At 65.2% G+C, this 50,932-nt stretch carries 38 protein-coding genes and 1 pseudogene (1 of these 39 only partly in view); 22 read left to right on the top strand and 17 right to left on the bottom strand.

Annotation, left to right across the window (positions count from 1 at the left end; all coding sequences use genetic code 11):
- The 5 genes from J0X25_RS39560 to J0X25_RS39580 form a co-directional block, all read left to right on the top strand.
- Window positions 1-185, top strand: the 3' portion of a protein-coding gene (locus J0X25_RS39560; RefSeq protein ID WP_226777347.1) for a DEAD/DEAH box helicase. It extends 2,656 nt beyond the left edge of the window; only the last 185 of its 2,841 coding nucleotides appear in the window; its start codon lies beyond the left edge, outside the window; the stop codon is at window positions 183-185.
- Between the two features lie 121 nt (window positions 186-306).
- Window positions 307-2,424, top strand: a complete 2,118-nt coding sequence (locus J0X25_RS39565) for a PAS domain-containing sensor histidine kinase (RefSeq protein WP_226777349.1) — start codon at window positions 307-309, stop codon at window positions 2,422-2,424.
- Window positions 2,425-2,485: 61 nt separating this feature from the next.
- A complete protein-coding gene (locus J0X25_RS39570; RefSeq protein ID WP_226777352.1) occupies window positions 2,486-3,286 on the top strand; it encodes a protein sorting system archaetidylserine decarboxylase in 801 nt (266 codons plus the stop codon).
- Window positions 3,287-3,402: 116 nt separating this feature from the next.
- The gene (locus J0X25_RS39575; protein WP_226777353.1) at window positions 3,403-3,642 is read left to right on the top strand and encodes an antitoxin VapB family protein; all 240 of its coding nucleotides are present in this window, start codon (window positions 3,403-3,405) and stop codon (window positions 3,640-3,642) included.
- A complete protein-coding gene (locus J0X25_RS39580; protein WP_226777354.1) occupies window positions 3,639-4,034 on the top strand; it encodes a PIN domain-containing protein in 396 nt (131 codons plus the stop codon). Before J0X25_RS39575 ends, J0X25_RS39580 begins: the two co-directional genes overlap by 4 nt.
- A gap of 48 nt (window positions 4,035-4,082) precedes the next feature.
- Here the strand turns inward: J0X25_RS39580 and J0X25_RS39585 are convergent.
- Window positions 4,083-4,487, bottom strand: a pseudogene (locus J0X25_RS39585) (transcriptional regulator TrmB); the annotation flags it as partial.
- Complete coding sequence (locus J0X25_RS39590; protein WP_226777355.1) at window positions 4,488-4,898, bottom strand: response regulator; 411 nt, start codon at window positions 4,896-4,898, stop codon at window positions 4,488-4,490.
- Window positions 4,899-5,685: 787 nt separating this feature from the next.
- Between J0X25_RS39590 and J0X25_RS39595 the strand changes: the two genes are divergently transcribed.
- Window positions 5,686-5,862 (top strand): hypothetical protein, encoded by a 177-nt coding sequence (locus J0X25_RS39595; RefSeq protein ID WP_226777356.1) that lies wholly within the window; start codon window positions 5,686-5,688, stop codon window positions 5,860-5,862.
- An 18-nt stretch (window positions 5,863-5,880) separates the two neighbouring features.
- Here the strand turns inward: J0X25_RS39595 and J0X25_RS39600 are convergent, their stop codons facing one another.
- Window positions 5,881-6,831, bottom strand: a complete 951-nt coding sequence (locus J0X25_RS39600; protein WP_226777357.1) for a transcription initiation factor IIB — start codon at window positions 6,829-6,831, stop codon at window positions 5,881-5,883.
- Between the two features lie 746 nt (window positions 6,832-7,577).
- Between J0X25_RS39600 and J0X25_RS39605 the strand changes: the two genes are divergently transcribed.
- The 4 genes from J0X25_RS39605 to J0X25_RS39620 all read left to right on the top strand — a co-directional run bounded on the left by J0X25_RS39605 (window position 7,578) and on the right by J0X25_RS39620 (window position 15,234).
- Window positions 7,578-8,174, top strand: coding sequence for a DUF7344 domain-containing protein (locus J0X25_RS39605; RefSeq protein WP_226777358.1), 597 nt, complete (start codon window positions 7,578-7,580; stop codon window positions 8,172-8,174).
- 691 nt (window positions 8,175-8,865) lie between these two features.
- Window positions 8,866-10,695 carry an asparagine synthetase B family protein gene (locus J0X25_RS39610; RefSeq protein WP_226777359.1) on the top strand — a complete coding sequence of 610 codons (1,830 nt, stop codon included), beginning with the start codon at window positions 8,866-8,868 and terminating at the stop codon, window positions 10,693-10,695.
- Between the two features lie 648 nt (window positions 10,696-11,343).
- Window positions 11,344-13,368 carry a right-handed parallel beta-helix repeat-containing protein gene (locus J0X25_RS39615; protein ID WP_226777360.1) on the top strand — a complete coding sequence of 675 codons (2,025 nt, stop codon included), beginning with the start codon at window positions 11,344-11,346 and terminating at the stop codon, window positions 13,366-13,368.
- Window positions 13,369-13,770: 402 nt separating this feature from the next.
- On the top strand, window positions 13,771-15,234 hold the full coding sequence (locus J0X25_RS39620; RefSeq protein WP_226777361.1) for a flippase: 1,464 nt from the start codon (window positions 13,771-13,773) through the stop codon (window positions 15,232-15,234).
- A 21-nt stretch (window positions 15,235-15,255) separates the two neighbouring features.
- Here the strand turns inward: J0X25_RS39620 and J0X25_RS39625 are convergent, their stop codons facing one another.
- The 3 genes from J0X25_RS39625 to J0X25_RS39635 all read right to left on the bottom strand — a co-directional run bounded on the left by J0X25_RS39625 (window position 15,256) and on the right by J0X25_RS39635 (window position 21,250).
- Window positions 15,256-17,286, bottom strand: a complete 2,031-nt coding sequence (locus J0X25_RS39625; protein WP_226777362.1) for a hypothetical protein — start codon at window positions 17,284-17,286, stop codon at window positions 15,256-15,258.
- A gap of 575 nt (window positions 17,287-17,861) precedes the next feature.
- Window positions 17,862-18,803: a hypothetical protein gene (locus J0X25_RS39630; protein ID WP_226777363.1), complete on the bottom strand. Its 942-nt coding sequence runs from the start codon at window positions 18,801-18,803 to the stop codon at window positions 17,862-17,864.
- A gap of 656 nt (window positions 18,804-19,459) precedes the next feature.
- Window positions 19,460-21,250 carry a hypothetical protein gene (locus tag J0X25_RS39635; protein WP_226777364.1) on the bottom strand — a complete coding sequence of 597 codons (1,791 nt, stop codon included), beginning with the start codon at window positions 21,248-21,250 and terminating at the stop codon, window positions 19,460-19,462.
- A gap of 457 nt (window positions 21,251-21,707) precedes the next feature.
- Between J0X25_RS39635 and J0X25_RS39640 the strand changes: the two genes are divergently transcribed.
- Complete coding sequence (locus tag J0X25_RS39640; RefSeq protein WP_226777365.1) at window positions 21,708-23,015, top strand: hypothetical protein; 1,308 nt, start codon at window positions 21,708-21,710, stop codon at window positions 23,013-23,015.
- A gap of 134 nt (window positions 23,016-23,149) precedes the next feature.
- On the opposite strand, the gene J0X25_RS39645 is transcribed toward J0X25_RS39640, so the two are convergent.
- From J0X25_RS39645 to J0X25_RS39655, 3 genes are all read right to left on the bottom strand, one after another.
- The gene (locus J0X25_RS39645; protein WP_226777366.1) at window positions 23,150-23,479 is read right to left on the bottom strand and encodes a hypothetical protein; all 330 of its coding nucleotides are present in this window, start codon (window positions 23,477-23,479) and stop codon (window positions 23,150-23,152) included.
- A gap of 324 nt (window positions 23,480-23,803) precedes the next feature.
- Window positions 23,804-25,000: a GNAT family N-acetyltransferase gene (locus J0X25_RS39650; protein ID WP_226777367.1), complete on the bottom strand. Its 1,197-nt coding sequence runs from the start codon at window positions 24,998-25,000 to the stop codon at window positions 23,804-23,806.
- Window positions 25,001-25,227: 227 nt separating this feature from the next.
- Window positions 25,228-26,820: an alkaline phosphatase family protein gene (locus J0X25_RS39655; RefSeq protein WP_226777368.1), complete on the bottom strand. Its 1,593-nt coding sequence runs from the start codon at window positions 26,818-26,820 to the stop codon at window positions 25,228-25,230.
- A gap of 328 nt (window positions 26,821-27,148) precedes the next feature.
- On the opposite strand from J0X25_RS39655, the gene J0X25_RS39660 reads away from it, so the two are divergent.
- The 4 genes from J0X25_RS39660 to J0X25_RS39675 all read left to right on the top strand — a co-directional run bounded on the left by J0X25_RS39660 (window position 27,149) and on the right by J0X25_RS39675 (window position 31,274).
- Window positions 27,149-28,147: a polysaccharide deacetylase family protein gene (locus J0X25_RS39660; RefSeq protein WP_226777369.1), complete on the top strand. Its 999-nt coding sequence runs from the start codon at window positions 27,149-27,151 to the stop codon at window positions 28,145-28,147.
- A 117-nt stretch (window positions 28,148-28,264) separates the two neighbouring features.
- Window positions 28,265-29,368 (top strand): Gfo/Idh/MocA family protein, encoded by a 1,104-nt coding sequence (locus J0X25_RS39665; protein WP_226777370.1) that lies wholly within the window; start codon window positions 28,265-28,267, stop codon window positions 29,366-29,368.
- Window positions 29,365-30,300 (top strand): DUF362 domain-containing protein, encoded by a 936-nt coding sequence (locus tag J0X25_RS39670; RefSeq protein ID WP_226777371.1) that lies wholly within the window; start codon window positions 29,365-29,367, stop codon window positions 30,298-30,300. The genes J0X25_RS39665 and J0X25_RS39670 overlap by 4 nt, the downstream gene beginning before the upstream one ends.
- Window positions 30,297-31,274, top strand: coding sequence for an NAD-dependent epimerase/dehydratase family protein (locus J0X25_RS39675; protein ID WP_226777372.1), 978 nt, complete (start codon window positions 30,297-30,299; stop codon window positions 31,272-31,274). The genes J0X25_RS39670 and J0X25_RS39675 overlap by 4 nt, the downstream gene beginning before the upstream one ends.
- A 15-nt stretch (window positions 31,275-31,289) precedes the next feature.
- Here the strand turns inward: J0X25_RS39675 and J0X25_RS39680 are convergent, their stop codons facing one another.
- From J0X25_RS39680 to J0X25_RS39690, 3 genes are all read right to left on the bottom strand, one after another.
- Window positions 31,290-31,724 carry a hypothetical protein gene (locus J0X25_RS39680; protein WP_226777373.1) on the bottom strand — a complete coding sequence of 145 codons (435 nt, stop codon included), beginning with the start codon at window positions 31,722-31,724 and terminating at the stop codon, window positions 31,290-31,292.
- A 9-nt stretch (window positions 31,725-31,733) separates the two neighbouring features.
- Complete coding sequence (locus J0X25_RS39685) at window positions 31,734-32,258, bottom strand: DUF7342 family protein (RefSeq protein ID WP_226777374.1); 525 nt, start codon at window positions 32,256-32,258, stop codon at window positions 31,734-31,736.
- Window positions 32,259-32,530: 272 nt separating this feature from the next.
- Window positions 32,531-33,493, bottom strand: a complete 963-nt coding sequence (locus tag J0X25_RS39690) for a glycosyltransferase (RefSeq protein WP_226777375.1) — start codon at window positions 33,491-33,493, stop codon at window positions 32,531-32,533.
- Window positions 33,494-33,909: 416 nt separating this feature from the next.
- On the opposite strand from J0X25_RS39690, the gene J0X25_RS39695 reads away from it, so the two are divergent.
- The 4 genes from J0X25_RS39695 (at window position 33,910) to J0X25_RS39710 (ending at window position 39,892) form a co-directional block, all read left to right on the top strand.
- Entirely contained in the window at window positions 33,910-35,019 is a 1,110-nt protein-coding gene (locus J0X25_RS39695; RefSeq protein WP_226777376.1) for a DUF354 domain-containing protein, read from the top strand.
- 101 nt (window positions 35,020-35,120) lie between these two features.
- Window positions 35,121-35,543: a universal stress protein gene (locus J0X25_RS39700; RefSeq protein WP_226777377.1), complete on the top strand. Its 423-nt coding sequence runs from the start codon at window positions 35,121-35,123 to the stop codon at window positions 35,541-35,543.
- A gap of 214 nt (window positions 35,544-35,757) precedes the next feature.
- Window positions 35,758-38,916: a bacterio-opsin activator domain-containing protein gene (locus J0X25_RS39705; protein ID WP_226777378.1), complete on the top strand. Its 3,159-nt coding sequence runs from the start codon at window positions 35,758-35,760 to the stop codon at window positions 38,914-38,916.
- Window positions 38,917-39,193: 277 nt separating this feature from the next.
- On the top strand, window positions 39,194-39,892 hold the full coding sequence (locus J0X25_RS39710; RefSeq protein ID WP_226777379.1) for a helix-turn-helix domain-containing protein: 699 nt from the start codon (window positions 39,194-39,196) through the stop codon (window positions 39,890-39,892).
- Between the two features lie 64 nt (window positions 39,893-39,956).
- On the opposite strand, the gene J0X25_RS39715 is transcribed toward J0X25_RS39710, so the two are convergent.
- A complete protein-coding gene (locus J0X25_RS39715; RefSeq protein WP_226777380.1) occupies window positions 39,957-40,145 on the bottom strand; it encodes a DUF5786 family protein in 189 nt (62 codons plus the stop codon).
- Between the two features lie 835 nt (window positions 40,146-40,980).
- Between J0X25_RS39715 and glmS the strand changes: the two genes are divergently transcribed.
- Entirely contained in the window at window positions 40,981-42,795 is a 1,815-nt protein-coding gene (gene glmS, locus J0X25_RS39720) for a glutamine--fructose-6-phosphate transaminase (isomerizing) (RefSeq protein ID WP_226777381.1), read from the top strand.
- A 467-nt stretch (window positions 42,796-43,262) separates the two neighbouring features.
- Here the strand turns inward: glmS and glmU are convergent, their stop codons facing one another.
- Window positions 43,263-44,444, bottom strand: a complete 1,182-nt coding sequence (glmU, locus tag J0X25_RS39725) for a bifunctional sugar-1-phosphate nucleotidylyltransferase/acetyltransferase (RefSeq protein ID WP_226777382.1) — start codon at window positions 44,442-44,444, stop codon at window positions 43,263-43,265.
- Window positions 44,445-44,835: 391 nt separating this feature from the next.
- On the opposite strand from glmU, the gene J0X25_RS39730 reads away from it, so the two are divergent.
- Window positions 44,836-45,045 carry a DUF7563 family protein gene (locus J0X25_RS39730; RefSeq protein ID WP_226777383.1) on the top strand — a complete coding sequence of 70 codons (210 nt, stop codon included), beginning with the start codon at window positions 44,836-44,838 and terminating at the stop codon, window positions 45,043-45,045.
- 387 nt (window positions 45,046-45,432) lie between these two features.
- The gene (locus J0X25_RS39735; protein WP_226777384.1) at window positions 45,433-45,702 is read left to right on the top strand and encodes a winged helix-turn-helix transcriptional regulator; all 270 of its coding nucleotides are present in this window, start codon (window positions 45,433-45,435) and stop codon (window positions 45,700-45,702) included.
- 46 nt (window positions 45,703-45,748) lie between these two features.
- Here J0X25_RS39735 and J0X25_RS39740 read toward each other — a convergent pair whose 3' ends face one another.
- The 3 genes from J0X25_RS39740 to J0X25_RS39750 all read right to left on the bottom strand — a co-directional run bounded on the left by J0X25_RS39740 (window position 45,749) and on the right by J0X25_RS39750 (window position 50,400).
- Entirely contained in the window at window positions 45,749-46,759 is a 1,011-nt protein-coding gene (locus tag J0X25_RS39740) for a lipid II:glycine glycyltransferase FemX (protein ID WP_226777385.1), read from the bottom strand.
- Window positions 46,760-46,761: 2 nt separating this feature from the next.
- On the bottom strand, window positions 46,762-48,387 hold the full coding sequence (locus tag J0X25_RS39745) for an alkaline phosphatase family protein (RefSeq protein WP_226777386.1): 1,626 nt from the start codon (window positions 48,385-48,387) through the stop codon (window positions 46,762-46,764).
- A gap of 195 nt (window positions 48,388-48,582) precedes the next feature.
- A complete protein-coding gene (locus tag J0X25_RS39750) occupies window positions 48,583-50,400 on the bottom strand; it encodes an ATP-binding protein (RefSeq protein ID WP_226777387.1) in 1,818 nt (605 codons plus the stop codon).
- Window positions 50,401-50,932: the final 532 nt, after the last annotated feature.

A 50,932-nucleotide genomic window follows, 5' to 3' on the forward strand; every position in this document is an offset into this window, starting at 1 on the left:
ACCGCAGCGCCAGTCTGGTTCAGAGCCACGGCAAGCAAGCCGTGATCGCGATGGCCGCCCGCGGGGTCGGACCGCACAACGCCGCCCAGATCATCAACAGGCTCCGGGAGGACGAGGACGAGTTCTACCGCGACATCCTCTCGAAGGAACGCGAGTACGCGCGCACGCAGTCGTTCTGGGACTGACCGGCAGCAGAGTTGCGATCGATCGTCGTCGCCGATTCGACGGCTCGAGCCGATCGAGCGACGGGACGCCGCTTTTCACCGTTCCACAGCCCTTATCTACGCGACTACCGAACCCCTGTCAATGGAACCCGGCCCGTCACACGATCCGTCCGAGACCGATGACGGGCGCTCCGCCGGCCAGCGTCCCGGCCGGCTGGAGAGACTGCTCGAGGCGGCGGACGTCGCCTGCTTTCGAGCGACGCCGACCGGGGAACTCATCGCGGTCAACGACGCGCTCACGAGGCTGACCGGCTACACGCAGGCCGAACTCCGCGAGCGCTCGTTCGACTCGCTCTTCGACGGCGAGACGACCCTCGAGTCGCTCGGGGCCTCGCTCGACGAGTCGGGTCCGGAGCCGACGTCGACGTCGGTCTCGATCCGGACGAAGACGGACCTCGTCCCCTGTACCGTCCACCTCGAGCGATGGTCGCAGGAACCCGATGGCGACCGGCAGCCGGCGATCACCGGTATCATCCGCCGCCGAAACGTGACGGGCCAGTCGGCAGTGAACGCCGAGTCGGATCTCACCTACGGTCGGACGTTCGAGGCGCTGGCCGACGCGCTGCCCGACGGCATCATCGTCCTCGATACGAACAGCGACGTGCAGTACGCCAACCCCGCCGTCGAGCGGATCCTCGGCTACGACCCCGACGAACTCGTCGGCTCGAGCAAGGTCAAAATCATCCCGGAGCGACTGCGACAGACCCACCTCTCCGCGCTGCAGCGCTACCTCGAGACCGGCGAGCGCAACATCAACTGGACCTACGTCGAACTCCCCGGCCAGCACAAGTCGGGCTACGAGGTCCCGCTTGGCGTCTCGCTCAACGACTTCACCTACGACGGCGACCGCTACTTCGTCGGCCTCTTCCGCGACATTTCGCCGCGAAGGGAGGCCGAGCGGACGCTCAAGGCCAAGGTCGCCCAGCTCGAATCGATCGCGTATCTCGGCCGTCACGCCCTCGACGAGGGCGACGCCGACGACCTCCTCGAGAAGGCGACCGAACTGATCGCCGCGGCGCTCGAGGTCGACTGCTGTGTCGTCTACGAACACGATGTAGCCGAGTCTGCTGGCGACCCGGCGGGAGCGGAGAGTGGCGAGACGACGGCGTCCTCGTCGGACGCCGTCGAGGTGCGCGCGACCGTCGGCTGTACCGACGCCGACGGCCTGCTCGAGAACGAGACGGCTCGATCGGCGGGGACCGACTCGCTGGCCGGCGCCACGCTCGACTCGGACGACCCGGTCGTCGTCGAAGACGTCGCGACGGACGACCGGTTTTCCGACGCGCCGCATCTGGCCGACCACGGCGTCCGCAGCGCCATGGGCGTCACGATCGGCTCGATCGCCGAGCCCTGGGGGACTCTCGCCGTCTACGACTCGGAGCAACGGGAGTTCGCCGACCACGACGTCGACTTCGTCGAGAGCGCCGCGACGATCATCGCGACCGCCCTCGAGCGCCAGCGGTACGAACGACAGCTCGGCGAGACGGTCGCCGAACTCGAGGCGTCGAACGAACGGCTCGAGCAGTTCGCCTACGCCGCCAGCCACGACCTGCAGGAACCGCTGCGGATGGTCTCGAGCTACCTCAAGTTGCTCGAGTCCCGGTACGGGGACGACCTCGGTTCGGACGGCGAGGAGTTCATCGCCTACGCCGTCGACGGCGCCGAGCGCATGCGCGACATGATCGAGGGGCTGCTCGAGTACTCCCGGATCGACACGCAGGGCGAGCCGTTCGAACCCGTCGACCTCGACGAGGTACTCGAGGACGTGCTGACGGATCTGCAGGTGATGATCGAGGACGCGGACGCCGAGATCACCGCCGAGTCGCTGCCGATCGTGCGGGGCGACGCCCGCCAGTTGCGCCAGCTGTTCCAGAACCTGCTGTCGAACGCCATCGAGTACAGCGGCGACGAGCCGCTGCGGGTCCGCGTCGAGGCCGAGGGGGCCGGCCGGATGTGGGAGGTTTCGGTCGCGGACGAGGGGATCGGTATCGACCCTGACGACGCCGAGCAGGTCTTCCGGGTGTTCCAGCGCCTGCACAGCCGCGAGGAGTACGACGGCACCGGGATCGGACTGGCGCTCTGTCGCCGGATCGTCGAGCGCCACGACGGGGAGATCACCGTCGACTCGGAACCCGGCGAGGGAGCGACCTTCTCGTTCACGCTGCCTCGACGCGGGACGACCGAGTCGCGGTCGCCGTGAGCGCGCTCGCGTCGGCTCGAGCACCGTAACGGCCAAACCTCTCGACGGTGTGGCACTCCGTATGAAGTTCGCACCGGGGGCCTGGAAGTACGCGGCTCTCCCCCTGCTCGCCGCGCCGTTCGCGCTGTTCATCAGCGTGACGGCGAGTCTGGTCTCCCTCGCGGTCGGCGCCGGAGCGCTCGCTTTCTTCCGCGATCCCGAGCGAACCACGCCGCCGACCGGCGTCGTCTCGCCGGCCGACGGCACCGTCTCCGTGCTCCGCGAGGAGGGCGACCGCGTTCGACTGGGGGTCTTCATGAACGTCTGGCACGTCCACGTCGTCCGCGCGCCGTTCGACGCCGCGGTGACGGACGTCGAGCACGTCTCGGGCGCGAACCGGCCGGCGTTCTCGAAGGACTCCGACCGAAACGAGCGGGTCCACGTTCGCTGCGAGACCGAGTCGTCGAACCTCCCCGCAGGCGATTCGGCCGCGGAATCGGCTGCTGAAACCGACTCGAGCGGAGACGGCGCCGACGGCGACGACCCGCACTCGAGACCCGACGAGCCGGCCAGCGACGCCGTCGTGACGCTGATCGCCGGCGCGTTCGCCAAGCGCATCCACCCGTACATCGAGCCCGGGGACGACGTCGAGCGCGGTGATCGGATCGGCCACATCGCCTTCGGCAGTCGGGTCGACGTGCTCTTTCCGCCTGAGGTGGAACTCGAGGACATCTCGGTGGCAAAAGGCGACTCGATGACGGCCGGGGAGACGGTGGTGCTCGAGAGCGAGACGCCGGTAGGTGGAGAGATCGATCTCGGAGCCGGTTCGGACGTGGATTTCGGTGGGCTCGAGGACGAGAGCGGGGACGAGTCACCCGCCTAGTCGATTTTTGTACAATTCGAATTCGATCAACGGGTTAGCGGGTAGCCCAGACTGGGCCTGAACAGCATCAGTGAGGCAACCAAAAGCCGAAGTAGTGTCAACACTGATGTCAACACATGGGTGCCGCGAACGAACAGATCCGGATCAGCGACCGGGTAAAACGCGAACTCGAGCGGCGAAAACGAGCGAACGAGAGTTACAACGACGTCCTCGAGCGAATGCTGGAAGACACCGAAGCCGATTTCGACGACGGGTTCGGGATCCTCTCGGACGGTCAGGCCGATCGACTCCGTGAGGAGCGCGAGACAGCGAAGGAGGAGCGACGCGAACGGATGCGACGGCTCGGCGACTCATGAAGGTTCTCGACGCGAATTATCTGATCGACTATCTCAACGGCGAACCCGCCACGAAGGAATTCTACGAGGCGAACGGCGGTGACGAAGAACGGTGGATCGCGCCTGCACCGGCCTACGCTGAAACGATCGTCGGCGTTGGGAACCTTCCCGACGGCAACGTCGACCGGGCTATCGACGCCCTCGCGTGGGTCGACGTCATCGATGTCGACGAGGAGTTGTCAATCGAGGCCGCACGAATCGCAGACGAAATCGGTTCACAGGGTCCGTTTCTCGACGGCGTCGACGCGCTCGTCGCAGCGCTCGGTCGAACCCATAATGCGACGGTCGTCTCGATCGATAGCGATCTCACGCACCCGGAAACGAAGCAGGTCGTTGACGTGACGGACTACTGAGCCGGTCTTTCCTGCAATAGCACTCGAGAAGCGGGTAATGGCCGGTACTCATCGAGGAAGGGCGACCTCGTAGTCAGCCGCCAGTTGCTGGAATTCGGTCCACTTGAGACAACGAACGTCCTCGAAGTCGTCATCCCTCTCGAGATACCGACACAGCGCGTCGATTTCCTCCTCGAGGCCGTGTGTCGCCGCCCGATCGCGGAGTTCGTCCGCGTCGACGTCGACGCGGCTGAGCAGGAGCAGACAGTACGACTGGTGACGGGTGTCGTCGTCGATCAGGAGCGTGTGACAGCACTGGTTCGCCGGCTGGTTCGACTCGAGTTCCGGAATAGAAGCAGTAGCGATGGCTGGGAAGCAGAAACTGGAGATCGTAGGCGGCGAACCGGGCGAGTCCGGTCTCGCGGAATCCATCGGTGGCGATCGCCTCGCGGTCCAGGCGAGGAAGCCGTCGTATTACAGCGCTACAATACGTGACCGGACGAGAGCCATAAATTCGTCAGGATCAGCTGGTTTGGTGAAAAAATCGTTCGCGTCGAGCTCGTCCAGTTCGGGAGAGGCGTATTCCTCGGGTACGCTGGTTAAGACGGTCACTCGAAGCTGCTTCAGTTCGGGATCGCTCCGAATTTCATCGAGGACCTGAGTGCCATCCACTTGTGGCAGGTTCAGGTCGAGAAGAACGATATCTGGACGAGGCACATCAGTGAATTCGTTCCGTTGGTGAAGGAAGTCGAGCGCTTCCGTTCCGTCTCTCGTGATGTGCAGGGCACTGTCGGCCTCCTGAAGTGCTTCTTCGACCAGCCGAACATCCCCGGGATTATCCTCGACCAAGAGAACCTCCACGCTCCCCGCAGCCCCTTCATCCATATCGACGCTTTCGGATCACACAGCCAAAAGGACGCATATCGGTTCGCTTGAGTTCGTCTGCGTTTGAGAACTCCATCCCAATTCAGCTGAATTTCTCTTTTTCCTGTCTAACAACGATTCTTAGCGCTATTGTAACACCCGCGCTTACCGCCGAATCCGGGCGATTAGTGGCTCGAACGAGATAGGGGACTCCGTTCTGACGGACTGTCCTCCGATCGTACCCTGCTAATCGGACGTGGCGGGACCTCGAACCTGTAGTTACCGAATACGCCTCGAGCGCATCACGACGTCAACGCCTACTACCGCCTCCCGGAGCACGCCGATCCGCTCGAGTGCGGGCGATCGTCCGTCGATCGGATTACGATACGGCCCCACTGGCCCCACGACGTGACCGCTTGGAGTGTTCGCTCGGGTTCGATAGCCGTTGGGTCCGCCCCTCGAGCGGTCCTCGGCGGTCGAACTCGTGGAGGTCGTGAAAGGATCACCCGGAGACGACGGCTGTCCACGGACAACGGAGTTCAGGCGAAACGGACAGGCAGTGTTCAGAACTCATTGAGACCACCACGAAAGCCCCTGCCTCGCTCGACCGCTTGTCGCTCGCTACGCGTGGTTCGAAAGTTCGCTCTCTCGTCATCACGAAAGACGCAAAGCGTCTTTCGAACGACAGCGAGTCCATCGACTGGAGACCGGCAGGGGCTTTCGTGGTGTACGCTTCGAACGGATAGAACGCAGATCATCATCGAAACCACCATTCAGCTATATCTGGGTGGACAGCGTCTATTCGAGTATGTATCGTGCGATCCTCCCCGAGGGACAGATCGAGTGCGAACGGTACGATCACACCGATAACGGCGTCGAACTCTACGATAGCGACGACGAGTTCATCGCGTTCGTGCCGTACGCGAACCTCCACGCGCTTGCGCACGCGTCGATCTACGAAGAAGACGAGCGGTCGATCATGTGAGCGCGGCCGGTCATGTAACTACGCGGGTTGCTGGTCGATCGCCTCGAGTTGCTCCCGGTACCGGTTCCGAACCGTCACCACGGTCGTCTGTGCGGTGTCGGCGACGGCCCGCTGGGGGATCGTCTCGTCGCAGAGCAGGCCGGCGGCGTAGATGGCCGCGGCGGCGAACCCGGTCGGCGACTTGCCCGAGTGCAGCCCCTGCTCGGTCGTGCGATCGATGATGTCGATGGCCTTCGTCTCGACGTCCTTGTCCACGTCGAGTTCCGAACAGAACCGCGGGACGAACTGCCGCGGGTTCGTCGGCTCGAGGTTGATGTCGAGTTCGTCGGCGATGTAGCGGTAGGTGCGGCCGATCTCGCGCTGATCGACCCGCGACACGGACGTCACCTCCTCGAGGCTGCGCGGAATGTCCTCCTTTCGGCAGGCCGTGTACAGCGCGCTGGTCGCGACGCCCTCGATCGAGCGCCCCCGGATGAGGTCCTGGTCGAGGGCCTGTCGGTAGATGACGCTCGCGGTCTCCTTGACGGGTTTCGGAACCCCGAGCGCGCTCACCATGCGGTCGATCTCCGAGAGCGCGTACTTGAGGTTGCGTTCGCCGGCGTTTTTGGTCCGGATTCGCTCCTGCCAGACGCGGAGCCGGTGGAGCTGGCCGTGCTTCTCGGCGGACATCGAGTGGCCGTTGGCGTCCTTGTTCCGCCAGTCGATGGTCGTGGTCAGCCCGCGGTCGTGCATCGACTGGGTGAGCGGCGCCCCCACGCGGGAGAGTTCGTCGTGTTCCTGGGCGTTGAACGCTCGCCACTCCGGCCCGTAATCGATGGGATCCTCGGTTAAGACCAGCCCACACTCCTCGCAGACGCGTTCACCGCGGTCCGGATCGTGGATGATCGTGTCGGTTTCGCAGTCCGGACACAGCCCGGGCTCTGTCTCCTGTGTCTCGTTCGTGGTGTGATCGATGATGGACCGCGTCATCAGTAGTGGACAACGCTGTGCCGGCACTGTAAGGGGTTCACATGGTTTCGCGAGAAACGCCGACTTACTGCCCGAATCGCGGATCCAGCAGCGAACGGAGAAAGAATCGGCACGTCGTCGCCGCGTCCGATTCGGAGCGGCCGACCGAGCCGTGTCGGAACCGTGTCCCATCGGTTCGTCGGGACGAAGCGCCGCGGTACCGGCGTTCTCGCCCTATACTGGGTATCGTGAACACGGCACATGAAATGTCCTCATCGTTTCGTTTCCGATCCAACGTAAATGACGGCTTCATCGCGTAAATTCGGCTTTCCGAATCGAACTGTCGTTCGCCTTTATCTCGTTGGCAGCAAACGTTCCGTAGCAGTGTCGTGTTTCAGATTCGCTCCCCGACTTGGCTGGACTCTCTCCCGGACCGATAGCGGACGTACGCGGCCGATACGACATCGCAATCGGTCGATACCATCAGCGCCGCTTCGATTCCACAACCGATCGTCTAGATGCCATCGTATTCCGCCGTCAACGCCGTCGAGAAGTCGTTCCATACCCGCTTTGCAGCCGGTGCGAAACGTGGCTGTCCTTAAGAGTGTCACTATTGGTGTACAACTTGGTGTGTCAATCGTGACTGCGACTTGCCGATCGAGCAAACAGCGGTTCCCGCCGACTCGACCGTTTGGCAGCCGTTTCGAGTTGAGTAACTGGTATCGAACGAGCTGGAACCCTCGCCCACCGTTCGGAGGTCGAGCCTGATGTCGTCTATCGATACGTCCCTCCCCGACGAGATCGCCTCTGTCGCCGACTCGGAGGAGGAACAGCGCCTATCGAAGGACGTCATCTTCGAACTCCTGAAAAACCGACGTCGGCGCGAAGTCCTCGCGTACTTGCTCGAGGCCGACGATACGGTCACCCTTGGCGAACTCGCCGAGCAGATCGCGGCCTGGGAGAACGACACCGAGGTCAGCGCGCTCAGCTCGGACCAACGAAAGCGGGTGTACGTCGCACTTTATCAGACGCATCTGCCGAAGATGGACGACGCCGGCATCGTCGAGTACGATCAGGACCGCGGACTGATCTCGCTCGCGGACAACGCCGACCTGTTGATGATGTATCTCGACACGGATACGCACCAACAGGATCGCTGGGACCGATGGTACGCCGGACTGAGCGTCGTCGGCGCGGCGCTGGTCACCGGCGCCTTCCTCGGCGTGCCGCTGCTGTCGGCCGTCCCGACGCTCGGTCTCGCCGGCATCGTCGTCGTCGCGTTTTTCGCCCTCTCGATCGCCCACGCGGTCTCGAATCGAGAACGCGAACGCAACGTCGACGGCAAACTCTCGCGGATCGAGTGACTGTTCGTTCGAGCGGGGAACCACTGTTCCGGCGACAGGTGGGGCGGTATCCACTTCGTCAGTTGGGGCTCGCGAGCGTTCGCCGACTCGAGAACCGTTCCTGCTAGCATATCCGGTATCCGGCATCCGATAACCGATATCCGGTATCCGGCATCCGATAACCGATATCCGGTATCCGACAACCGATATCCGACGTCTGACAACCGACAACCGACGACTGACGACCGATTATTCTATCGATTCAGCGGTTCACAGCCGACTCTCTCCAGTCGGATCGGCTCCCGACAGGTGCACCGCCGTTCCTGCTCGAGCGCTCGCCGCCGCTGTCCGCGACCGCGAGCGGTTCGCGCTCGCCGCGGCGACTGCACGGGGCGATCTGGCGGTGCCGAGGTCTCCCCTCGGCGGCAGTTCACTCGCGCGGGGAACGCCGATTCTCGACTGATCGTCGGTTCTTCCGGATCGTCGCTCGATCGGTCGTCGGTCCCCACGCGTCACTGATCGATCCGTCATCGGTCCTTACGCGGCGCCGGTCGGTCCGTCGTCGATTCCCGGCGACAGATAGTCGCTAGACAACCACTCACTAGGCGGTCGTTTCTCAGCTGAAGACCGCGTGACTGGTCCGGCGCCGATCGTCCGCCCGTTGGTCATAAACGGCGACATTACAATACAAGGGTATATCTTTTTTGCTTCCATGGTTGGTGTCACCGGTCGAACAACAGATTCCCCGTCCGACGCGTCGTTTCACGAGTCCCTCGAGCCCTTTCGCCACACCGAGCGGTACGACGCCGACGTCGTGCTCGAGACGGACGCGTATTCGGTCGGAACGACGGCGTATCCGGAGTATCCGACGCGCACCGTCGAGAACGAGGACTGCTGGATCTATTTCGAAGGCCGCATCTACGACGAACTCGACCGCCCGCTGGAGGACGAACTGCTCGAGGTGGGCGAACGCGTCCTCGAGACGGATTCGGAGAGCCAGTACCTGACCGACTGGGTACTCGAGACCGACGGGGAGTTCCTGCTCGTCGCCTACGACAAATCGAGCGGTCGACTCGGACTGCTCAACGACGTGCTCGGACGGCTACCGACCTACTACTATCACGACGGCGACACCTTCGTCTTCTCGCGGGAACTGCGGTACCTCGTCGACGCCGTCGACGGCGACGAATTCGATCCGCTGGGCGTCGCCCACTGTCTCCTCTTCGGCTATCCGCTCGGCGAGCGGACCCTCATGCGTCGGGCGACGCGACTGCCGCCGGGGACGTATCTCACGTTCGATCCGGACGACGGGACGGTGACGCGGACGGAACTGCACCGGTTCGACTTCGAGTACAAGGCGTACGCGAACCGGACTCGAGAGGGCAACGCCGCCGAACTCGTCGACCGCTTCGAGACGGCGTGTGAGAAGCGGTCGGGGTACGGAAGCCGCGACGTCATTTCGCTGAGCGGCGGTCTCGACTCGCGGTCGGTGCTGGCCGGCTACCACGTCACGGACACGCCGGCGCGCGGGGCGACGATGGCCTCCGAGAAGAACGTCCCGCAGTCGGACGTCGAACTGGCCGAAAAACTCGCCCGGACGTTCGATATCGAGTGGGACCTGTACCAGGTCGGGCCGGCGAGAGGCGAGGATCTGGACACGCTCATCAAGACGAAAAACGGGCACGTCGGGCTCCTGACCTCGTTCATTCTCGACTTCCTCAGACAGCTCCGGGCGGATCACGGCTCGGGGATCACGTACGTGACCGGCGACGGCGGGGACAAGGCGCTCCCCGATCTGACGCCGGCGCGCTCGATCTCGAGCGAGCGCGAACTCGTCGATTACGTCATCGAGGAGAACGCCATGCTCGACCTCGAGCACGTCGCCCGGCTGACGGGCCTCTCGGCGGCGGAGATCCGGCGAAGCGTTCGCGATCTGCTCCGTCGCTATCCCGAACGCGATTTCGAGTCGAAGTACGTCCACTTCCTCGTCTACGAACGCGGCGTGAACTTCATGTTCGAGGGCGAAGACCGCAACCGACAGTTCTTCTGGTCCACGACGCCGTTCTACTCCGTCGACTTCTTCCGCTACGCGATGAACTGTCCCGACGACCAGAAGGCCCGGTACGCCCTCTACCGGGAGTTCCTCGAGCAACTCTCCCCGGAGGCGGCCGAGCACGTCCACCCGGACTACGGCGCGCCCATCGCGTCGTCACGCCACGCCGCCGCCGCGTTCGTCGACGACCTGCTCTCTCGCTACCCGCGACTGTTCGAGACGGTACTGCCGGTGATCAAGTCGGTCAACGGTCTCCAGACCGATTCGACGGTCGACCCCGAGACGGTCGGCTGCATTCAGGACCAGATCGATCACTGCGACGCGGTCGGCGAGGTTCTCTCGGTCGAGCGATTACGGGAGTTCCTCGACTCGTACTCGGATCACGGACAGGTTCCGATCTATCGGCTCTTCGTGATCACGTCCGTCATCGACGACATCCACTCCTCGCAGAGCGTCCTCGAGTCCCGAGGGGACGCCATCTTCGGCTGACTGGCGGCGCCAACCCCGTCGCGGCGAATCGCGCTCCGAATCGGGAGCAATTGGTTTCTCGGCCGCGTTCGCGTTTCGTTTCGCGACTGGCGGTCTCACATTGAGCGCAAGACGTTCTGTGAGGAAGGACTTATATTCACGGCTCCCGAACGGACGACTGGCTCCCGACGACCGTCATCCAGTACCGGAGCAGTTCGCGTGCCAGCTTGCTGTTCCTGGCGCGGGAGCCGTTTCACGAAGTCGATTCTCGAGTCCGCTCGTTGTCATCGTCGAGTCGTCCCGCCGAGCCGACGCAGCCCGAGCCGATACCGCCCTGTTCCCGTCCGATCGACCGTCCGATTCCCAGCACCGATCAGTCGAGAAGATCGTTCGGTTCTGAAGAATCGAAATCCGATAGATCACGGAACTGTCTACAACGACTGCTGACATAATTCCGATCCACTCGATACCGATACTATATTTATATCCTTTCTATATTAAAAATCAAAAAGCCGAAGGCGTTGCAGTCTGCTTGTTTTGAATATAATAGTACGTGATTATCTATCGTAAATAGAATGCAATTATATCACTATATAATTAAAATCACGAAATCTTACCGATAAATAAGCGAGAAAGTTTATAGTGTAATAGTATCTTCTCTCAGATCGCATGGCACGCGAACATCCGGTACGGGGCCCTGATAGTCCCGAACAGGCGATTGATAGTGACGACAAACAGCAGGTTGAGAACCACTCCGACCGCGGGACGATCGATCGACGATCGTACATGAAACTGGTCGGTGCGACGGCGGCCACGGCGGGTCTCGGTGCGAGTGCGGCGAGTGCCGCGAGCAGCGATTACGACGTCATCGAGGCGAGCGGTCAGGTGATCCGTATCGATAGCGGCGAGACCTGGGAGAACAAACTCATCGACTTCGGTAACGGCGGCACGATCACCATCGCGGCGACCGGCACGAACTGGACGATCCGGAACATCGGATTCACCGGCTACGTCGGGTCCGAAGGAACGGCCCCGAGGAGCGGAAACATCTTCGGACTGGCCGACACCTCCGGGGGAACGAGCGTCGTCGAAAACGTCTTCTTCGGCGAGGGATGGTCGGGCCGACCGGCCGACCACCGTCCCCACCACGTGTACGTCACCCCGAGCCACAGCGGCGAGATTCACTTCAATAACGTCAATTTCAGTCAGGACGGCTGTAACGGGGTCTACGGCTACCAGTCGGGAACCAGCGGCAGCGGCGGGACGCTCCACTTCGACGGCTGTTACGCGTACGACAACCACCACACGGCGTGGCGACCGGCCGACAACGGGTCGTCGATTCGGAACTCGGTCATCTACAAGTCCGGCTCCCGCAGCGCGAACCGCGGGATCTGGGTCTGGGAAGGCTACGGCGGCGGCACGGAACTCGAGAACGTCCATATCATCACGAACGGCGTCGGTTCCGGCGTCGTGACGCGTGGCGACCCGGACCTCTCGATGACGAACGTCTACACCGACGACGGGTCGGGGACGCACGGCAACCCCGAGCACTTCGTTCCCGACGGCTGTCCGACGAGTCCGGAGGAAGCGGCGAGCGGGTCGGCGAACGTGCCCGCACAGGACCTCCCGGAGAACACGCTCACGATCACCGGCGCCGGTGATCCGACGCGGTACTACGCGGAGACGTCCGGCGAAATCGTCCAGAACCCAGATCGCGGCGACATCCAGAGCCACGACCAGATCGGCGACACGTCCGCCGAAGGGTGGGTGACCACGACGAACCACGTCGACAGTTTTCGGTTCGACGGCGAACTGGTCGACGTCGGCTTCCACCAGGGGTCGGCGACGGTCGAACTCAACGGCGAGGAGATCGACCCCTCGACGTTCGGTGAGCAACCGCTCGACCGCACGCTGCTCGTCGACGGCATCGGGACCAGCGGCGGCACGCGCTACGAGTTCACCGTCAGCGGTGCGGCCGAGAAATCGACGTACCAGGGCGCGTCGGTCGACGACGAAGATACCATCGCCAGCGGATCGGTCACGGGATCGGTCGCCGGCTGGCGCGACGCCTTCAACTTCAACGGCGAACTCGAGGAACTGACCGTCGACGGCGACGCGCGCGTCTACGTCGACGACGAGCAGGTCGACCCCGCGGACTTCGGCGACGAACAGCCCCACGTCCTCACGCTCGTCGGCAACGGATCGGACGCCAGCTACGAGATCAGCGTCGACGGCACGATCGACACGGTCGCCGGCGACGACTCGGAGCAGTTCGCGACGGCCCGCTCGGAAAGCACGGTCGAGGGATCGATCCAAACCGGCGTTCAGCGGTTCCGATTCTCCGGCGTGGTCTCGGACGTGACGTTCCTCGACGGCTCGGCCCACGTCTACGTCGACGACGAGCGGATCGACCCCGACGAGTTCGGCGAGCAGGAACTGCTTCCCCACGCGATCGTCGTCGACGGCACCGGTACCGACGGCCAGACGGAGTACACCTTCACCATCGACGGCGAGGTCATCACCTCGAGTTACCGGGACGCGACGATCGATCCCGACGACTCGATCGAGGGTACGGCGGTCAGCGGCACCGTCGACGACGAAATCGACGCCTACTGGTTCGACGGCGACATCGTCGACTTCCGACTCAAGGGCGACGCGAACATCGACGTCGACTACAACGCCCGCAACGACTAGGCTCCCGAACGCGCCGAGTCCTCCGGTCCGGCGGTCCGTGCTCATTCAGCTGTGAGACCGAAACGAACGCCATAAATCGCTCTCCACGCGCTCCAGATTACCGTTCTTCTCCTCCCGCCGGGGCACCACGAGACGGCGAGCCCGTCGGTCGAATCGACGTCTCGACCGAAGCCGTTGACATCCGTCGCCGCTGGTATGTCTCGACAAACAGACGGTATGCGGGCGATTACAATGGCTCGATTTGATGTAGCACTGATCAGTGTCACTGCTATCGTTGCGTCGTCGGGCGAGTGGATCGCGACGGTCGCTCGCCGGCGGGAATCGGTCTCTCACCTCGCCGAGTCGATGGGCAAACGCGGCGTACCGCGTCCGAACCGCTCACTCGAGTTCGCGTAGGTAGGCATGTCGGTTACTGACCGCATCATCGAGGGGTTCAAGGCGACGCTGGGCGGGCGCATCGTCAGCAACGTCGCCAACGGGCTGTTGATGCTGGTGCTCGCTCGGGTGCTGTTGACGCCCGACGAGTACGGACTCCTCTATCTCGTCATCTCGATCATCGCCATCGTGCAACTGGTCGCCGACCTCGGCCTCGCGCGCTCGGCCGCCCGCTACGTCTCCGAACACAAGGAGTCGGCGCCGTCGACGGTCCCGTTCATCCTGCGAACGTCGATCCGATACCGGCTGGCGCTGATCGGGACCGTCGTCGTGGCGCTCGTCCTCGGGCGGGATCTCATCGCCGGCGTCCTCGACGAGCCGGAACTATCGAGCCTGCTGCTGATCGGGGCGCTCTACATGGTCTTCCAGTCGATGTACGCCTACTACCTGACGATCTTCCAGGGATTCAACCGCGTGGACCTGAGCGCGGCGATCGAGGTCATCAACAACGTCACCCGGCTGGTGTTCGTCGTCGCGCTGGCGGCGCTCGGACTGGGCGTGGCCGGCGCGATGTTCGGCTACGTGGTCGGGGCGATCCTCGGGGCGGTCGTCGGCTCGGTCTTTCTCTACCGTCGCTACCGGAGCTACGACGACGGCGGCGGCGATCGATCGCTCCGGAACCGGATCCTGAAGTACAGCGTCCCGCTGACGGCGACCAACAGCGCGACGATGATCGACAACCGCCTCGACACGATCCTCGTCGCGTACTTCGTCAACCCGGTCGCGGTCAGTTACTACGTTCTCAGTAAACAGATCTCCGAGTTCGTCCTGGTGCCGGCGACCTCGCTGGGCTTCTCGGTCTCGCCGACCTACGGCGAGCAGAAAGCCAACGACTCGCTCGAGCAGGCGGCCCGGATCTACGAGACGACGCTCGAGTACGTGTTCCTGCTGTACGTTCCGGCCGCGGTCGGGATCGTCCTGGTCGCGGAGCCGGCGCTGACGCTGATCTTCGGCTCGGCGTACGCGGGGGCGGCCCCCGTCTTGCAGGTGTTCGCCGTCTACCTGGTCTTCCACGCCGTGACGAAGGTGACGACCAACGGCCTCGACTACCTGGGGCGGGCGAACGCGCGGGCGGTCGCGAGGGGGTCGACGGCGATCGCCAACGCCGGGCTCAACGTCGTCTTGATCCCGATCTACGGCGCGGCGGGGGCGGCCATCGCGACGGTCATCACCTTCGGTATCTACACGCTGGCCAACGTCTACGTGATGCACAGCGAACTCTCGCTCGACCTCGTCCGGATCGCTCGATCCCTCGTCCTGACGGCCGCGATCGGCGGCGCGATGGGACTCGGCGTGTTGGTTCTGGTGCCCTACGCCTCGAGCGTTCCGGCGTTGGTCGGCGTGATCGGCGCGGGCGTCGCTATCTGGGGCGTGCTGGTGACGGTAAGCGGGATGATCGATCCCAGAGAAACGATCGCACAGCTGACCTGAGCGTCGCCGTCCGTCGGCCGATTACTGTTCGCGAGCGTTGTACTGGACGTCGACGTTCGCGTCGCCGCGGAGCGTGAACTTCTCGACGTTGCCGCTGAACCAGTAGGCGTCGAGCCAGTTGCCGGCGACGCCGCGAACGGCCCGGCCCTCGATGACGTCGTCGTCGTCGAGCGTCGCGCCGCGGAAGGTGGATTCGACGACCGCGCCGCTGGCCTCGAAGGAGTAGGCGCTGGGCTCCTCGACGTCGGTGCCGTCGATGACGATCGCGTGGGGGAGCAGTTCGTGCTCGCCGTAGTCGTTCGGATCGATGGACTCGCCGTCGAGGCTGATCTCGGCCTCGCCGTCGATGATCGTGACGTCGGTCAGCGCACCCGAGAATCGGAAGGTCTGGGAGTCGTCGGTGACCGAACTCTGGACCGTCGATCCCGAGATCGTCGTGGCGTCGTTTTCCGGCGCGTTCGTCCCCTCGAGTTCGATCGTCCCGTCGACCGAAATCTCGAAACTCGTCGGCACTCCCTGGCCCTCGACCGTGAGGGTGTGGGGGAGGTCGACGCCGTAGTCGGCGGGATCGACCGGTTCGTCGTTGACGGAGACGGTCGCCGGGCCGTCGACGGTGAGTTCCGTGACGTCGCCCGAAAAGCGGAAGGCGTCCCGCCAGTCCGCGACGACGCCGTGGACGCTCCCGTCCTCGACCTCGTCGTCGGGGTCGATCGACGCGCCCCGGTAGTTCGACCGTTCGACCTCGCCGTCGACGGTGAACTCGTAGCGCGTGACGTCCGCGGCCGAGCCGTCGACCAGGAGGAAGTTCTCGAGGACGTCGTCGAACTGGTCGGGATCGACTTCGATCCCGTTGACCCGGACCGTCGCCGAGCCGTCGACGCTCAGCCGTTCGATTTCGCCCTCGAACCGCCACGCGTCGCGGTGGTCGGCCACGGTGCCCGACGCGCGGGTGCCGTCGACGTCGGCCGCCGCGTCGATCGTCGCGCCCTCGTCGGTACTCGGTTCGACCGCGTCGCTGACGACGAACTCGTAGCTCGTCGCGTCGCTCGTTCCGGCGCCGTCGACGACGACGACGTTGGAGAGCTGGTCGTCCGTGGCGTTCCCGCTGAACGCGTCGCCCACCGCGGCCTCCTCGGCGGAGGTCGGGACGCCGTCGGGGATCGAGAGGTCGGGGTTGCGCCCGGCGCTCGAGGCGTCGACGTTGCCCTGCGTGCCGCCGGAGATTGCCCCCCCGTCGAGGGAGACCGAACCGCCGTTGTGGGTGAGCACCGCCGCGTGGTAGTCGCCGGCGGCGAAGTGGCAGTCCTCGACGGTGCAGCCGCCGGGGTTCCAGACCCAGAGCGGGCGCCCGGAGTTCTCGTTGTAGTTGCCCCAGCTGCCGTACTCGGTCGAGTAGTCCGTGTTGTCGTTGTACGCGACGCAGTCGACGAGCGTGTCGTTCGGATCGGCGGCCCGGAACGTCGTGACGCCGTTGTTCTTGCCGAAACAGCGTTCCCACGTGATCGACCCGCCCGTGGCGCTGTTGGAACAGTACCACCCGTTGTTCGGGTAGCCCTGCACGTTACACTCGCGGAAGACCACGTTCGCGCTGGCGATGTTGTGGTAGAAAATGCCACCGGGGCCGTGAACGAAGTCGGCGCCGGATTTGTTGGCGCCGTCGCCGATGTAGATGTTCTCGAACTCGACGGTGCCCCTCGGTGCGGTGATCGAGAAGATGAACCCGTCGCCCTGATAGAGGCCCTTGATCCCGATGTTACGGACCGTCGCCGCACCCTCGACGATGAACGTGATGCCGTTCCCGTTCGAGACGTCGACGAGTTTGTTTTCGTACGTCTCGTTACCGATCCGGATAACCTGTCCTCGCGCCCGGATCGTCTCGTACTCCTCGTTCGCGCTCGCACTCGTACTAAATGCTGCAGCCGCGGTCGTCGCACCTGCCAGCTTCATATACGAACGTCGACCGAGTAATCTATTATTACTGCCTTCGGCCGCCGGCTGCTCTTCGCTGCCGACGAGCCGATCGTCATCCGAAACCGAAGGGTCGCGTGCCATGCAATCGGGTAATCAAACACTACCACCATAAACTTTCTCCTCAAAGACATTTAAAATTTACAGAGAATATATATTCACTGAATTCAACTAGAAGAACTATCTCTATTATTACACGAAATATTATATTACGTATGCAGGCCGGAGCGGGTCGGGTAATATTATATTACACCGGTAAACAGCTCTCAGACGGTTGATTGAACGGTACCGCGACAGCCCGAACCGGCCGGTAATATCTCATTACTACCCGATTTCGACCCGCTCCGGTGAGGGGGACGGTGACTGGAAACTGACTCGAGGCCGTCCGTCCGGCAGCTCACCGATCGACCGGCGCCGATCACGGACGTGACTAGACTGCTTCGATCGACTGTCGGGAAAAGCAGACGGTCGTGTCGCGAAGAACGCGCGGCGTCGAGTGGATTCGAATCGGTCGCGTCAGCGGGAGTGGAGGGGAGTCGCGTCAGCGGAGGTGGAGGGCCCGCGTCAGCGGGGAACGGAGGGGGTGGAGGCGTCAGCGGGAGCGTGGGGAGGGGAACCGTCAGCGGGGTTGGGGGTGGTCAGGGAGGTGTGTCGCGGGGTCAGTTGCCGCCGGTCGCGGCTTCTTCGGGGCTAGTGGGCGTTCCCGCGGGGATGAACGCCAGGGGATCGGTGCCCGAGTCGCCCTCGAGTCGGACGGTCGAGCCGGCGGTCTCGCTGATGCCGGCCGCCTGGTCGTAGTCGGTGTTCCGGAGGACGACGTCGGTCCCCTGGCCGTTCGCACCAGCGACGACGGCGGTGTGGTTGCCGTTCATGCTGATCTGGCAGTCCTCGATCTCGATCGTCCCGGGGGCCCAGGCCCAGATACCGCGGCCTTCGTAGCCTTCCTCGTCGACGAGGACGCTCGAGTTCGTCACCTTGCTGCCCTCGGTCGCGAGGCGGAAGTGGGAGACGCGGCAGTTGGCGGCGAAACAGCTATCGATGTGGATCGTGCCGCCGCCGTTGGAGCCGGGCGAGGACCCGTAGACAGCGTTGTCGGCGAATCCCTGAATGTTGACGTTGCGGAGATCGACGTGACCGGAGTGTTTGGGGTCGACCCAGAAGGCGGTCTGCCCGTGGCCGGTCGAGCGCCCGTTGCGCCCGTCGGACCCGTCGCCGAGGTAGACGTTCTCGACGGTACTCGAGCCGCCGGTGTCGGAGATGGCGAACGTCGCGGTGCCGGCACCGGAGACGTTCTTGCCCTTGAAGCCGATGTTTCGGATCGTCCAGTCGCTACCCTGGGTAGTGATCGAGATGTCACCGCCGGTGGTCATGTCGATCAGTTTGTTCTCCCAGGTCTCACCGTCGGCGACGGTCAGCGACTGGCCGGCGGCTTCGATGACTTCGTAGTCGCCCTGCGCGGCAACCGTACCGGCTGCGCCCAGCGACGTCACCGCGGCGGCGGCCGCGGCAACCGAGCGCACGTAGTTGCGGCGGCTTAATCCGTCGCTACGGCCTGTAGTCGGCGTTGTGTCCGTTTCGGACGTCCGGGGGTTCTGCGCCATACACTTGCGTAACCTGGGCTTACACTCATAAACTTTTCCTTGGTATAATTGATTAAATTTACAGAATATATTTCTAGCGGTGCAAAACAAGACAGAATGTATGGGAGTTCTATCAGGATACTATGAACGAAACCGGGCACAATACCACCTCGAGTAACCTCTTTTTCTCCCGATAAATACGTTATTACTTCGGCTGTCAGGCGCTGTCCCTGTGGATATGCCCTCGACAGGGGATCGCGCCGGGGCCGCCCCGATACGGGTGTCGTTCGTCGGGTCGACCGCTCGAGTCGGTGGTCGTCGTTCCACTCGCGGCCGACGCCGACGTGCGTAGCTGGCGGTCGGGTCGCGCGACTCGAGCGCTCGCGGTCGAACCGAGCCGACGACCGCAGTGGCCGACGATTTAAAGAGAGTAACGCGCACGCGAGGCTCGCTCGTGACGGTCGACATCGTGACCGCGTCGGCGTCGGCCGCGGCCCGAATCCGATCGTGATTTCGACGACTCGGCGTCACGGACGTGTCGCGGTCGCCGTGTGACTGCTTCGCGACGGACGCGATGGCGGCGTTCCGGGCCGGTATCGTCGCGGCTCGAGGCGTCGTCACTCCGCCGTTCGAAACCCGCGAATCGAAAAGACCGGAGCGCTGCCGCCGGGGACCGCTTATTCGGCTCCTTCGACGTCGTACAGCTGGAACTCGTCGTTCGAGACCACCTTGTCCGCGCCGTCGTAGGTCTCGAGTTCCTCAAGGGACTCCCTGTCGTAGTTGAGTTCCTCGTAGACCTGGAACTCGCGGACGCGGTCGAAGTTCGTGACGGCGAAGTAGTAGCTGACGTCGTGATAGGCCCTATCGTACTCGCCGGAACCGAACGCCTCTTCATCGATGGTGCCGCTGGCGGTCCGCGCCGCGGTCGGACTGTCCTCGCCTTCCACCCCCTTGATACCGTGGTCGAACCGGAACGGATCGTACCCCATGCCGACGAGCGGCCTGTCGACGTCGCCGTGTGTTAGCGCCGTTTCGTAGCCGCTCATCTGTTCGTTGGTAACGTGCTGGGTGGGGCTGTAGATGATCGGCGAGGCGAACACCGTCATCAGGCCGAGTACGAGACAGGTCCCCAGGAGCACCCCAGCCACGGTGTTACTCGCCGGTCTCGACACCAGGTTCGAGAGTCCCCCGAAGCCGTAGGCCAGGGCGATGCCGGCCAGGATCGTCAGGACGACGTAGATGAAGCCGACCTGGCGGAACGCCATGGTCGGCGTTCCCACGAAGTAGAGGACGAACATGCCGGTCAACGGGACGAGTCCGAAGGAGAGGTAGTTGACGAACGGTCTCGTCTCGGAATCGAGCCGGCTCCGACCGAGCCACACCAACAGGAGGAAGACGCCCACGATCAGGCCGACGACCGTGGCGGCTAAGAACATCTTCACGAACAGTTCGCCGAGGCTCCCGCCGATTTCCGTGAGCGAGGTCCCGCGCTGGTCGACTTCGGCGCCACCGCCGATGTCTTCGGTCAGGACGCCGACGACGAGACCGGTGAGCGCGTCCCTGAACCGTTCGTTGCTCACCGCCCAGATCGCGAAGAGGCCGCCGAGAACGACCGTGTGGGCGTACATGGTCGGATGATCGAGAACCGGGTGATCGCTGAATTGACGGCGAGCGAAGTACTGGACGACGCTGATCGCGCCGATCAGAATGACGACGTTGACCATCTGCTGGGGGTGGACCAGCAGGAGGCCGATCCCGGTGAGGTAGATGAGGGCGCTAAACGGCGAGAGGCCGAAGGGGAGTCGCTCGATCGTCGCCCGCCGACGGAGATACGCGATGGCGGCGAAGATGACGACGGGGACCATGAAGAGCGCGTTCGAGTTCGTGTGAATCCCCATGTGCGTCGCGACGTTGTTTATCGGCAACACCATCCAGGAGACGATTGCGGCGAGTCCGACCGCCGCGTCGGTGCCGGTGATCTCCCGAACGGTCAGCGGGATAAAGATCAGGAACGGCACGAACAGGACGACCATCCCGAACAGGAGGCCGCGTTCGATGGGGACGCCGCCGACGTAGTGAAAGACCGTCGCGATCGTGTGTATCGCCGGGTAGAACAGCTGGTGAGGGGCCATTTCGCTGGCGATGATGTCTCGCGTCCAGCCCAGATGTGTGAGCGCGTCACCCATCCCGGCGAAGTGATAGTTCCTGATCACCGGGAGACTGATGATCGACGTCACCGTCATCCCGCCGAGCGCGATACCGAACGCCTGCTCGCGGCCGCGGCAGGTCAGCGCCGTCGCGACGGCGATCGCGAGCCCCAGCGCGAAGCCGAACCACGTTATCAGTGGCGTCCCCGCGTATATCGACGGCTCGTAGCTGGTCGCAGGGTTCGCTCTCGCGACGAGGATTCCGAGCGCGACCGCGAGGAATCCGACAGCAACCGTGACGTTGAATGTCGACCGTTTCATACTCTCTCGTAGCGAGCGTTGTCCGGTCCAGTGTCGATACGCATATCTCGCCCGAAGAATCATCGATCCCGACGTTTGTTATACGGCTCCTATTCGCCAGAACCGTCGACGGGGGCGTCCCCCGTGCGCCGATCGTTGATACTCCGCCCCTTCCGACCGTTCGATCCGGTTTCGGTCGGGCTCGAGTCGCTCGAGTAACCGCCGACCAACGGCGGGACCGCGATCGCCGATTGTGGCGTCGTCGGCTGCCCTACGGCCCGCGACCGTGGTTACGTCGTCGGGAGAAGCGACGCCACGGCCCAAGGGTAGGTACGACCTACCGTTCGATACCGTTCGATATGCATTGATTTCCCAATTTCCGAACGATCAACAGTTCTGATGGTTTTTTGTATTCGTTCGTGGTTCGTCGACTCGACAGCCAACAGTGCGTGCAGCAGGACCTCACTTCGATTCAGCTATGTCATCCATCGTTATCGACCGCGTCAGCGCCGACGGTACGACCCTCGAGTGCGACGTCCGCACCTCCGCGGATCTCGAGCGGTTCTTCACCGACGAATCGTTCCGAACCGAGTACGACGTCCCGATCGACGACGTCCCCGAGGGGATCCTCGCGATTCCGGTCCTCGCCCAGGTCTGCCCCGTCGCGTGGGCCAACGGGGCCGACGTCTACGTCGACGAGGTCGACGAGACGTTCGCCGCGGGCCTCGAGGAGGTCAAAGCGTCGCTGTGTTCGATGCACGACTTCCTCGAGGGCGGGACGCTCTACGCGAAGGAGACGACCGCCGTCGAACCGGATGCCAGCGGGGAGAGCGGTCTGCTCTTCACCGGCGGTGTCGACTCGACGTGTTCGTACGTCCGCAACCGCGACGCGGAGCCGACCCTGATCAGCATCCGGGGCTGGACGATCTCGCCCACCTCGGACGACGACGAGAACTGGGCGGCCCTCCGCGACCGCGTCACCGCTTTCGCCGACGGTCACGGCCTCGAGACGGCGTTCGTCGAGTCGAACATGCTCTCCTTCCTCGCTCACCCGATGTTGCTGGCCCACTACAAGCGATACGTCGACGGCGCGTGGTACAGCTCCGTCGGGCACGGGCTCGGCTTGCTCGGCCTCTGTGCGCCGATGGCCTACGCGCGGGGCATGGAGGACCTCTACGTCGCCGCGACCCACTGGGAGGGGATCGACCTCGAGTGGGGGTCGCGTCCCGACGTCGACGACCACGTCAGGTGGACGGGCACTCTGTGTCGCCACGACTCCTACGACCTGACCCGACAGGAGCGGGTCGACGCCATCGCCGACTACGTCCGCGAGGAGGAGCCGAATCTCCAGTTACAGACGTGTAACGACCGGATGGACGGCAACTGCGGCGAGTGTGAGAAGTGTTATCGGACCGCCGTCGGCCTGCGGCTGTCGGGGCTCGATCCGACGGACCACGGCTATCCGTTCGACGACGAGGACTACTCCGAGATCCGGGCCGCCCTCGAGGAGGGCCGGTGGGTGCTCGGTCAGGACGAGAAGTACATGTGGGAAGACATCCGCGGGCGCACGCAGGAGACGGAGCCCACCTCTCCGGCGGAGGCGGCGTTCTTCGAGTGGCTCGACGGCGTCGATCTCGACGAACTCGTCGCCGAGTCGGAACCGCCGCTGTCTCACCGTCTTCTCCGCGCGGGCGCGCGAAACACTCCGGCGAGCGTCTACAACGCCGTCTATCCCGCCTGGACGACGGCGAAGTCGGGGCTGCGCCGCGTTCGGTCCGACCGGTAACGCCCGTGGTCGGCGGGAGCGGCCGTGGCAGCCGCTCCGGACCGTTCGCGGTGGCCGGTCGCCACCGCGGTCGCCTCGCTGCGGAGTGGTGAGCGCCGTCGCAAAACCGCACCCCTACCCGGGGATCGACCGAATTACCGTTCGGGAACGCCGTAGTCGACGTGGACCTCCGGAACGCTCGAGGAATCCGGGACCGCGTCGCCGTTCCAGTCGACGACGTGGACGTTCGTCACCTGACCGGAGAAGCGGAATCGCTGGACGCCGACGTCGATGGTGCCCTCCGCGATGCCGCCCGAGACGACCGTCGCTTCAGCGACGGGGTCGTCGGCGTCCATCTCGATCTCACCGTCGACGGTGATCTCGAAACTCGAGGGGACTCCCCGACCGACGATCGTTACGAGGTTCGGGAGTGGTTCTGCGTCTGTTCTGGCAGCTTTGTCCTGTGCCGGAGCGTCACGTGCCATACACCGATAACCCGACCTTCGTGGCATAAGCTTTCCTGTCGAATTAATGGTAGATTTTCCAGAAATACAGGAATCAGAATACGGAATCGAGAAGAGATATCAACTATTAATGACGAATATAGTACACCACTTTCCTCGAGCCGGCGGGGGATCGACCGTGTTGCGGCGGGGCGTTCGGCGGCCGGGGGACTGGACTAGCAGATCGCGGCAATGGTATTTCATCGCTAGTCCGTGCCACTGGAGTTCGTCGAGCAGCGCTCGCCCGGCGACCTCGAGGAACGGATATCGACCGAGCGGGACGTCCCCAGGACCGGGTCGACGGCGTTACGCCGTATCCAGATCGAGTCGCGAGAGTCGCCAGTCGTCGGCCGTCATCGTCTCGAATCCCGACTCGCCGAGGTTTCGGGCCAGCAGCGTCCGTGCGGTCGGCCGGATCAGCGTCGAGAGCGGGAATCGCGTGTCCGGATAGAACCGGTACCGGAGCGGCGTCGGTAACGTGTTCCCGAACGCGGTCACGTAGTTCCAGTCCGGACGGTCGGCGAGCATCGTGGTCAGCAGGTGATTGATCGCCGCCCGCTCGTCGTCGATGGCCCGCGGAAGCGTCTCGACGATCCGGACGTGGCTGTCGATACGAGAGCAGACCAGCGCGGCGACCGGCGTCTCGTCGTCCCGCATCGCAACGTAGGTCGTGTACGTCCGCGCCGGGTTCTGGAAACGCCACCGGTAGAACTCGGCCGTTCGATGCGTGTGGATCCCGTCGGGGATCGACCGCCGGTAGACCGACTCGAGGAGGTCGGCTGGCGGCGTCTCGAACCGGACGACGGTCAACTCGTCGCTCGAGTCGCCGACCAGTCGGTCGCCGACCTGCTGTGAGGACGTGACCACGTCGGCGAGGGTGTCCGTAATGCCGTCGACGTCGCTCAAGGCGGTTTCGGCGGGAAGATCGCGGTCCACGCCCGAGCCGGCGTAGTCGCCGTCGATCCATTCGTTCCCGTCGGCTCTCGCGTCGGTTTCCCGGCTCGCGCCGTCGGTCAACTCCTTGACGCTCTCGACGGGATCGTGTGGCCGGTAGTACACCGGGAACGTCCCGATTTCTCGCCAGCCGTGTTTCAGGTTGCCGGGTTTGGCGTTCCCGTTCGGGAAGTTGAAACAGAACGCCGGCGCGCCGTCGGCGTACCGCTCGAGCGCGAATTCGTTCATGCGGCTGAACAGCCCCTGTCCCCGGTACTCCGGGTGAACCATCGTGTCGCAGGGCTGGAACGCGAGCCGGACGGTTTCGCCGACGCGCATTTCGAGGGCGAAAAACGCTCGGCAGCCGACGACCTCGCCGTCGTCGACGGCGACGACGATCGGGACGTGATCGACGTAGGGGTTGTCGTCGTACTTCCAGCGGAACCAGTCGGGGCCCCGGTGGTGACCGAACACCCGCTCGTACAGCGACAGCACTCCAGTCCGATCGCCCGGTTCGAACGATCGGACCGTACACGACGACGCCGTGGACTTCGATATGGATTCGATCATGGGTAGAGCCGGGTGGATACGGGACGTCGGTGGATCCCGACACTCGAATTTCAGCCTGTGTACCAAAAGGGATTGACCCTGAATACGCTACATGCGACCGGAGACGGTCGAAATACGGCGGCAGCCGCGCTGCCGTGTCGGTTTCCCTGAGAGTGCTCCGATCGGTTCGGTTACTTTCGCACGGAAACTGGGCCGACGCGACCGGTGTCGGCGTCGTGCAACTGACGCTACTCCATGTAGCCCAGTCCCTTCAGTCGGTCCTCGACCTCGGTGAAGTCGTCGTCGACCGCTTCGTCCCGATCGTCTTTCGAGACGCCGGTGCGCTCGACTTTCGTCGACGCGGGGACCGCGTCCTCGTCGAAGGCGTCGAAGAGGACGCGCCCGTCGGCGTTCTTCGGGACGGGTTCGCCGATGCCGTGGAGCAGGGTCGGTGCGATGTCGACGACCCGCGCTCCCCGCAGCGTCGCGCCGGCCTCGATCGACGGGCCGCGACAGAGGACGATTCCCTCTTTCCGGTGACTCGCGGCGTACGTGCCGGTGTCGCCGGTCACTGAGTCGGTGAGCGCGTTGCGCTCCTCGTAGACGCCCCGGCCTTTGACGATCAGGTCCGGCGAGTCGTCGTCGGTCGGGAACAGCTCGTTGCCGTCGGCCACCTCCAGCATCGGCTCCCCGTCGTCGTCCGTCACCGACTCCAACAGGTCGGTGAGCTCCGCTTTCAGGTCGGGGATCTGGCTCGGATCGACCACGCCCTTGTTGAAGCGCTCGGTGTCGTTGATGTACAGGCAGCCGGAGCCGTGGACGAACGCGACGGTCCGATCGTAGTCGACGTCGTAGAGGGCGTGATCGCCCGGAATCCGTTCGGCGACCGTGTCGACGATCGAGCGGGGGAGCGTCGAGACGATCTTCTCCTCGGAGATACCGACCTGCTCGAGGGCGTCCGTAATGCGGTCCCGGGAGATTCCCAGACTCGAGAGCGCCCCGCGCGCGCCCTCGTTTTCCTCCTGGAAGAGGTAGCCGTCCCGCTCCAGAATGTGGTTGACGTAGACCAGTTCCTCGATCGGTCCGAAGCCGTGATCGGAGACGACGTAGAGGTCGGCGTCGTGGTCGTCCGTATACGCCATCACTTCTCCGAGGACGTCGTCGAGTTTCTTGTAGTGGTTGAGCAGGCGATCCATGTCCCAGATGAGGTGCTGGAACCGGTCGGGGGCGGTGAAGACGAAGAAGAACAGTCTCCAGTCGTCGCCGGCGTTCTCCATCTGGAGGCGCATCACTTCGCGACGTTTCGCGAGCATCGCTTCGACCGCCGTCTCGAACTCGTCGAGGCGGTCGGCGTAGTCGGGGTAGTCGAGGCTGATGTCGTAGTTCCCGGTTCGCGCCTCGATCTCGTCTTTGAGTTCGGGCGGGTAGGTGTACTCGTGATCGGTCGTGGGCGTCATCATGCCCGTGACCATCGTTCCGTCGATCTCTCGTGGCGGATACGACATCGGCACGTTGCCGACGTGAGCGGGCGTGACCTGCTCCCAGAGCGTCGGCTGTTGGATGTCGTAGCTGGTGTACATCTCGTGGGTGTAGTCGGAGGAAAGGTTCTGGAACCCGTAGATGCCGTGTTTATCCGGCCAGACTCCCGTCGCGATCGACGGCCACGCCAGCGGGGTCGTCGCGGGCTGGGTGCTCTCGAGGGTCCCTGCCGCGCCCTCCTCGCGCATCCGGGCGAAGTTCGGGAGTTCGCCCTCCGCACTCCACTGGTCGATGAGTTTCCACGGTACGCCGTCGAATCCGAGCACGAACGCTCGCTCGGCTGGTGGGGAAGACCTGCTCATGATTGTATGAGACGTCGAGGACGTCTGCTGTCCGGTGAATCCGGAGATGAACGCTTTGTTATGGGGAGATTTTACGGTCGCTCGAACTGATATTTCCCCGATCTGACCGTTTTTAGCCGAATTTTCCCTGTCTCACACTCGCACGGCACCGGTAATGTGTGAATCGTGCACAAGGCACAGGCTATATGCGTGTGCGCTGTGTGTAATACCCATACAAACCCCATTACGGTCGCCGTCACCGCCGGCAGGAAATCCATAACAATACCGCTCGTTCATCAGGACTTGGACATGAGACGCGTCAACTGGGTGGACGCAGGAGGTGGGTATCGTGGGTAGTGTCGTGGTCTCCCTCGATGCCGAACTCGGCTGGGGATTTCACGATCTCCCGGACCCGCCGACCGAGCGGGTGGAAGCGGGACGTCGCGGCTGGCAGGTAATGCTCGAGTTACTCGACGAGTTCGACGTCCCGGCCACGTGGGCCGTCGTCGGTCACCTCATGCTCGACTCCTGTGACGGCAGTCACGAGTCCCACCCCGCGCCGTCGGGCTGGTTCGACCGCGAACGCGAGGCGTGGCGCGATCGGGAGGACCTGCGGTTCGGTCCCGACCTCGTCGCCGGCATCCTCGAGGCCGACGCCGACCACGAGTTCGCCAGCCACTCCTTCTCCCACGTCCTCTTCGGGCGCGAGGAGACGGAGCGCGAACTCGCGGTCGCCGAACTCGACCGGGCGACCGAGATCGCCGCCGAGTGGAACCAGTCGGTCGACACCTTCATCTATCCGCGAAACGACGTCGGCCACCGGGACGTCCTGGCCGAATACGGCGTCTCGGCCTACCGCGGCAAGTCGCCGACCCGGGACGGCGTTCGGGGCGTCTTCGACTCGACGGTGCGGGACCGCTCGATGCTGGTCGATCCCGCGACCGACGAGTACGGACTGGTCAACGTCCCCGCCTCGCTGTTCCTGTTCGGCTTCGAGGGACCCGCGCGGACCGTCGCCGAGTCGATCTGGACCGATCCGATGCTCGAACTCGCTCGACGGGGGATCGACGAGGCGGTCCACGGGGACGGCGTCTTTCACATCTGGCTCCACCCGAACAACCTGACGAGCGAGCGCGACGACGCCCGGATGCGGTCGATCCTTTCCTATCTCGCGAAGCGCCGCGCGGAGACCGATCTCACCGTCGAGACGATGGGCGACGTCGCCCAGCGGGTCCGTCGTTCTCGGAGCGTCGAGGAGGTCTCGACCAGGACCGACAGCAGTAGTGCCGACGGCAGTAGTGCCGATAGCAGTAGTATCGAGAGCACGGCGAAAGCGAGCTGGTACTGATCCGGCCGGTACCGACCCGCACGCGTCGTCCCGCCCGCGGGAATGGGGTTTCTACTCCCCGCTCCCCGCGGGTATGGCGACGATAACAAAGCCCGCTCCCGGCCCCTTCTCGGGCAGATGCCATCGACACTTTTGAGCCGGTGGACCGACTCGAGCGCACTCGAACTCGGCGTGCTCGGCGTCGGAAACATCGGCATGGTACACCTGAAATCGGCGCTTGCGATGCCCGACGTCGACGTCGTCGCGGCCGCTGACGCGGTCCCGGAGAACCGCGACCGGGCCGCCAGTGCCGGCGCCACGCGCACGTATGACGATTATACGACGCTGCTCGAGCACGAGGACCTCGACGCGGCGGTCGTCGCCCTCCCGCCGTTCCTCCACGCCGACGCCGTCGAGAAGGCCGCCGACGCGGGGACCGACGTCTTCGTCGAGAAACCGCTGGCCCGCTCGACCGAGGAGGCCGACGAGATGCTCGAGACGGCCCGCGAGGCGGGGATCGCCGTCGGCGTCGACCACACGCTGCGCTACCAGCCCGACATGACGGGCGTCAAGGCCGAGTACGACGACGGACACGTCGGTCACGTCCCCTACGCGTCGATCACGCGACTCAACGACCACCCGCTGGGCAAACCGCCGGCCGACGAGGCGCCCCCCGAGTGGCCGATGGACCCCGAGGCCGCCGGCGGCGGCTCGCTGGTCGAACTCGGCGTCCACTGCTTCGACGTCCTCGAGTGGCTGTTCGGCGATCTCGAGGTCCGGGATGCCACTATGGGCCAAACCCTCAACATCCCGGCCGAGGACGCCGCGACGGTCCTGCTCCGGGCGCCGGAGACGGAGACGACGATCTCGCTCCACTGTGGCACCTACCAGTGGGAACAGCTCCCCGAGGTCAACACCCGGCTGCGCCTCGAGGGCGTGACCGGAACGATCAGCAACAAGGACCACATCCCCGATAACTTCTACGCGGGCGCGGCCAAGTCCGCGCTGTCGAACGTGCTGAGCCGGTTCACCCGCGACGAGCCGGACGTCTTCGGACCGACCTTCTACCTGCAGGCCCACTACGACGCGCTGGAGGACTTCTGTGACGCGGTCCGCAACGACGAGGCCCCGCCGGTCGACGGCGCCGACGGTCGGCGGACGATCGAACTCGCCGAAACGGCCTACGAACTGGCCGAGGAGACCGCGGACGACGCCCTCGAGGCGCCGGAGGTGATGGCGTGAGCGTCCGCGTCGCCGGCGTCGACGCCCCCGACCGCCGTGGCGGGTGGTTCACCGACGCCGACCGGCGCCTGGAGACGGTCGAGCCGCCGGTTCGATCGGTCCTCGAACCGTACGCCAGTTCGCTGACGGCGACGGAGCGGATCACGCTCGTTCCCGACGCCCACTACCCGTTCCACCCCTCCTCGGGGATGATCACCGATCCCGTCGTCGTCGCCGCCGTCGCCGCCACGCTCGAGGACTGGACCGACGCGGACGTCGCCGTCGCCGGCGCGAGCGACGACCGCATCGCGTTCGATCGGACCGCCGACTACCTGGCCTACGAGTCGGCGCTCGAGGGCGTCGACGCCGGTCTCGTCGATCTCGCCGAGGAGTCGCGCCGCGACGAGGTCGTGACGGTCGACGGCGACGCGGTCTCCGCGTCGATCCCGGAGCGACTGCTCGAGAGCACCGTCGTCGCCGTGCCGACGTTACGGCCGACCGAAGCCGGCCCGGTCGCCGGCGGGATGCGCGCGCTCGGCCGTCTCGTCACCAGCGTCGCCGACGCCGACCAGACCGCCGTCGCGGCGACGCGGGCCGTCGACCCCGCCCTCTCCGTGCTGGACGCGACGACCGCCTACGGCGGCGACCCGATCGCGGCCGACGCGCTGTTCGCGGGGCCGACCCCGGCGGTCGACGCGGTCGGCTCGTCGCTGCTCGGGCGCTCGATCGAGGAGGATCCGGCGCTCAGGGTGGCCCTCGACGACGACCCCGCGATCACCGTCGAGCGCAGCGCGGACGACTCCGACGGCGTCGACCTGACGGCGCTCAGACGTCGCCTTCCCGACGGCGAGTTACCGCCGCCGGACGACACGAACCCCGCCGTCACGACCGCCTACCGACTGTACGCGGCGGTGGCCGGCGACGCCGTGCCGCCCCAACTCGAGCAACGATGACGGGAGGGAAAACCGCCGCCGTCACCGGCGCGACCGGTTTTCTCGGCTCGCACCTCTGTGAGCGCCTGCTCGCGGACGGCTGGGAGGTCCGCGGACTCAGCCGCCCGTCGTCGGACCGGGGCGACCTCGAGGGAGCGGATATCGACTGGTACGTCGGCGACCTGTTCGAACCGGAGACGCTTCGGGACCTCGTCGACGGCGCCGACGTCGTCTTCCACCTCGCCGGGATCGGTCTCTGGACGGCGGGTCCCGAGACCGTCCACCGGGTCAACGTCGACGGCACCGAGAACGTCCTCGAGGCCTGTCGCGACCGCGACGTCGGCCGGGTCGTCTTCACGAGCACGTCCGGGACGCGCCGGCCGTCCGGCGACGCCGAGTTCGCCGACGAGACGGACGTCGCCGACCCGATCGGCGCCTATCAGGCCTCGAAGGCCGAGGCCGAGCGGCTGGTCGACGAGTACGCCGCGAGCGGCGGCGACGCCGTCACCGTCCACCCGACGTCGATCTTCGGGCCCGGCGACGAGGAGTTCACCGTCCAGTTGCTCTCGATGGGCCTCGAGCCGACGATGCCCGCCTACCTCCCGGGTGGACTGAGCATCGTCGGCGTCGCCGACGTCGTCGACGGCCTGCTGCTGGCCGCCGAGCGCGGCGAGAACGGCGAACACTACATCCTGGGGGGCGAGAACCTCACCTACCAGCAGGCGGTCTCCCGGATCGCCCACGCCGTCGACGGCTCCCCCGCGCGGATCCGGGTCCCGGCGACGGCCATCCACGCCGCCGGCCCGGTCGCCGAGGCCGCCAGCGCCGTCGCCGACGTCCGGATGTTCCCCTTCGACCGGCAGATGGCCCAGCTGGCGACCCAGCGGCTCTTTTACACCTCGAGGAAAGCCGAAGCCGAACTCGGCTACGAGTACCAGCCGATCGAGGCGCACCTGCCGGAGACGATGGCGTGGTATCGCGAGGACGTCCGATAACGAGCCGCGGACCGTTCATCCCGCAAGCGACGGGAGTCGGTCTTCGAAGAGTCGGTCCGTGGCAGTCCAACAAATCTCCGTCGGAATCGTTTTCCGGAAGTGAGCGCTCTCGTGATGGATCTCGCCCGTCGGGGTCTCGTACTGAAAGTGAACGGGCCCGAGATCGGAATGATCCTCGTCGCGGTGCCACCCGCAGTTGAATCCCGTGTTCGGATCGGCGTAGTGGATCCGATAGTACTGGTCTCCGCCATCGTACCGCCACTCGACGTCGAGAGCCGGTGACTCGGGTCCCGTGGCCGGCGTCACTCGGGCGGGGTCGATCTCCGCTCGGAGAAATCGCTTGCTGATGCTGTCCGGTTCGTCGGTGACGGCCGTGACTTCGGGCTGGCGCTTGAGGACGTCCCGTAACCCGTCGTACACCGTGCTATCGGTGGTTCCTGGTAGTCCCATTCCGCTCCCTCACGCGGAGACGGCATCTCGCTCGCTCGCCCAATCGTACTCGTTGAGCGCGGCTCGAACGACGGGGAGGCGCCCCTCGAGGTGTTCCCACTCGCTGGCGATCTCGCGGCGACGTTCGATCTCGCCGCTGTCCTCGACGTCGGCGATGCTCGCTCGGAGCGCACCGGGGCTCTCGACGCCGTAGGTCTCCGTCCAGTCGACGATTCGGGTCCGCATCGACTCGAGCGCGTCGGTGAGTTCCTCGCGATCGTGTTCGCGCTGTAGTTTCGCGATCTCGCGATACGTCGCCATCAACTGGTCGACACAGTAGACGGCCTGCTCTCCCCGTTCGAGTCGTCGGAGGACGTCGTCTTCGACGAGCTGCTCGAGATACTTCTGGGCGGTCTTCACCGAGACGTCCGTTTCGTCGGCGATCCAGGAGGCGGAGCGTGGCTTCCGCAGCGTGCGCGCGGCTGCGCGAACGCGCTCGCCACGGGTCATCGAGATTTGGTCTCGACGATCGTTCCGGCCGGATTTCTCCGTCATGCCGACACGTAGGGGCCTATAGAATATATATCCAGTGTCATGGAGAATTTTCTTGACATCGGTGTGACTGCCAGTCAGAGTGCGGACGAAGGCTCGATTACGCTGAATTTTCACTTTCGTTCAATAGCGACGGATCGTCTGCATCGAAGGGTCCCGGCACTATTCGAGTGATCGTCCCGTCCCGTACGAGGATCGACGGAGTGGAGAAAGACCGCTTTTGCCTCGGAAACGAAGGGTTCCTCACGGCTCGAGGCCGATCGTCGAGCGACCCGTTACACCTGCGGCGCTTCCCGCTCGGGTTCGACCCGCTCGTCGGCGACTCGCTCGTACACGTCGAGGATTTGATCGGCCGTCCGCTCGATGCTGACCTCGCGGGCGGCCTCGCGGCCGTTCGAGCGCTCTCCGCGCCGGAGGACGTCGACCAGGCCGTCGACCAGTTCGGCGTCGCTCGCGCCGACGTGGGAGGGGTCGACGCCGGCCAGTCGCTCCCGGACGTCGCCGACGTCGGTGGCGACGACCGGGAGATTGCAGGCCATCGCCTCCTTGACCGAGTTGGGCGACCCCTCGCTGCGGGAGGTGAGGAGGAGCGCGTCGGCGGCGTTCATGTAGTCGGGAACGGCGTCGTGGTCGACCTGGTGGACGACGCGGAGATCGATCGGTCGATCGAGCAGGCGCTCGGCCGCAGCGACGACGCGTTCGGCCCGCGGGAAGTTCTTGACCGTTCGGCCGGGGCGGTACGGGAACAACACCTGGTAGGCGTCGCCGGCGTCGTCCCACCCGACCCGTTCGCGGGCCTGCCGCTGCGAACTGGGCGTGAACTTCTCGAGGTCGATACCGTCGGGGATCACTCGGCAGTCGTAGCCCAGTTCCTCGCGCATCTCCTCGGACATGACGATGACCTCGTCGCAAAGCGGTGCACACGCCCTGCTGACGGGTTTGGCCGGTCCGTGGACGTCCGACCCCCACAGCGACATCACGACCGGCGTCCGCAGTTGCGAGAGCGCGACCGGCGTCGTCAGGCCGTAGTGAGCGTGAATCAGATCGTAGCCGTTTCCGGACTCCGAGATCACTTTCGGGACCATCCGGAGGTAGTCCATCGGACTACGAGAGGTGACGTCGCTGGCGTCTCCCGCGATCGGGAGTACGGTGAAGGTGACACCCCGGCGTTCGAGTTCGTCGATCTGCTGGTTCATGAACGGTGCGTCGGCGTTGGCCGTGAGGATGAGGACGTGCATTGCCGACTGGCAGAACCTAGCCTCGGATGGCGTTTTGTTATAGGCAGAACAGCGAGACTACAGCCTCGGTCAATCATCGTATTCTTTACTTTCATCTATTGAGATGTTATTCAAGGAAGATCGTCGCTCGAGTTTTCTTCACCTACTCGTGACGGTTGATACGATTTCCTGATTTCGGTTGGTGAGCCCTCGAACGGCCGCGTATTGGGGTTGTTGGGGCGCTCCTTCGCTTTGCTCTGATCGGTAGCCAGCGGCTGAATCGAACCCCTGAACGCGGAGATGGCAATAGCAGTGGCTTACTCCTCGATCCGGCGGTCGCTACCACACGGTATCGGTCCGACGCACCCGCCGTCGACGCCGACGCGCGTGGAGTAGTAGTCTGATTACAAAGTTCCGCTTCCGAATACGCTCTCTCGATGCGGATTCTGGTCTTCGCGAACACGCCCGCCCACGTCCACCTGTACCGCCACGCCGTCGACCGGCTCGAGGCCGCGGGCCACGACGTGCTCGTCCTGACCCGCGAGTACGCCTGCACGACCGATCTCCTCGACCGCTTCGAGATGCCGTATCGGGTCTACGGCGAGCACGGAACCGACCGACACTCGAAGCTCCGGCTCGCTCGAGAACTCGGCGGACAGGTGGTGTCGATCGGCCGCGAGGCGCGTCGGTTCGATCCGGACGTGATCTTCGGCCGCGGACCCTACGCCGCCTACGCGGGTACGCTGACGCGGACGCCGACCGTGCTCGTCCTCGACGACGAGCCGACCGATTTCAACCACGTCGTCTCCCGGCCCTTCGCCGACTGCATCCTCTCGCCGGCGGTCACCCGCCGCGATCTGGGCGAGGCCCACTACACCTTCGAGGGGTTCAAGGAGTGCGCGTATCTCCACCCCGACGTCTTCGAACCCGACGAGAGCGTCCGCGACCGCCTCGGCGTCGGTCCGGACGAGCCGTACGTTCTCGTGCGGTTCAACGCCCTCGACGCGCTCTGCGACGCCGGTATCGAGGGATTCGAACCGGCCCAGCGTCGCGACCTGATCGAGCGCCTGAGCGAACGGGCGACCGTCTTCGTCTCCGACGAGGGCGACGACGTCGACTTCGCGGACCTCCCGGCGCGCCCCTACGACCTCCACCCCGCCGAGATCCACGACGCGATGGCCGAGGCCGACCTGCTGGTCGCGGACACCGGGACGATGACCACCGAGGCGGCGCTGCTTGGGACGCCGTCCCTGCGCTACCGGGGGACCGACGAACACGAGTACGGCGAGTTCCAGGAACTCGAGCGCGCCGGGCTCGCCGAACAGTTCGACGACTACGCCGCCGTTCGCGACCGATCGCTCGAACTCCTCGCCGACGACGACGCGACCGCTCGCTGGGCGGAGCGTCGCCGCGAGTACGTCGGCGACCTCGTGAACCTGACGGACCTGCTGGTCGAGGTCGCTCACACCCGGGGCGCCGTCGACCGACTCAGCTCGTCGACGCGAGGCGCGTTACAGCCGAAGCACCGGGAGCAGCCCGGTCTCTAACCGCTCGCGGGCGGGCGTTCACCGCGTTCCCGGCGACTGCAATTCCCGGCGACCGCAAGTACGAGAGGTAACCGGCTGTCCGTTGACCAGTCGGTTACGCAATGTATCAGGACGTGCTACTCGCGACGAACGGCGACGAGGGAGCTCGTCAGGCGACGGAACACGCGATCGAGCTGGCCGACCAGCTCGGCGCGCGGCTCCACATCGTCTCGGTATCGGAGGACGGCCCCCACAGTACGGAGAAACAGGACGAGATGCGGACGGATCACGAGGACGAGGCCGCCCAGGCCGTCGAGGAGGCGGAATCGGCAGCCTCCGCCCGGGGGCTCGACGTATCGACGACCGTCAGCCACGGCGTCCCCCAGGAGGAGATCGTCGCGGTCGCGGAGACGAACTCGATCGATCTGATCGTCATGGGAACCCACGGCCGGAGCGGTCTCGATCATCTGGTCACCGGTAGCGTCGCCGAGGAGGTCGTCCGCAACGCGCCGGTGCCGGTCCTCACCGTCCGGGACCGGAGCTAGCGCTTCGGGAACCGGTTCTGTCGAGACCCGCTAATCGGGTACTAGCCCCGGGTACGGGATCGATAATTAACCGCCCCGGGCGGGAAACGCCGTTCATCGTGGTCGCGCGGTTCGCGACGTGCCGCGACTCGGCGGTACTCGTGCGGGCTCGCGGCCGGCCACCGTCTCGCGGACGGTCGTCGTCGCAACCGGCGCGGCCGGAGGTGACCGGCCGGTGAGCGACGGCTCCGTGACCGTCGCGGACGACGTCTGCCGCGTACTCGTCGTCGGCGACGAGCGGCCGGCCGACGTCGCGACGGACGCGCTCTCCTCGCAACTCGAGTCGGTCTCGATCGTCAGGGAGCGATCGCTTTCGGGCGCCGTCGACCGACTGTCCCACCTCGACATTCACTGCGTCGTCTGCCCGTTCGAACCGGCGAACCCCGAGTCGTCCCCGCTCGAGCGGCTTCGCGAGCGGGACGCCGAGCTGCCGATACTCGCGGTCCTCGAGGGCTCGTCGACCGAGGAGACGGTCGCGGCGGCCCTCGAGGCCGGCGCCGACGACGTCGTCGCCGCCACCGACCCGCGATCGCTGATCGCCGCGCGGGTCAGCAACGCCGCCGAGCGCCATCGGCTCGCCACCCTCTCGGCTCGCCCCGACCGGTCGATCCTCGAGCGGTCCGACGCCCTGGTCTGGGTGGTCGACGACGAGGGCACCGTCGCGTACGCCAGTTCGGCCGTCGAGGCGCGCATGGGGTACACGCCGGACGAACTCGAGCGGACATCCTTATCCCGATTCGTGCATCCGGACGACCGCGAGACGATCGCGGAGACGCTCGAGACCGTCTCGGCGGGACCGGTCGGGACGACCGAACGCGTCTCCCTGCGACTCGGCCATACGGACGGCACCTGGCACCGCTACGAACTGACGTGCACCGATCGGCTCGCCGACCCGGTCGTCGAGGGGATCGTCCTCACGCTCTCGCCGTCGGTACCGGCGTCGACCGAGGGAGACCGGGCGCTGGATCGCGTCGCCGACCCGGTGCTCACTCTCGGACCGCAGGGCGAACTCCGCTACGCTAACGCGGCCGCAGTCCGCCTGTTCGACGGCGAGACGCCGGAGTCGGGAACCGTCGTCTGGAACCGACTCGACGACGCCGTCCGCGGGCAGTTCTACGAACGGGTCCGCGAGGCGCGAACGACCGATCGGACCGTCGAGTTCGAGATCGCACTGCCCGCTCTCGAGGACCAACTGCTGGTCTCGGTTTACCCCGGTGAGGAGGGCGTCACCGTCCACGCGCGGGAGGCACCGTCCGAAGCTAGCGCGGCCGATCGGGAGCGGTTCGACCTCCTCGAGGAGGTCGTCAATACGCTCGGAGACGGGATCGCCGTCCTCGAGGGGTCGACGGTCCGGTACGCCAACGCCGAACTGTTCGAGCTGACCGACGCGGAGACGCTCGTCGGCCGTGACGTAGACGCCGTCTTCGACGACGAACTGGCCGCGGCGATTCGCGAGCGTGCGGGGGCACCCGTGGTTCGGTGGATGGATCCCCTCTCGGGTACCCTCGCCGACGACGGCCCCGCCGTCGACGTGTTCGTGGCGCCGCTGTCGGCCGCGGGCCGGACGCTCTGCGTCGTCCGCGATAGCCGCCGCTCCGCGAGCGCCGCGCTGTCGACCGCCGGCCGGACGATCGCGACGATGAGAGACGCCGACTCCCCCGCCGCCGTTCGACGCGCCGCCGTCGACGGCGCGCTCGCCTGCACCGACGCCGACCTCGCCGGCTGGTACCTCCTCGAGGACGACGCGCTCCGGCCGGCGGCCGTCGAGACGGCGAGAGCGACCGGGCCGGTCGACCTCCCGGCGATCGACCGGGACGAGACCGACCTCCTGGCGCGGCTCGAAGCCACCGATGGCGACGGATCGGGCGCTGTATTCGACCGATCCGAACTCGATCCCCTGCTCGCCCGGGCGGGGATCCGCGCCGAACGAGTGTTCGTCGCACGGGCGGGCGATCACGGGCTGTTGCTCGCCACCAGCACCGAGCCGCGGGCCTTCGGCGAGCGCGACCGGCTCCCCCTCGAGACCGTCGTGGACGCGGCCGCGCTCGCGCTCGACGCGCTCGAGTGCGAATCGACGGTTCGGACGTATCGCGCCGACCTCGACCGACTCGAGGCCGTCGTCGATCGGTGTCGGCGGCTGCGGGCGGTCGAGCGAACGCTGCTCGAGGGAGGGAGCCGAGCCGAGATCGAACGGGAACTCTGCGAGGCGCTCGTTTCCCTCCCGTTCGACGAATCGACAGGGACGATCGGTCTGGCCTGGGTCGGCACGGTCACGACCGGCGGGGATCGCCTCACCTCGGATACCTGGGCCGGACGCGACGGCGACTCCCTCGAGTCCGTCTCGGTCGCCATCGAACCGGACGACGAGTCGGCGCATCCGGCTGCGCGGGCGGCGACGACGCTCGAACCGGCGGTCGTCGCGGATCTCGAGGCCGGCGAGGCCGACCGGGCGTGGCAGCGCCGGGCCGTCGAACGCGGGTTTCGATCGGCGATGAGCCTGCCGCTGGTCGTCGACGAGTTCTGTTACGGGACGCTCACGGTCTACGCCGACCGGCCGTCGGCGTTCGACGACACGACCCGGACGCTCCTCGAACACCTCGCGACGGTCGCCGGGCACGCGATCGCCGGCGTCGAGCGCAAGCGGGCGCTGCTCTCCGAGCGCGTCACCGAACTCGAGGTCGTGCTTCAGGAGACGGACGAGCCGCTGTCGGCACTCGCCCGCCGGCTGGACCGATCGCTCGACGTCGGGGCCGTCGTCCCGCGGTCGTCGGGCGGATCGACGGTGTTCTGTACCGCCGGAGACGTCACGGAGGCGGCGATCGACGACGCCGTCGAATCCCTCCCCGGCGTCGAGTCGGGGCGGCTCGTCGGCGATCGTGGAGAGGCGTCGCTGCTCGAGTTCGTCCTCGCGGAGACGCTCGCGGAGACGCTCGCCGATCACGGCGGCGTGTTGCGGTCCGTGACGCCGGTCGACGATCGAACCCGGCTCGTCGTCGACCTCTCGAGCACGGTCGACGTGCGGTCGTTCGTTCGCCTGATCGAACGACGTCAGCCGGGGGCGAGACTCGTCGCCCGTCGCGAACGCGACCGGTCGGTTCGGCCCGCTCGCGCGTTCGACGCCGAACTCCGCAGTCAGCTCTCGGAGCGACAGCTTCGAACCCTCGAGACGGCCTACTACGGCGGGTTCTTCGAGTGGCCCCGCGAGAGCACCGGCGAGGAGGTCGCCGACTCGCTGGGCGTCTCCCAGCCGACGTTCAGTCGCCACCTGCGACTCGCACAACGGAAGGCGTTCGCGTTACTGTTCGAGGAGCGAGCCGGCGCCGGCCAGCGGTGAGTCGAGTCGTTCGCGACGGGTGTTTTGGATCTGTTCGCGACGAGTATTCTGTTCTTACCGAGGTAATCGGCTGCTAGGCTCGGAATAATGGGCTGTTTCTCCCACCGAATAACGTTCAGAATTTACGACGCGTGAATAGATATAGCGTGTTCACACTCTACCGATTCCGTGTATAGCGTCTATCACCATGTACTCGCGGCCGAATTCATCATTCGATGAGCGAGTTCGCGGTAACGAGGAATTACAGCCGGCTTTCGGCCGGACGGAGGACCGACTTGTGAGTATCGACATCACCGAGTACGAGAGCGACCGAACCGGCGTTCGATCGCAGGCCGACGGCGGCATCGTTACGCAACTCCGACTCGATCACGAGTCGCTGTTCCTGCAACCGACGCTGAGCCGCGTCTCCGACGTCACCGTCGAACCCGAGTACTGGACGACGGTCGGAACGGGACGGACGCTGGTCTTCTGTAGCGTCTACGCCGACTGTTTCGAGGGGTTCGAGTCCGCCCTCCAGATGGATCCGACGATCACGGAGCCGGTTCTCGCGGATCGCTACCCCGACCGCCGCGTCTATCGGGTCGCGCTCACCGACCGGGCGGTGACGTTCATCGCCAGGACGGCGGAAGTCGGCGGCCGACTGCTGGATCTCACGAGTTGCCGCGTCGGGTGGCGCGTCCAGCTCCAGTTCCCCAGTCGAGACGACCTCGTCTCGTTCAACGAGTACTGCCGGGAACTGGATATCTCGGTGACGGTCGACCACCTGCGACTCTCCGACGACGAGGACGACTGCGTCGTCGCCCTGACGGAGAAACAACAGGAACTGCTGGCCGTCGCCCACGAGGAGGGCTACTTCGACGTCCCCCGGGGGATCTCTCAGGACGAACTGGCCGACCGACTCGGCGTCTCGAAGTCGGCGGTCTCCCAGCGGCTTCGACGGGCGATCGGCGAACTCTGCGCGTCGAAACTCTGCTGAGCGGATCGATCATACGCGCGCGCGATAAGGATAACATCACCGTCTCCAGCGGCCCGCGGACCCGCTATTCGTCGTCGTTGTCGTCGTCTTTCATCGAACCGAGTTGCGAGACGAGCTCGTCGGTCGAGGCCTCGGATTCGAAGGACAGCTGTCCGTCGTGATCGTTCTCGTGGACGTTGACGGCCTCGACGTCGTCATCGTCGTCGCCGGTCTGTTGCTGCTGCTCGGATTCGTCGTAGCTACCAAAACCCATACACCACACTACGCGGCCACCCGTCAAAGGTGTGCCGATTCGCGTCCTTTCTGTGGGCTGCTCGACACCTCGCCTGCCGATCGGATCGGCGGACCGCGGATGCGACACACTATGCTTCCGGTCGAAACCGCCGCCCGGAACCCGCCCGTGGACGGTCCGGAAACGACGTCGATGCAAACGCCATTCGCGTCGTGTGGACGCGTCACGCAGCGTTCACCGCGCCCGCTCCTCGGAACACCGTTCCGACGCGAAATGCGTCGTTCGTTCACGGTATCGATAGCTTTCTACGGCTACTTTCCTCGCTTCCGAGTTCAGCCGCCGCTATCTCGAGGGTCGTCCCGACGGCCGATGTGGGGACTAATACCACTTGACTTCGTGCCGTCCGTCCGCGTCGGTTTACGACCGCCACTGGCCAGTTATGCGACCGTATCCGCACCCCCCCTCGCTGTTTGGTTGACATACTAGTTTTGGATTTCGCCTTCGAACGAACTTTCGTCTACCTTTCGGCGTGAATTCCACAAACATGTTGGGAATAGTACAGCAAGTATGATTGTCCTGAGTCGATATATCACAGCGGGTGGACCGAAGGCCGGCTGTTACCCACTAGCTACCGGGTCTAGTAGTCCGTCTATAGTAATGGGTGCTGGTCGGCAGGTCTGGAGTATGTCCGTGTACCGCCCGCCGTCTCGAACAGTCGCCACGGGAGATCACGCTTCGATGCTGCCGTCACGGGCGACCGTTCGACACTCCGTCTGCGCTGGGTCACCGCTGCGTTCGACAACTACGACCTCCCGGGGAGGCGTCCCCGAACGATCGGGCGAGAGGTGAGTTATCGATGTGTGGAATTATCGGCCGCGTCGGCGACGGGAACGCGCTCGAACCCCTGTTGACCGGCCTCGAGAACCTCGAGTACCGCGGCTACGATTCGGCCGGCATCGCCGTTCAGAACGGTTCCGGCATCGCCGTCCAGAAACGCTCCGGGAAGGTCGACGAGCTACGGAAGTCGATCGGCGACACTCCCCTGGAAGGCGAGGTCGGCATCGGTCACACCCGCTGGAGCACCCACGGTCCCCCGACCGACGAGAACGCTCACCCGCACACGGACGGCACGAAAGACGTCGCCGTCGTCCACAACGGGATCATCGAGAACTACGTCGAGCTCAAGTCGAAACTGGTCGACTACGGCCACGAGTTCACCAGCGACACCGACACCGAGGTCATTCCTCATCTCATCCAGTTCTATCTCGACGAGGGGATGGACAACGAGTCGGCGTTCCGCCGCGCCATCGACGAACTCGAGGGTAGTTACGCCGTCACGGCGATGCTCTCGGGCGAAGACGTGCTCTACGCGGCCCGACAGGGATCGCCGCTGGTCGTCGGTATCGAGGACGGCGAGTACTTCCTCGCGAGCGACGTCCCGGCGTTCCTCGAGTACACCGACAGCGTCGTCTACTTAGAGGACGGCGACGTCGTCATCGTCGACGAAGACGGCGTCGAGTACACCGACCTCGAGGGGAACCCGGTCGTGCGCGAAACCGAGACCGTCGAGTGGGACCCCGAACAGGCCGGGAAAGGCGAGTACGACCACTTCATGCTCAAGGAGATCCACGAGCAGCCGACCTCCCTGCGGCAGGCCCTCGAGGGGCGGATCGATCCCAAGAACGGCCGGATCGCGCTCACGGAGTTCGAGCCGGGAACGTTCGCGGATATCGATAGCGTGCAGTTCGTCGCCTGCGGGACCTCCTACCACGCCGCGCTGTACGGCTCGCTGGCGTTGAAACAGGCCGGCGTCCAGTCGACGGCCCTGCTGGCCAACGAGTACAGCGTCTCGGCGCCGCCGACCGACGAGAACACGCTCGTCGTCGCGGTCACCCAGAGCGGCGAGACGGCGGACACGTTGAACGCCCTCCGGCACGCCAAGCGTAATGGCGCGTCGACCGTGACGGTCACGAACGTCGTCGGGTCGACCGCCGCCCGCGAGGCGGACAAGGCGCTGTTCATCCGTGCCGGCCCCGAGATCGGCGTCGCCGCGACGAAGACCTTCTCCTCGCAGGCGGTCATGCTCACGCTGCTGGGCCAGCGCATCGTCGAGGACCTGCACGGCGAGCCGGCGGCCGACCTCGAGTCGCTCCTGCCGGAACTGGCCGCGATGCCGGACGCGATCGACGATCTGCTCGAGGACACGAACGCGGAGGCGATCGCGAGGCAGTACCACGACAGTCGGGCCTACTTCTTCATCGGTCGCGGCCTGGGCTTCCCGGTGGCGCTCGAGGGGGCCCTGAAGTTCAAGGAGATCACCTACGAGCACGCCGAAGGGTTCGCTTCCGGCGAACTCAAACACGGGCCGCTGGCGCTGGTAACGCCCGACACTCCCGTCTTCGCCGTTTTCACCGGCGAAGAGGACGAGCAGACGCTGAAGAACGCCGAGGAGGCCCAGACGCGCGGCGCGCCGATGATCGCGGTCTGTCCCGAGGGCCACCAGGCGGTCGACGTCGCGGACGCCCACCTCGAGATTCCGGAGACCGACTCCGATCTCGCGGGGCTGCTCGCGAACGTCCAGCTCCAGCTGGTCTCCTACTACGCGGCCGACCTCCTCGACCGACCGATCGACAAGCCTCGCAACCTGGCCAAAAGCGTCACCGTCGAGTAGCCGTCCACCCGGTCGCGAACACCACTCGTTCTCCTCCGCCGTTCGTCGTGCTTCTCGCGACGTCGCGACGACTCGAGACGTTTCGAAGACGCGGAGAATACGTACTGCAGGCGCTCTCGAGTCGATGGAACGACTTCGATCGGCCGAGTACGAGTCGACGATGCCGCGGGACCCGGCACCACCCCCATAGTCCCGGATCCGCACGGCCTCGTCGGGTATCGACCCGCACTCGAGCGCGTCGAAATCACTGGAGGGGACTGTCTCGATCGTGTCGGGTCTGATCGACGCCCTCCAACTCGTCTAGCAATTCGTCACGGTATAAAGCCCCCACTTGAGACCGACGGTCGGTAGTATCCCCGCGAGGCGGTCGCTCTCGATCCGTTTCGGCGGCGGAAGCCGGCCGCTCCGCGGATTTCCGACCGTTCGACCGCCCTGCTGGTCGCGGTCCGCTCGACTCGCGCGTTCGCCTATCTGTCGCGCTCGACGGTCTCGCCGGGCCGAGTCGTCGCGCCGGTCGTCAACTTCAGCCCGGGCGTCAGACTCGTGTTGATGCCGGTCTTGACGTCGTCGCCGGCGACGACCCCGAACTTGCGCCGCCCCGTCGAGACCCGTTCACCCTTGACGGTGAACCGGACGTCCGCCTCGTCGTGGCGCAGATTGGCGACGTTCGTTCCGGCGCCGAAGTTGACGTCGCGTCCGAGCACGCTGTCTCCCACGTAGGAGAGGTGGCTGACGGACGCGCCGCGGGAGAGCACGCTGTTCTTGATCTCGACGCCGTTCCCGAGTTCCGCGTCCTCGCCGACGAGCGTCGCACCGCGGACGTAGGCGTTGGGTCCGACCGTCGCACCCGAGCGAATCAGTGCCGGTCCCTCGATTACGGCTCCCGATTGGACCGTCGCGCCCGTCTCGACGACGACGTCGCCCTCGAGGTGGGCGTCCTCGCTCACCTCGCCGTCGACGCGGCCCTCGAGGTCGCCGAGTTTCCACTCGTTGGCCGCGAGGAGCTCCCACGGCCGGCCGACGTCGAGCCAGCGCTCGAGGGTGACGGGCGTCACCGCGAACCGCTCGACGACTGTCGCCAGGACGTCGGTGATCTCGCGCTCGCCGCGCTCGCTCTCGGAGACCTCGAGCCACTCGCGGGCCTCCTCGGGGAAGGCGTAGGCGCCGGCGTTGGCGAGGTTCGTCGGCGGATCGGCCGGCTTCTCGGTGATGTCGACGACGGTTCCGTCGTCGGTGGCGAGCACGCCGTAGTTGCGCGGATCGTCGACCTCGACGGCGCAGACGGCCGGACACTCCGCGAAGAGGCGGTCGATCGCCGCCGGATCGTAGAGGTTGTCCCCGTTCAGGACGGCGAACGGCCCGTCGATCCGGTCGCGAGCGGCGGCGACGGCGTCGGCCGTGCCCGCCTGTTCGGTTTGAACCGCGTAGGAGACCGGCGTACCGCGATACTCGTCGCCGAAGTAGTTCCGAACGGTCTCGCCCTTATAGCCGATCACGAGGACGATTTCGTCCGCTCCCGCGTCGACGGCCGTATCGACCGTGTGGGCCACGAGCGGCCGGTCGGCGACCGGAAGCATCGGTTTCGGTACTGCCGAGGAGAGGGGTCTGATACGTGTTCCTTCCCCCGCCGCGAGAACAACGGCTTGCATTGACGCTCTCTATCCCGAATTGCCGGATAATTATACGGCTGCTACTCCCGTCGTGCGATTCGACGGCCGGTACGGTTCGGCTGTTGGTGGCGGCGACCCGGTAGTACCGAATTTTGGTGAGCGCACGGCTCCCGTCCGGCGCGGTTCGCAACCGGCGGGGGTCGACGACCCCTGCGCTCTCGGTTTCGGACTGTCCCCTGGGTGGCCACACGCCGGGAAAATAGCTCATTAACTGAAAGAAATTCTGAATTTCAGCAGTATCAGACGATAACGCTGCTACTTTTCGAACTGTCTCTCGAGAGCGAGTCTCTCCTCTGGCTGGCGGACAACGCCGCGATAGCCGTCATTATGCAGTCTATAGTAAATACCGTTCTGTGGTTACGGGCTGTTGATGTCGACGGAACCAACCAACGCGAAGTGGACGCCGATGACGTCCGGTCAGGAAACGACTTCCCCTCGCTGTGTCAACTGTGGAAACCAGGTCACTCGGCAGTTCGCTCGCGTCTTCGGCGACAACCGTGACGTCGTCCACGCCTGTCCCGACTGTGCCACGTACCGTGAGATGAAAACGTCCGACTTCATTCCCAAGGAAGCTCGATAACTCGCTCCGTTCTCGTTCGAGGCGTCGTTCACGACCGACCCAGTGACTCGTATCGACTGCTGGAACGCCGTCGTCCGTAGCAGGGGTCTTCTCCGCTCGATGCGGTGATACCGCACAGCGTCCGTAGCGCCGGTGGCGATGTCAGAGTACGACCGGTTGGATTCGTCGCCGCGGTCGGTAGCGCCCGCCTATATTTTTGAACTGTCGATATCGTATATACGAGTCACTCGCGTTGGCCTCGCCCAGAATGAATCCACCACTGTTGGTCCGCCGACGATCCGAGCGTCCCTCCGTCAGGGTCGCGGGGCGATCGCAGACGACGCCGAGTACCGCTGGAGCAATCGCTCGCGCAGTGCGAGACGGATCCATCGAACGGTGACTCCCCCAATGAGCACGACCGAATCCGACGCCGACGTCGAGTCGGAGACCGACGACGCCGAATCGACGCCGCTTTCGGAGCTGCCGCCGAGTTCGAAGCTGGTCTACAAGGTCCTCGAGTACGAGGGCTCGATGACCCAGGAGGAAATCGCCGACGAGTCCCGGCTCTGTGCCCGGACCGTTCGGTACGCGCTCGGAAAACTCGAGACGGCGGGGCTGATCACCAGTCGCGTCTATCTCGAGGACGCCCGGCAGTCGAAGTACCGGCTCGTCGAGTGACGGCTCGAGCGAGGAGACGCGGCGGGTGGTGTCGAGCGCCGCATCGCTACCTGAGTTTTCGATACCGATCGATCATCGTGTCGAGCCCGAACGACCCCGACGTGATCTCGTAGTAGGTCTCGAGTCGCGGGTTGAACTTCGCCTTGTACCGGTTGATGCTCGGGACGCCCCCGCCGACCAGGTCGTATCGCTCGATCCCGGTCCGAAGCCCGTCGCGCATGACGTGCCAGTCGAGGAGGTCGTTGACCGGGAGGTCGAGGTCGGCGTCGGGTTTGACGCCGCCTTGCCATCGGTATCGGGTCGTCGCCGACTCGACGACGAGGATGCCGCCGACGAACGCCCCGTCGACCCGGCAGACGTAGGGGCGAACCGCCCCGTCCGGTAACTGCTCGTAGAGTGCGCGGGCGAACGCCGGATTCAACTGGAACGCCCGCCCCTGGCTCTCGTACCGTTTCGCGACCTGATCGACGATCCGTTCGACGTCGTCGCCGTCGCCCTCCGCGATGTCGTAGGCGTCGTCGTCCGCGTTCCGGACGTTGCTCCGCGCGTCGCTGCTGAACCGATCGAGCAGGTCCGACTCCTCGCCCGAAAGGTCCACGACGTAGGTGTACCCCGGTTTGACGTCGTACTCCCGCCAGATGAACGGCCGAACGTCGTCGAACTCGGCGACGACGAACCGCGTGTACAGCGGCGAGATCTTCCGCTCGACGTACTCGAGACAGCCGTCGAGGAAGCGCCGCGTTCGGCGGTCCGCCTTGCGCTGTTTGAGTTTGTCGGCGTTCAGTAACGCCGGGCCGAGATAACACGACCACGAGAACGGCGCCGGCGAGAACGCGCCGGTGATCGGTCCCTTGCGGTACTCGAAGACGGGGAAGAGACCGATCGCCTCCTGTCCCGTGAAGCCGGCCAGCAGGTGCGGCGTCGAGCCGGTGTCCTCCCCCTGCAGTCGCAGCGCTTCGGCCCGATAGAACGGGTTCGTCCCGTCCGATCGCTCGACGTACCGGTTCCACTCCTCGGCGTCCGACCGCGGATCGAGCCTCGAGATTTCGACGCTCATCGTCAGAGGTACCCGAGATCGGAGAGTCGATCCTCGACGGCCGCGTCGTCGGTCGGGGTGATCGGATCGGGCTCGTAGGACGGGTACGTCGCCTCCGTCCCGCCGTCGATCACCGGTAACGTCTCCCCGTCCATCTCGGCGTCGATCGGGACGTCGAACAGCGCACAGATCGTCGGCGCGACGTCGAAGATGGTCGCGCCCTCGAGCGACGCCGTCTCGTCGAAGTCGGCCCCCGTCGCCGCGACGACCCCGGTCTGCGTGTGGTTCCACGGCTCCATCGGCTCGCCGAACTGCGCCGTCCCGACGTCGGCGACGATCGCGTTCTCGAAGTCGGTCGGCACCGTCAGGATGTCGGGGCCCATCTCGACGTGAGGCCCCTCGAAGTACGTCTCCCGGGGTTCGACCGCCTCGAACATCGGCTCGCCGTCGGGGGTTTCGACGGCCGAGAGTCGATCGATGAGATCCGCTCGGGTCTCCTCGTACGCCGACTCGGGGACCTGTCCGTTCGGCTCCCGGCCCTCGAGGTTGATCCGAACGCCGAGTTCGCTCTTCGACCGGACGTACGCCGTCGATTCGGGGAAGTCGACCTGTTCGCTCGCCGCACGGATCGCGTCGTCGGGGATGCGACGGCCGATGGCCTCTTTCAGCCCGACCGTCTCGAGGGTGGCCGCCACTCGCTGGGTGGTAATCCCGACTTCCGCGGCGACGGTCATCGCTTGCTCGAGAGGGGATCGTCCGTGGTCGCCGGTGGTTTCCCCCTCGAGCAGGTCGTTCTGCCAGGCTTTCGACCAGTCCGGCATCCCCTGGCCGCCGCTACGGGTCTCGACGAATCCTTCCTCTCGCAGGAACTCGTTGACGCGGAACTCGTGGCCCGTCACTGTGCCGATCCCGTGGTCGCTGACGACGAGGACGTTCGTCGGGTCGGCGTCGTCGATCGTCTCGGCGAGTTGGTGGTCGACCGCGTTGTAGACGGCTTCGATGGCCGCCTTGTCGCCCGGCCGTTCGTGGAACACGGTGTCCGTCTGCTGGAACTGCAGGAAACCGAACTCGGGGTCGAACCGCCGACAGAGGTAGCGAAACGCCTCCCCGCGGCGGTCGATCGTTCGTTCGTACCCCTCGATCGACGCCTCGGGGGCGTCGGTGCTCTGAGGGTAGACGTGGTAGTCGCCACAGGCCAGTTTCACGTCCTCGAGGATCCCCGCGGGGTGGCAGGTCGGGTCCTCCGGCGCGGTCATCCCCGGGATCAACGCCCCGTCGAACGCCCGGGGCGGGTGCGTGACCGGAACGTTGACCACGACGCTCGAGAGACCGTGTTCGCTCAGTAACTCCCAGACCGGCCGCGCCCGGACGTGCGTCGCGTTCACGACGTCCCAGTCGTACCCGTTGAACGACAGAAAATCGTAGACGCCGTGTTTCCCCGGGTTCTTTCCCGTGAACAGCGACGGCCAGGCGCTTCCCGTCCACGGCGGAATCTGTGACTCGAGCGGTCCGCTGGTCCCGGCGTCGATCAGTCGCTCGAGCGTCGGCGCTTCCCCCGCCTCGAACAGCGACTCGAGTACGGAGCGGCAACCGGCGTCGACTCCCACCACGAGCAGCCGCAGATCGGTTTCGTCGGTCGAATCTCCCATGCAGAAGTTGGTCGCGGTACCCCATTTTTGTTATTCGATTGTTGTTTTTCGTAAGCCGGGACTGCGTTCGTTTCGAACGATCACCCGATCTGCGGGCCGTCTCGCGTAATGGCCAATTGGTTGTACCGCGTTCACGCGCACATCTCGATCCCTCGTCGATCGTCGCGGTCGGGGATCGGCTCCGGCGGCCCGGTCCTAGTCGGCGCTCACCGCCGCGTCCAGGGTCGAGCGGACGTCGTCGCTGAGCGTGTAAGTCCGCTCGGCGGGCCGGTCGAGCACTCCTTCGGTCCGCAACTCCGAGAGGAGGCTCTGGACGGCGACCGTCGATCGGTCGACGCTGCCCGCGACGACCGCCGTCTCGAGGGGGCCGTAGCGGGCCAGCACGGCCAGCGCCTGCCGCGCCTCCGCGACCGAACACTGCGACTGGTCGGCCGCCCGCGCGAGGCGGTCGTCGATCCAGTCGCCCTCGAACAGGTCCTCGGTCGCCGATTCCACGGGTTCGGTTTCGATTTCGGTCGTCGCTGGGTCGGCCCGCTCGTCGCTTCCCGTCCGTTCGTCGCCTACGGTCCGCTCATCGTCCACCGTTCGCTCGTCGCCGTTTCGGTCGTCGGCCCGTCCGTCGCGGTCCCGTCCGTCACCGTCCTGCCCGGCCGTCTCGAGTTCTTCGCGGATCGACGTGAAGCCGAACTCGACCTCGTCGCCGCCGGCGTAGACGATCTCGTCGTCGGATTCTGCCGTCGTCGCCTCCGCCGCTTCGGTCGCGTCGCCCTCGAGGTCGCGAACGCGCTCCTGCAGGCGTTCGTTTTCCGCGCGCAACGTCTCCATCGTCTCCGTCCGCGACTCGAGTTTCGCCTCGAGCGTCTCGATGCGCTCGTCCCGCTCCTCGAGTTCCTCGCGGAGGTCGTCGCGCTCCTCCTCGAGGTCGACGATTTCGTCGTGCAGGCGGCGCAGTTCGTCGTCGTTCCCGCCGCCGAGTTGCGCCTGGACCGTCTCTTTCTGGGTCAGCGCGTCGGCCATCTGTTTGGCCGCCGACGAGACGTCCCGCGCGGACTCGAGTTCGTCTTCGAGGGTCTCGATCCGTTTCTCCTTCTTCTCGAGTTCGTTCTCGAGTTCGAGGATGCGGTCCTGTTCGCGCTCCTTGCGCTCGGAGATGTCCTCGAGGTCGCCGACCAGCGCGTCCGAGACGGACTTCAGTTCGGGGCGTTCGAAGTCGTCGAGGCCGGGCGTCGCGCCGGCGTCGAAGGTCCGCTTCCGGCGGAACTGCACCTTCCGTACGTCGATGTCCATCCAGTCTGTCTGGACGAATCCCTGTCCGTCGTCGAGTTCGGCGACGAGTTCCGAGTACTCGGTGTCGATGATTCGTCCGACGACGTTCGTGTCGTTGTCCCAGGTCAGTCGGTGCCAGACGAGCCAGTTCGCCTGCGTGATGAAGTCCTTCTTGACGTCGGCCGGCCGCTGACTGATCCCGAGGATCCCGAGGCCGTGTTTGCGCCCGCGTTTGCTGATCTTGATCAGCAACCGCCCCGTCTCCCCCATGCCGCCGCCCTCGGGAATGTACTCGTGGACCTCCTCGACCACCAGCAAGAAGGGTTTCTTCAGTTTCTTCTCCTTGACGAACAGCTGTCGCGCCGTCTCGCGCAGCAGTTCGTCGGCCTCCTCCTCGTCGAGGTAGCCCGAGACGTCGAGGATGATCGGGACGTTCTCCTCGAGAGCCAGCGTCGCCATCTGCTCGGCGTGCTCCGGCCCGATCTGGATGTCACACTCCTCGTCGGCGCCGGCGTGGAGCATCTCGTACTCCTCCTTGAGCCCGTAGTACTCGCCGTCGGTGTCGACGATCAGGAGGGGGTACCCGGCTTCGAGCAGTTCCTCGGCGATGACCGACGCCGTGTTCGACTTCCCCGACCCGGACTTGCCGGTGACGAACCCGCGTCCGGTCAGCAGTTCGACGACGGGCAACCACAGATCCGACCCGTCGTCGGTCTCTCCGACCAGAATCTCGCGTTGCTCGCTCACCGCCCCACCACCTCGGGCGCGTGCGACGTGTTCATATATCAGTACACTCCGAACACGGCACCTTGAATATTGGCCTCGAGTGAGCGTTTCGACTGACGGTTCGCGCGGAGCGTACCGACTCGCCTATCGGATCCAGCGCTCCGAACTCTTAGAATGTCTACACAGTGTACACTGTGTAGGATTCTACGCGCTTTGTACAGTGGTGGCACTGCCCATACCTCGAGCGTCGTGCACTCGTCTCTCCGTGGGGCGATCCGACCCGCAGATCATGGAGGGTTGATACCGAGAACACCGTCTAAACGGTCTACACCGTGCTGAAAGTGGACGTTGTTCGACCGCTGCGGCTAGCGGTCGGCGCCACGGACCCGGTCGGCCGCCCAACGGTCGATCCGACGCCGACTGACGATGTTTGCCCCGTTTCCGAATTCACACAGTTTAAACAGTGTACACTGTGTAGACTGTCTAAAACCCTACTATCGTATCCTTCTTCGACAGTATCCAATGGGACGGATCGTCTGGGTCTGTATTGCGG

The sequence above is a fragment of the Haloterrigena alkaliphila genome, assembly GCF_017352155.2.
Taxonomy (GTDB): Archaea; Halobacteriota; Halobacteria; order Halobacteriales; family Natrialbaceae; genus Haloterrigena; species Haloterrigena alkaliphila.

What these genes read in the sequence shown, in the direction of transcription:
- J0X25_RS39565 (WP_226777349.1), top strand. Translation starts at nt 307, where the DNA reads ATGGAACCCGGCCCGTCACACGATCCGTCCGAGACCGATGACGGGCGC.
- J0X25_RS39570 (WP_226777352.1), top strand. Translation starts at nt 2,486, where the DNA reads ATGAAGTTCGCACCGGGGGCCTGGAAGTACGCGGCTCTCCCCCTGCTC.
- J0X25_RS39575 (WP_226777353.1), top strand. Translation starts at nt 3,403, where the DNA reads ATGGGTGCCGCGAACGAACAGATCCGGATCAGCGACCGGGTAAAACGC.
- J0X25_RS39580 (WP_226777354.1), top strand. Translation starts at nt 3,639, where the DNA reads ATGAAGGTTCTCGACGCGAATTATCTGATCGACTATCTCAACGGCGAA.
- J0X25_RS39590 (WP_226777355.1), bottom strand. Translation starts at nt 4,898, where the DNA reads ATGGATGAAGGGGCTGCGGGGAGCGTGGAGGTTCTCTTGGTCGAGGAT.
- J0X25_RS39595 (WP_226777356.1), top strand. Translation starts at nt 5,686, where the DNA reads ATGTATCGTGCGATCCTCCCCGAGGGACAGATCGAGTGCGAACGGTAC.
- J0X25_RS39600 (WP_226777357.1), bottom strand. Translation starts at nt 6,831, where the DNA reads ATGACGCGGTCCATCATCGATCACACCACGAACGAGACACAGGAGACA.
- J0X25_RS39605 (WP_226777358.1), top strand. Translation starts at nt 7,578, where the DNA reads ATGTCGTCTATCGATACGTCCCTCCCCGACGAGATCGCCTCTGTCGCC.
- J0X25_RS39610 (WP_226777359.1), top strand. Translation starts at nt 8,866, where the DNA reads ATGGTTGGTGTCACCGGTCGAACAACAGATTCCCCGTCCGACGCGTCG.
- J0X25_RS39615 (WP_226777360.1), top strand. Translation starts at nt 11,344, where the DNA reads ATGGCACGCGAACATCCGGTACGGGGCCCTGATAGTCCCGAACAGGCG.
- J0X25_RS39620 (WP_226777361.1), top strand. Translation starts at nt 13,771, where the DNA reads ATGTCGGTTACTGACCGCATCATCGAGGGGTTCAAGGCGACGCTGGGC.
- J0X25_RS39625 (WP_226777362.1), bottom strand. Translation starts at nt 17,286, where the DNA reads ATGGCACGCGACCCTTCGGTTTCGGATGACGATCGGCTCGTCGGCAGC.
- J0X25_RS39630 (WP_226777363.1), bottom strand. Translation starts at nt 18,803, where the DNA reads ATGGCGCAGAACCCCCGGACGTCCGAAACGGACACAACGCCGACTACA.
- J0X25_RS39635 (WP_226777364.1), bottom strand. Translation starts at nt 21,250, where the DNA reads ATGAAACGGTCGACATTCAACGTCACGGTTGCTGTCGGATTCCTCGCG.
- J0X25_RS39640 (WP_226777365.1), top strand. Translation starts at nt 21,708, where the DNA reads ATGTCATCCATCGTTATCGACCGCGTCAGCGCCGACGGTACGACCCTC.
- J0X25_RS39645 (WP_226777366.1), bottom strand. Translation starts at nt 23,479, where the DNA reads ATGGCACGTGACGCTCCGGCACAGGACAAAGCTGCCAGAACAGACGCA.
- J0X25_RS39650 (WP_226777367.1), bottom strand. Translation starts at nt 25,000, where the DNA reads ATGATCGAATCCATATCGAAGTCCACGGCGTCGTCGTGTACGGTCCGA.
- J0X25_RS39655 (WP_226777368.1), bottom strand. Translation starts at nt 26,820, where the DNA reads ATGAGCAGGTCTTCCCCACCAGCCGAGCGAGCGTTCGTGCTCGGATTC.
- J0X25_RS39665 (WP_226777370.1), top strand. Translation starts at nt 28,265, where the DNA reads ATGCCATCGACACTTTTGAGCCGGTGGACCGACTCGAGCGCACTCGAA.
- J0X25_RS39675 (WP_226777372.1), top strand. Translation starts at nt 30,297, where the DNA reads ATGACGGGAGGGAAAACCGCCGCCGTCACCGGCGCGACCGGTTTTCTC.
- J0X25_RS39680 (WP_226777373.1), bottom strand. Translation starts at nt 31,724, where the DNA reads ATGGGACTACCAGGAACCACCGATAGCACGGTGTACGACGGGTTACGG.
- J0X25_RS39685 (WP_226777374.1), bottom strand. Translation starts at nt 32,258, where the DNA reads ATGACGGAGAAATCCGGCCGGAACGATCGTCGAGACCAAATCTCGATG.
- J0X25_RS39690 (WP_226777375.1), bottom strand. Translation starts at nt 33,493, where the DNA reads ATGCACGTCCTCATCCTCACGGCCAACGCCGACGCACCGTTCATGAAC.
- J0X25_RS39695 (WP_226777376.1), top strand. Translation starts at nt 33,910, where the DNA reads ATGCGGATTCTGGTCTTCGCGAACACGCCCGCCCACGTCCACCTGTAC.
- J0X25_RS39700 (WP_226777377.1), top strand. Translation starts at nt 35,121, where the DNA reads ATGTATCAGGACGTGCTACTCGCGACGAACGGCGACGAGGGAGCTCGT.
- J0X25_RS39715 (WP_226777380.1), bottom strand. Translation starts at nt 40,145, where the DNA reads ATGGGTTTTGGTAGCTACGACGAATCCGAGCAGCAGCAACAGACCGGC.
- glmS (WP_226777381.1), top strand. Translation starts at nt 40,981, where the DNA reads ATGTGTGGAATTATCGGCCGCGTCGGCGACGGGAACGCGCTCGAACCC.
- glmU (WP_226777382.1), bottom strand. Translation starts at nt 44,444, where the DNA reads ATGCAAGCCGTTGTTCTCGCGGCGGGGGAAGGAACACGTATCAGACCC.
- J0X25_RS39730 (WP_226777383.1), top strand. Translation starts at nt 44,836, where the DNA reads ATGTCGACGGAACCAACCAACGCGAAGTGGACGCCGATGACGTCCGGT.
- J0X25_RS39735 (WP_226777384.1), top strand. Translation starts at nt 45,433, where the DNA reads ATGAGCACGACCGAATCCGACGCCGACGTCGAGTCGGAGACCGACGAC.
- J0X25_RS39740 (WP_226777385.1), bottom strand. Translation starts at nt 46,759, where the DNA reads ATGAGCGTCGAAATCTCGAGGCTCGATCCGCGGTCGGACGCCGAGGAG.
- J0X25_RS39745 (WP_226777386.1), bottom strand. Translation starts at nt 48,387, where the DNA reads ATGGGAGATTCGACCGACGAAACCGATCTGCGGCTGCTCGTGGTGGGA.